The organism is Arthrobacter ipis, assembly GCF_014694315.1.
GTDB classification, from domain to species: domain Bacteria; phylum Actinomycetota; class Actinomycetes; order Actinomycetales; family Micrococcaceae; genus Arthrobacter; species Arthrobacter ipis.
In genome coordinates this window covers 617,398-672,711 of sequence record NZ_JAAOXD010000007.1, presented here as the reverse complement: position 1 = coordinate 672,711, position 55,314 = coordinate 617,398, and the positions used below count along the sequence as shown (strand labels likewise).

Annotated in this window: 59 protein-coding genes and 1 tRNA gene (2 of these 60 cut by a window edge); 13 read left to right on the top strand and 47 right to left on the bottom strand. The window is 64.0% G+C overall.

Going from position 1 to position 55,314, the window contains the following annotated elements; all coding sequences use genetic code 11:
• The 23 genes from map to rpsJ all read right to left on the bottom strand — a co-directional run.
• On the bottom strand, positions 1 to 795 hold the 5' portion of the coding sequence (gene map, locus G9E11_RS18070; protein ID WP_190608215.1) for a type I methionyl aminopeptidase. Its footprint begins 33 nt before the window's first position; only the first 795 of its 828 coding nucleotides appear in the window; the start codon lies at positions 793 to 795; the stop codon falls past the left edge of the window.
• Between the two features lie 127 nt (positions 796 to 922).
• The gene (locus tag G9E11_RS18065; RefSeq protein ID WP_190608442.1) at positions 923 to 1,492 is read right to left on the bottom strand and encodes an adenylate kinase; all 570 of its coding nucleotides are present in this window, start codon (positions 1,490 to 1,492) and stop codon (positions 923 to 925) included.
• 5 nt (positions 1,493 to 1,497) lie between these two features.
• Positions 1,498 to 2,808 carry a preprotein translocase subunit SecY gene (gene secY / locus G9E11_RS18060; protein WP_190608213.1) on the bottom strand — a complete coding sequence of 437 codons (1,311 nt, stop codon included), beginning with the start codon at positions 2,806 to 2,808 and terminating at the stop codon, positions 1,498 to 1,500.
• A gap of 196 nt (positions 2,809 to 3,004) precedes the next feature.
• Positions 3,005 to 3,490 carry a 50S ribosomal protein L15 gene (gene rplO, locus G9E11_RS18055; RefSeq protein ID WP_102973683.1) on the bottom strand — a complete coding sequence of 162 codons (486 nt, stop codon included), beginning with the start codon at positions 3,488 to 3,490 and terminating at the stop codon, positions 3,005 to 3,007.
• Positions 3,490 to 3,696, bottom strand: a complete 207-nt coding sequence (gene rpmD, locus G9E11_RS18050; RefSeq protein ID WP_003803757.1) for a 50S ribosomal protein L30 — start codon at positions 3,694 to 3,696, stop codon at positions 3,490 to 3,492. Before rpmD ends, rplO begins: the two co-directional genes overlap by 1 nt.
• 3 nt (positions 3,697 to 3,699) lie before the next feature.
• A complete protein-coding gene (gene rpsE / locus G9E11_RS18045) occupies positions 3,700 to 4,416 on the bottom strand; it encodes a 30S ribosomal protein S5 (RefSeq protein WP_190608211.1) in 717 nt (238 codons plus the stop codon).
• Positions 4,413 to 4,796 (bottom strand): 50S ribosomal protein L18, encoded by a 384-nt coding sequence (rplR, locus tag G9E11_RS18040; RefSeq protein ID WP_003803763.1) that lies wholly within the window; start codon positions 4,794 to 4,796, stop codon positions 4,413 to 4,415. Before rplR ends, rpsE begins: the two co-directional genes overlap by 4 nt.
• Positions 4,797 to 4,798: 2 nt before the next feature.
• Positions 4,799 to 5,335 (bottom strand): 50S ribosomal protein L6, encoded by a 537-nt coding sequence (gene rplF, locus G9E11_RS18035; RefSeq protein ID WP_111905196.1) that lies wholly within the window; start codon positions 5,333 to 5,335, stop codon positions 4,799 to 4,801.
• A gap of 18 nt (positions 5,336 to 5,353) precedes the next feature.
• Complete coding sequence (gene rpsH, locus G9E11_RS18030; RefSeq protein WP_015937843.1) at positions 5,354 to 5,752, bottom strand: 30S ribosomal protein S8; 399 nt, start codon at positions 5,750 to 5,752, stop codon at positions 5,354 to 5,356.
• Positions 5,753 to 5,846: 94 nt separating this feature from the next.
• Positions 5,847 to 6,428, bottom strand: a complete 582-nt coding sequence (gene rplE / locus G9E11_RS18025; protein ID WP_003803769.1) for a 50S ribosomal protein L5 — start codon at positions 6,426 to 6,428, stop codon at positions 5,847 to 5,849.
• Positions 6,428 to 6,787, bottom strand: a complete 360-nt coding sequence (gene rplX / locus G9E11_RS18020; RefSeq protein WP_102973687.1) for a 50S ribosomal protein L24 — start codon at positions 6,785 to 6,787, stop codon at positions 6,428 to 6,430. The genes rplE and rplX overlap by 1 nt, the downstream gene beginning before the upstream one ends.
• Before the next feature lie 3 nt (positions 6,788 to 6,790).
• The gene (rplN, locus tag G9E11_RS18015) at positions 6,791 to 7,159 is read right to left on the bottom strand and encodes a 50S ribosomal protein L14 (protein WP_003803789.1); all 369 of its coding nucleotides are present in this window, start codon (positions 7,157 to 7,159) and stop codon (positions 6,791 to 6,793) included.
• Between the two features lie 406 nt (positions 7,160 to 7,565).
• Positions 7,566 to 7,871, bottom strand: coding sequence for a 30S ribosomal protein S17 (gene rpsQ, locus G9E11_RS18010; RefSeq protein WP_076801234.1), 306 nt, complete (start codon positions 7,869 to 7,871; stop codon positions 7,566 to 7,568).
• The gene (rpmC, locus tag G9E11_RS21415; protein ID WP_003803792.1) at positions 7,868 to 8,197 is read right to left on the bottom strand and encodes a 50S ribosomal protein L29; all 330 of its coding nucleotides are present in this window, start codon (positions 8,195 to 8,197) and stop codon (positions 7,868 to 7,870) included. The genes rpsQ and rpmC overlap by 4 nt, the downstream gene beginning before the upstream one ends.
• Before the next feature lie 2 nt (positions 8,198 to 8,199).
• Positions 8,200 to 8,616 carry a 50S ribosomal protein L16 gene (rplP, locus tag G9E11_RS18000; RefSeq protein ID WP_102973688.1) on the bottom strand — a complete coding sequence of 139 codons (417 nt, stop codon included), beginning with the start codon at positions 8,614 to 8,616 and terminating at the stop codon, positions 8,200 to 8,202.
• Positions 8,617 to 9,453 (bottom strand): 30S ribosomal protein S3, encoded by an 837-nt coding sequence (rpsC, locus tag G9E11_RS17995; RefSeq protein ID WP_111905195.1) that lies wholly within the window; start codon positions 9,451 to 9,453, stop codon positions 8,617 to 8,619.
• Complete coding sequence (rplV, locus tag G9E11_RS17990) at positions 9,454 to 9,819, bottom strand: 50S ribosomal protein L22 (protein ID WP_003803798.1); 366 nt, start codon at positions 9,817 to 9,819, stop codon at positions 9,454 to 9,456.
• A 38-nt stretch (positions 9,820 to 9,857) separates the two neighbouring features.
• Entirely contained in the window at positions 9,858 to 10,139 is a 282-nt protein-coding gene (rpsS, locus tag G9E11_RS17985) for a 30S ribosomal protein S19 (protein WP_011692805.1), read from the bottom strand.
• A gap of 12 nt (positions 10,140 to 10,151) precedes the next feature.
• The gene (gene rplB, locus G9E11_RS17980; RefSeq protein ID WP_003803804.1) at positions 10,152 to 10,991 is read right to left on the bottom strand and encodes a 50S ribosomal protein L2; all 840 of its coding nucleotides are present in this window, start codon (positions 10,989 to 10,991) and stop codon (positions 10,152 to 10,154) included.
• Positions 10,992 to 11,020: 29 nt separating this feature from the next.
• Complete coding sequence (rplW, locus tag G9E11_RS17975) at positions 11,021 to 11,326, bottom strand: 50S ribosomal protein L23 (RefSeq protein WP_011692807.1); 306 nt, start codon at positions 11,324 to 11,326, stop codon at positions 11,021 to 11,023.
• Positions 11,323 to 11,943, bottom strand: coding sequence for a 50S ribosomal protein L4 (gene rplD, locus G9E11_RS17970; protein ID WP_056626641.1), 621 nt, complete (start codon positions 11,941 to 11,943; stop codon positions 11,323 to 11,325). Before rplD ends, rplW begins: the two co-directional genes overlap by 4 nt.
• A gap of 4 nt (positions 11,944 to 11,947) precedes the next feature.
• Positions 11,948 to 12,598: a 50S ribosomal protein L3 gene (gene rplC / locus G9E11_RS17965; protein WP_102973689.1), complete on the bottom strand. Its 651-nt coding sequence runs from the start codon at positions 12,596 to 12,598 to the stop codon at positions 11,948 to 11,950.
• Positions 12,599 to 12,615: 17 nt separating this feature from the next.
• The gene (gene rpsJ, locus G9E11_RS17960) at positions 12,616 to 12,924 is read right to left on the bottom strand and encodes a 30S ribosomal protein S10 (RefSeq protein ID WP_003803825.1); all 309 of its coding nucleotides are present in this window, start codon (positions 12,922 to 12,924) and stop codon (positions 12,616 to 12,618) included.
• 406 nt (positions 12,925 to 13,330) lie between these two features.
• On the opposite strand from rpsJ, the gene G9E11_RS17955 reads away from it, so the two are divergent.
• Positions 13,331 to 14,791: a GH1 family beta-glucosidase gene (locus G9E11_RS17955; RefSeq protein WP_190608208.1), complete on the top strand. Its 1,461-nt coding sequence runs from the start codon at positions 13,331 to 13,333 to the stop codon at positions 14,789 to 14,791.
• A 37-nt stretch (positions 14,792 to 14,828) separates the two neighbouring features.
• On the opposite strand, the gene G9E11_RS21410 is transcribed toward G9E11_RS17955, so the two are convergent.
• The 7 genes from G9E11_RS21410 to rpoB form a co-directional block, all read right to left on the bottom strand.
• Positions 14,829 to 14,954 (bottom strand): hypothetical protein, encoded by a 126-nt coding sequence (locus G9E11_RS21410; RefSeq protein ID WP_262982871.1) that lies wholly within the window; start codon positions 14,952 to 14,954, stop codon positions 14,829 to 14,831.
• Positions 14,955 to 15,117: 163 nt separating this feature from the next.
• Positions 15,118 to 16,308 carry an elongation factor Tu gene (gene tuf / locus G9E11_RS17950; protein ID WP_102973690.1) on the bottom strand — a complete coding sequence of 397 codons (1,191 nt, stop codon included), beginning with the start codon at positions 16,306 to 16,308 and terminating at the stop codon, positions 15,118 to 15,120.
• A gap of 257 nt (positions 16,309 to 16,565) precedes the next feature.
• Positions 16,566 to 18,680, bottom strand: a complete 2,115-nt coding sequence (gene fusA, locus G9E11_RS17945) for an elongation factor G (protein ID WP_190608206.1) — start codon at positions 18,678 to 18,680, stop codon at positions 16,566 to 16,568.
• A 69-nt stretch (positions 18,681 to 18,749) separates the two neighbouring features.
• Complete coding sequence (gene rpsG / locus G9E11_RS17940) at positions 18,750 to 19,220, bottom strand: 30S ribosomal protein S7 (protein ID WP_003803829.1); 471 nt, start codon at positions 19,218 to 19,220, stop codon at positions 18,750 to 18,752.
• Between the two features lies 1 nt (position 19,221).
• On the bottom strand, positions 19,222 to 19,596 hold the full coding sequence (rpsL, locus tag G9E11_RS17935; protein ID WP_018773658.1) for a 30S ribosomal protein S12: 375 nt from the start codon (positions 19,594 to 19,596) through the stop codon (positions 19,222 to 19,224).
• Between the two features lie 344 nt (positions 19,597 to 19,940).
• On the bottom strand, positions 19,941 to 23,840 hold the full coding sequence (locus G9E11_RS17930; protein WP_190608204.1) for a DNA-directed RNA polymerase subunit beta': 3,900 nt from the start codon (positions 23,838 to 23,840) through the stop codon (positions 19,941 to 19,943).
• Positions 23,841 to 23,979: 139 nt separating this feature from the next.
• A complete protein-coding gene (gene rpoB, locus G9E11_RS17925; RefSeq protein WP_190608203.1) occupies positions 23,980 to 27,486 on the bottom strand; it encodes a DNA-directed RNA polymerase subunit beta in 3,507 nt (1,168 codons plus the stop codon).
• A gap of 393 nt (positions 27,487 to 27,879) precedes the next feature.
• On the opposite strand from rpoB, the gene G9E11_RS17920 reads away from it, so the two are divergent.
• Positions 27,880 to 29,079, top strand: a complete 1,200-nt coding sequence (locus G9E11_RS17920) for an acetyl-CoA C-acetyltransferase (protein WP_190608200.1) — start codon at positions 27,880 to 27,882, stop codon at positions 29,077 to 29,079.
• On the top strand, positions 29,079 to 29,561 hold the full coding sequence (locus G9E11_RS17915) for an aminoacyl-tRNA deacylase (RefSeq protein WP_190608198.1): 483 nt from the start codon (positions 29,079 to 29,081) through the stop codon (positions 29,559 to 29,561). Before G9E11_RS17920 ends, G9E11_RS17915 begins: the two co-directional genes overlap by 1 nt.
• 114 nt (positions 29,562 to 29,675) lie before the next feature.
• Here the strand turns inward: G9E11_RS17915 and rplL are convergent, their stop codons facing one another.
• The 9 genes from rplL to G9E11_RS17870 form a co-directional block, all read right to left on the bottom strand.
• Complete coding sequence (gene rplL / locus G9E11_RS17910) at positions 29,676 to 30,053, bottom strand: 50S ribosomal protein L7/L12 (RefSeq protein ID WP_190608196.1); 378 nt, start codon at positions 30,051 to 30,053, stop codon at positions 29,676 to 29,678.
• A gap of 78 nt (positions 30,054 to 30,131) precedes the next feature.
• Positions 30,132 to 30,728: a 50S ribosomal protein L10 gene (gene rplJ, locus G9E11_RS17905; RefSeq protein WP_111905186.1), complete on the bottom strand. Its 597-nt coding sequence runs from the start codon at positions 30,726 to 30,728 to the stop codon at positions 30,132 to 30,134.
• A gap of 314 nt (positions 30,729 to 31,042) precedes the next feature.
• The gene (locus tag G9E11_RS17900) at positions 31,043 to 32,152 is read right to left on the bottom strand and encodes a GNAT family N-acetyltransferase (RefSeq protein WP_190608194.1); all 1,110 of its coding nucleotides are present in this window, start codon (positions 32,150 to 32,152) and stop codon (positions 31,043 to 31,045) included.
• Positions 32,153 to 32,232: 80 nt separating this feature from the next.
• The gene (locus G9E11_RS17895; RefSeq protein ID WP_190608191.1) at positions 32,233 to 33,324 is read right to left on the bottom strand and encodes a GNAT family N-acetyltransferase; all 1,092 of its coding nucleotides are present in this window, start codon (positions 33,322 to 33,324) and stop codon (positions 32,233 to 32,235) included.
• Between the two features lie 185 nt (positions 33,325 to 33,509).
• Positions 33,510 to 34,217, bottom strand: a complete 708-nt coding sequence (gene rplA, locus G9E11_RS17890) for a 50S ribosomal protein L1 (RefSeq protein ID WP_190608189.1) — start codon at positions 34,215 to 34,217, stop codon at positions 33,510 to 33,512.
• Between the two features lie 173 nt (positions 34,218 to 34,390).
• Entirely contained in the window at positions 34,391 to 34,822 is a 432-nt protein-coding gene (gene rplK, locus G9E11_RS17885) for a 50S ribosomal protein L11 (RefSeq protein WP_018773647.1), read from the bottom strand.
• 133 nt (positions 34,823 to 34,955) lie between these two features.
• Positions 34,956 to 35,825 (bottom strand): transcription termination/antitermination protein NusG, encoded by an 870-nt coding sequence (gene nusG / locus G9E11_RS17880; RefSeq protein ID WP_190608187.1) that lies wholly within the window; start codon positions 35,823 to 35,825, stop codon positions 34,956 to 34,958.
• Between the two features lie 112 nt (positions 35,826 to 35,937).
• Positions 35,938 to 36,222 (bottom strand): preprotein translocase subunit SecE, encoded by a 285-nt coding sequence (secE, locus tag G9E11_RS17875; protein WP_111905182.1) that lies wholly within the window; start codon positions 36,220 to 36,222, stop codon positions 35,938 to 35,940.
• 81 nt (positions 36,223 to 36,303) lie between these two features.
• Positions 36,304 to 36,376, bottom strand: a tRNA-Trp gene (locus tag G9E11_RS17870).
• Positions 36,377 to 36,649: 273 nt separating this feature from the next.
• Here G9E11_RS17870 and G9E11_RS17865 point away from each other — a divergent pair.
• The gene (locus G9E11_RS17865; RefSeq protein WP_190608184.1) at positions 36,650 to 37,867 is read left to right on the top strand and encodes a pyridoxal phosphate-dependent aminotransferase; all 1,218 of its coding nucleotides are present in this window, start codon (positions 36,650 to 36,652) and stop codon (positions 37,865 to 37,867) included.
• A gap of 236 nt (positions 37,868 to 38,103) precedes the next feature.
• Here G9E11_RS17865 and G9E11_RS17860 read toward each other — a convergent pair whose 3' ends face one another.
• Positions 38,104 to 38,781 carry a LuxR C-terminal-related transcriptional regulator gene (locus G9E11_RS17860; RefSeq protein ID WP_190608182.1) on the bottom strand — a complete coding sequence of 226 codons (678 nt, stop codon included), beginning with the start codon at positions 38,779 to 38,781 and terminating at the stop codon, positions 38,104 to 38,106.
• On the bottom strand, positions 38,778 to 40,166 hold the full coding sequence (locus tag G9E11_RS17855) for an ATP-binding protein (protein ID WP_190608180.1): 1,389 nt from the start codon (positions 40,164 to 40,166) through the stop codon (positions 38,778 to 38,780). The genes G9E11_RS17860 and G9E11_RS17855 overlap by 4 nt, the downstream gene beginning before the upstream one ends.
• A gap of 125 nt (positions 40,167 to 40,291) precedes the next feature.
• Between G9E11_RS17855 and G9E11_RS17850 the strand changes: the two genes are divergently transcribed.
• The 5 genes from G9E11_RS17850 to G9E11_RS17830 all read left to right on the top strand — a co-directional run bounded on the left by G9E11_RS17850 (position 40,292) and on the right by G9E11_RS17830 (position 44,559).
• Complete coding sequence (locus G9E11_RS17850; RefSeq protein WP_190608177.1) at positions 40,292 to 41,878, top strand: PspC domain-containing protein; 1,587 nt, start codon at positions 40,292 to 40,294, stop codon at positions 41,876 to 41,878.
• A gap of 1 nt (position 41,879) precedes the next feature.
• Positions 41,880 to 42,164, top strand: a complete 285-nt coding sequence (locus G9E11_RS17845) for a hypothetical protein (protein ID WP_190608175.1) — start codon at positions 41,880 to 41,882, stop codon at positions 42,162 to 42,164.
• Between the two features lie 3 nt (positions 42,165 to 42,167).
• The gene (locus G9E11_RS17840) at positions 42,168 to 42,422 is read left to right on the top strand and encodes a PspC domain-containing protein (protein ID WP_190608172.1); all 255 of its coding nucleotides are present in this window, start codon (positions 42,168 to 42,170) and stop codon (positions 42,420 to 42,422) included.
• 290 nt (positions 42,423 to 42,712) lie between these two features.
• The gene (locus G9E11_RS17835; RefSeq protein WP_190608170.1) at positions 42,713 to 43,738 is read left to right on the top strand and encodes a 6-phosphofructokinase; all 1,026 of its coding nucleotides are present in this window, start codon (positions 42,713 to 42,715) and stop codon (positions 43,736 to 43,738) included.
• A gap of 104 nt (positions 43,739 to 43,842) precedes the next feature.
• Complete coding sequence (locus G9E11_RS17830; RefSeq protein ID WP_190608168.1) at positions 43,843 to 44,559, top strand: GNAT family N-acetyltransferase; 717 nt, start codon at positions 43,843 to 43,845, stop codon at positions 44,557 to 44,559.
• 35 nt (positions 44,560 to 44,594) lie between these two features.
• Here G9E11_RS17830 and G9E11_RS17825 read toward each other — a convergent pair whose 3' ends face one another.
• The 6 genes from G9E11_RS17825 to G9E11_RS17800 form a co-directional block, all read right to left on the bottom strand.
• Positions 44,595 to 46,112: a DHA2 family efflux MFS transporter permease subunit gene (locus tag G9E11_RS17825; protein ID WP_190608166.1), complete on the bottom strand. Its 1,518-nt coding sequence runs from the start codon at positions 46,110 to 46,112 to the stop codon at positions 44,595 to 44,597.
• Between the two features lie 4 nt (positions 46,113 to 46,116).
• Complete coding sequence (locus G9E11_RS17820) at positions 46,117 to 46,533, bottom strand: ankyrin repeat domain-containing protein (protein ID WP_190608164.1); 417 nt, start codon at positions 46,531 to 46,533, stop codon at positions 46,117 to 46,119.
• A complete protein-coding gene (gene ygfZ, locus G9E11_RS17815) occupies positions 46,530 to 47,615 on the bottom strand; it encodes a CAF17-like 4Fe-4S cluster assembly/insertion protein YgfZ (protein WP_190608162.1) in 1,086 nt (361 codons plus the stop codon). Before ygfZ ends, G9E11_RS17820 begins: the two co-directional genes overlap by 4 nt.
• Before the next feature lie 41 nt (positions 47,616 to 47,656).
• Positions 47,657 to 48,379: a flavodoxin family protein gene (locus G9E11_RS17810; protein ID WP_246469011.1), complete on the bottom strand. Its 723-nt coding sequence runs from the start codon at positions 48,377 to 48,379 to the stop codon at positions 47,657 to 47,659.
• Positions 48,380 to 48,500: 121 nt separating this feature from the next.
• Positions 48,501 to 49,133, bottom strand: coding sequence for a nitrobindin family protein (locus tag G9E11_RS17805; protein ID WP_190608157.1), 633 nt, complete (start codon positions 49,131 to 49,133; stop codon positions 48,501 to 48,503).
• Positions 49,134 to 49,297: 164 nt separating this feature from the next.
• Positions 49,298 to 50,089 (bottom strand): permease, encoded by a 792-nt coding sequence (locus tag G9E11_RS17800; RefSeq protein WP_190608155.1) that lies wholly within the window; start codon positions 50,087 to 50,089, stop codon positions 49,298 to 49,300.
• 222 nt (positions 50,090 to 50,311) lie between these two features.
• Between G9E11_RS17800 and G9E11_RS17795 the strand changes: the two genes are divergently transcribed.
• The 4 genes from G9E11_RS17795 to G9E11_RS17780 all read left to right on the top strand — a co-directional run.
• Positions 50,312 to 51,010 carry a winged helix-turn-helix transcriptional regulator gene (locus tag G9E11_RS17795; protein ID WP_190608154.1) on the top strand — a complete coding sequence of 233 codons (699 nt, stop codon included), beginning with the start codon at positions 50,312 to 50,314 and terminating at the stop codon, positions 51,008 to 51,010.
• A 274-nt stretch (positions 51,011 to 51,284) separates the two neighbouring features.
• Positions 51,285 to 52,256, top strand: coding sequence for a mycothiol synthase (mshD, locus tag G9E11_RS17790; RefSeq protein WP_190608153.1), 972 nt, complete (start codon positions 51,285 to 51,287; stop codon positions 52,254 to 52,256).
• Between the two features lie 104 nt (positions 52,257 to 52,360).
• On the top strand, positions 52,361 to 54,610 hold the full coding sequence (locus tag G9E11_RS17785) for an RNA degradosome polyphosphate kinase (protein WP_190608152.1): 2,250 nt from the start codon (positions 52,361 to 52,363) through the stop codon (positions 54,608 to 54,610).
• Positions 54,611 to 54,621: 11 nt separating this feature from the next.
• Positions 54,622 to 55,314, top strand: the 5' portion of a protein-coding gene (locus tag G9E11_RS17780) for an NUDIX hydrolase (RefSeq protein WP_190608151.1). 279 nt of this gene lie beyond the right edge of the window; only the first 693 of its 972 coding nucleotides appear in the window; the start codon lies at positions 54,622 to 54,624; the stop codon falls past the right edge of the window.

Sequence of the window (55,314 nt, the reverse complement as noted above, 5' to 3'; positions counted from 1 at the left end):
CGCGAGCCTGGCCGCGCCCCCGTCGGGCGAGGACAGCACCCATATGCCCTTCTCATGGACGGCCACGGAATGCTCCCACTGGCACGAACGCTTGCCGTCGGTGGTGACGACGGTCCAGTCATCCTCCAGCACTGCCGTCTCAATGCCGCCGCGCACCAGCATCGGTTCGATCGCCAGGCACAGGCCCGGGCGGATCTTTGGACCGCGGTGGCTGGTGCGGTAGTTCAGAACGTCGGGTGCCATGTGCATCTCGGAGCCGATGCCGTGGCCCACGTAGTCCTCGAGGATGCCCAGGGGCTTGCCCGGCACCGAGGAGACGTAATCGTCCACTGCTGCACCGATGTCCCCCACGAACTTGCCCTTGGCCAGGGCCGCGATGCCGTGCCACATGGCGGTCTCGGTGACGTCGGAGAGGCGCTGGTCCTCCGGGTCAGGCGTTCCCACGATCACAGTCCGCGCCGAGTCGGAGTGCCAGCCGTTGACGATCGCGCCACCGTCGATGGAAATGATGTCCCCGTCCTGCAGGACCTTGTCGCCCGGGATGCCGTGGACCACTTCCTCGTTGACGGAAGTGCAGATGGTGGCGGGGAACCCGTGGTAGCCCAGGAAGTTGGACTTGGCACCCGCCTCGAGCAGCACGGCAGCGAAAACCTCGTCGAGCTGCTTGGTGGTGACCCCGGGGACAGCCGCGGCCACGGCGGCGTCGAGGGCGCGGCTTAGGACGAGCCCGGCCTCGTGCATGGTGCGCATCTGGGCGTTGGTCTTGTATTCAATCCGTGGCTGGCCGAATGCCATCAGCGGTGTTTCCTCTCGATGTGCCTCGCCTTTCCGGCCGCAGGATGCGGGACCAAGAAGCACGGGGCTAAAAGCCGGAGGCCCCTCCCCATGGTCCGGGAGGAGCCTCGCAGCGTTGGAACTAATTTCAGGCGGCCTGAGCTTCCTTGATGGCCTGCATGACGCGGTCGGTGACCTCGTCGATCTGGCCGATGCCGTCAACCTGGGTCAGAATGCCGCGTTCGGCGTACTTGGCCACAACAGCTTCGGTCTGCTCGTGATAAAGGTCCAGGCGGTGGCGGATGACGGCTTCGTTGTCGTCACTGCGTCCGGTTTCCTTCGCGCGGCCCAGCAGGCGGGCAACGAGTTCCTCGTCATCGGCGGTGAGCTGCAGGACGACGTCCAGCTTCTGGTCGCCGTCGGCCAGGATCTGGTCCAGGTAATCAACCTGGGCAGTGGTGCGCGGGTAGCCGTCCAACAGGAAGCCGTCCTCGACGTCAGCTTCACTGAGACGGTCGCGGACCATCTTGTTGGTCACGCTGTCCGGCACGAAGTCGCCCGCGTCCATGTACTTCTTGGCCTCCACGCCGAGCGGCGTCTCGCCCTTGACGTTGGCGCGGAAGATGTCGCCGGTGGAGATCGCAACGACGCCGAGGCGGTCTGAGATGCGTTCCGCCTGCGTGCCCTTGCCCGAACCCGGTGGTCCGATAATCAACATTCTGGTCATCGCAATAGCCCTTCGTAGTGACGCTGCTGTAGCTGCGCGTCAATTTGCTTGACGGTTTCCAAGCCAACGCCCACCATGATCAGGATCGAGGTGCCACCGAACGGGAAGTTCTGGTTCGCGTTGATCAGCACGAGCGCCACCAGCGGGATCAGTGCCACGAAGCCAAGATAGAAGGCGCCGGGCAGCGTGATCCGCGACAGGACGTACTGCAGGTAGTCCGCGGTCGGCTTGCCGGCACGGATACCCGGAATGAAGCCGCCGTATTTCTTCATGTTGTCGGAGACCTCTTCAGGGTTGAAGGTGATCGCCACGTAGAAGTAGGTAAAGAAAACGATCATGGCGAAGTACATCACCATGTAGATGGGGTGGTCACCGCGGGTCAGGTTGTTGTTGATCCACTCAACCCACGGCTGGATGGACTCCCCCGCCTTCGGCTGGTTGAACTGTGAGATCAAGGCCGGCAGGTAGAGCATCGAGGAAGCGAAGATGACGGGAATGACGCCGGCCATGTTCACCTTGATGGGAATGTAGGTGCTGGTGCCGCCCACTGTGCGGCGGCCGATCATCCGCTTGGCGTACTGCACGGGGATGCGGCGCTGGGACTGCTCCACGAAGACCACCAGGGCAACCGTCAGCAGACCGATGATGATGACAATGAAGAACGTGCCCGGACCCTGCGCGGACCAGATGGCGCCCAGCGAAGTGGGGAAGCCGGCAGCGATGGCCGTGAAGATCAGCAGCGACATGCCGTTGCCGACGCCCTTCTCGGTCACGAGCTCACCCATCCACATGATGAGGCCGGTGCCGGCCGTCAGCGTGATGACGATGAGGATCGTGGTGATGACGCTCTGGTCCGGGATGATCGGCAGGTTGCAGCCGGGCAGCAACTGGCCGGACCGTGCCAGCGACACCAGCGTCGTGGCGTTCAGCAGGCCAAGGGCGATCGTCAGGTACCGCGTGTACTGCGTCAGCTTGGACTGCCCGGAGGCGCCCTCTTCGTACAGCTGCTGGAACCGCGGGATGACCACGCGCAGCAGCTGCACAATGATGCTCGCCGTGATGTACGGCATGATGCCCAAGGCGAAGATGGAGACCTGCAGCAAGGCACCGCCGCTGAAAAGATTGACGAGCTGGTAGATCCCGCCCTGGGTCTGCCCGTTCGACAAGCATTGCTGGACATTCTGGTAGCTCACACCGGGCGAGGGGATAAAGGCTCCCAAGCGGAAGATTGTGATGATTCCCAGCGTGAACAACAACTTGCGTCGCAGATCAGGCGTCCGAAACGCCCGGCCGAATGCGCTTAGCAAGCGTCCTCCTCAGTTGTTAATAAGTCTCGTGATGCAGGTCTATAAACCCAACAACCGAGTCTAACCGGTGTTTGCGGCATCCGAACAATCCGGAAGACCCAATAGGTATGAAAAAACTCCCGGCACGGGGGCCTCGGCCCCCGTGCCGGGAGTTTGCGCAGCGGGCTATTGCCCACCGGCTCCGGGAAGAAATCCCTTAGAGCGCGGTGGTGCTGCCGCCGGCTGCAGCGATCTTTTCTGCGGCGCTGGCCGAGAATGCGTGGACGGTGACGTCAACCTTGACGGTGATGTCGCCGGTGCCAAGCACCTTGACGGGCTGGTTCTTACGAACGGCACCCTTTTCGACCAGGTTCTCCACGGTGACAGCGCCACCTTCCGGGAACAGCTCGTTGAGCTTGTCCAGGTTTACTACCTGGAACTCAACCCGGAACGGGTTCTTGAAGCCGCGCAGCTTCGGCAGGCGCATGTGCAGCGGCAGCTGGCCGCCGGCAAAGCCAGCCTTGATCTGGTAGCGGGCCTTCGTACCCTTGGTACCGCGACCGGCGGTCTTACCCTTGGAACCTTCACCACGACCAACACGGGTCTTGGCGGTCTTGGAACCCGGGGCGGGACGCAGGTGGTGAACCTTCAGAGCGCTCTGCTTCTCAGCAGCGGCGGTCTCAGCGGTGTTCTTCTCGGCCATTACTTCGCCTCCTCAACATTCACGAGGTGCGGAACCGTGTTGAGCATTCCAACGGTCACGGCGTCAGCGGTGCGGACAACGGTGTGTCCGATCCGCTTGAGGCCGAGTGACCGAAGGGTGTCGCGCTGGTTCTGCTTGGCGCCAATGACGCCCTTAATCTGGGTGATCTCCAACTTGGCGTCGGAGGGAGTCAGGTTCTTAGCCATAACTTAGACACCTGCCTTCTGGTTCATCAGAGCCTTCACCAGTGCCGGCGGAGCGATCTCGTCGAGGGGCAGGCCGCGGCGTGCTGCCACGGCTGCCGGCTCTTCGAGCCGCTTCAGGGCATCAACGGTCGCGTGAACGATGTTGATGGCGTTGGAGGAACCGAGCGACTTGGAGAGGATGTCGTGGATGCCCACGCACTCCAGTACTGCACGGACCGGACCACCGGCGATAACACCGGTACCGGCGGAAGCCGGACGCAGCATTACGACACCAGCGGCGGCTTCACCCTGAACGCGGTGAGGGATGGTGCTGCCAACGCGGGGAACGCGGAAGAAGGACTTCTTGGCCTCTTCAACGCCCTTGGCGATAGCAGCGGGAACTTCCTTGGCCTTGCCGTAGCCGACGCCGACCATACCGTTGCCGTCACCAACGACGACGAGCGCGGTGAAGCTGAAGCGACGACCACCCTTGACGACCTTGGAAACGCGGTTGATGGTGACAACGCGCTCTACGAACTGGTTCTTCTCGGCTTCACGTCCGCCATCGCGGCCGCCACGGCCACCGCGGTCGCCGCGGCCCTGGCCACGGTCGCCACGCTCGCCGCGACGGGCGCCACCACGGCGGTCCTCGGCAGCGGGGGCAGTGGTCTCAGCAGCTGCGGCTTCGGGGGCCTTTTCTTCTGCAGACACAGTGTCCTTTTCCTTGTTTGCTTCGGTCACAGTGACAGCCCACCTTCGCGTGCACCGTCAGCGACGGCGGCGATCCGGCCGTGGTACTTGTTACCACCACGGTCGAAAACAACAGCTTCGACGCCGGCAGCCTTGGCACGCTCGGCTACGAGCTCGCCAACGCGCTTGGCCTTGGCGGTCTTGTCACCGTCGAATGCACGAAGGTCAGCTTCCAGAGTGGACGCGCTTGCTACGGTCTGACCAATGGTGTCGTCGACAACCTGGACAAATACGTGGCGTGCGGAGCGGTTGACGACCAGGCGAGGACGTACAGCCGTTCCGGAGATGCGCTTGCGGATACGAAGCTGGCGGCGGCTGCGCGAAGCAGACTTGCTCTTGTTCGTACGCTTCTTGTTAATGGCGATGGCCATGGTTACTTACCAGCCTTTCCGACCTTGCGGCGGATGACTTCGCCCGCGTAGCGGATGCCCTTGCCCTTGTACGGGTCAGGCTTGCGCAGCTTGCGAATGTTGGCAGCAACCTCGCCGACCTGCTGCTTGTTGATGCCTGAGACAGAGAGCTTGGTCGGCCCCTCTACTGCAAAGGTGATGCCGGCCGGAGCGGTAACGCTGACCGGGTGGCTGTAGCCGAGAGCGAACTCAAGGTCAGATCCCTTGGCCTGAACGCGGTAACCGGTACCGACGATTTCAAGCTTCTTCTCGTAGCCTGCGGTGACGCCCTGGATCATGTTGGAGATCAGGGTGCGGGTCAGGCCGTGGAGCGAACGGGAGGCGCGCTCGTCGTTCGGGCGGGTTACGGTCAGGGTGCTGTCTTCCAGCGCAACCTCGATCGGGCTGGCCACAGTGTGGCTCAGCTCGCCCTTGGAACCCTTGACGTTGACGACAGAGCCGTCAACCTTGACCTCAACGCCGGCAGGAACGGTGATGGGGAGACGTCCAATACGTGACATTATTCTCTTCCTTTCCCGTTACCAGACGTAAGCGAGGACTTCGCCGCCCACGCCCTTCTTGCCGGCCTGCTTGTCAGTCAGGAGGCCGGAAGAGGTGGACAGAATTGCGATACCCAGGCCACCCAGCACGTGCGGCAGGTTGGTGGACTTCGCGTAAACGCGGAGACCCGGCTTGGAGATGCGACGGACACCCGCGATTGAACGCTCGCGGTTGGGGCCGAACTTGAGATCAAGGGTCAGCTTCTTGCCGACTTCTGCGTCCTCTTCCTTCCAGCCGGCGATGAAACCTTCGGCCTTCAGGATGTCAGCAACGCGAGCCTTGAGCTTGCTGTAAGGCATAGACACGGAATCGTGGTATGCCGAGTTTGCGTTACGCAGGCGCGTAAGCATATCTGCGACAGGATCTGTCATTGTCATTTGGGCACTTGCCCTTCCTCGTAACGGTTTCCGCCGTGCCCTTTTTCCCGAATAAATTCAGACAGGGGCTCGGCCGGACCTTTTACGTAGTTAATTAAGCTTCGGTTTTGAACGGGAAACCAAGCGCCTTGAGCAGCGCGCGGCCTTCGTCGTCGGTCTTGGCGGTGGTCACAACCGTGATGTCCATACCGCGGGTGCGGTCGATGGAGTCCTGGTCGATCTCGTGGAACATAACCTGCTCGGTCAGACCGAAGGTGTAGTTGCCGTTGCCATCAAACTGCTTGCCGCTGAGGCCGCGGAAGTCGCGGATACGCGGCAGGGCCAGCGTGACCAGACGGTCCACGAATTCCCACATGCGGTCGCCACGCAGGGTTGCGTGTGCACCAATGGGCATGCCTTCGCGCAGCTTGAACTGGGCGATCGACTTGCGGGCCTTGGTGACCTGCGGCTTCTGGCCGGTGATCAGGGTGAGGTCGCGGACAGCGCCGTCGATCAGCTTGGAGTCCTTGGCGGCATCTCCAACACCCATGTTCACTACAACCTTGACCAGACGGGGAACCTGGTTCACGTTCTCGTACTTGAATTCCTCAAGAAGCGCGCTCTTGATGGAATCGGCGTACTTGGTCTTCAGACGAGGAACGATCTTCGTTGCCGGAGTCTCGAGAGTCTCAGTCATTAGATGTCCTTCCCGGAGCTCTTGGCCACGCGGATGCGGACGGTCTTCTTGACGCCGTCCTTCTCTACGGTGTCGAGGCGGAAACCAACGCGGGTCGGCTTCTTGGTGGACGGGTCAACCAGAGCCACGTTGGAAACGTGGATGGAAGCCTCGACAACCTCGATGCCGCCGGTCTTGGTGCCGCGCTGCGACTGTCCGACCTTGGTGTGCTTGGTTACGCGGTTGATACCCTCAACCAGCACGCGGTTGGTTTCCGGGAACACGCGCAGAACCTTGCCCTGCTTGCCACGGTCGCCGCCGCGCTCAGCCTTGGCGCCAGTGATGACCTGAACCAGGTCACCCTTCTTGATCTTAGCCATGGACTAGAGCACCTCCGGAGCCAGAGAAACGATCTTCATGAACTTCTTGTCACGGAGTTCACGACCAACCGGTCCGAAGATACGGGTACCGCGGGGGTCACCGTCGTTCTTCAGGATGACGGCTGCGTTCTCGTCAAACTTGATGTAGGAACCATCCGCACGGCGGCGTTCCTTCTTGGTACGGACGATGACAGCCTTGACGACGTCGCCCTTCTTTACGTTTCCGCCCGGGATTGCATCCTTGACGGTTGCGACGATTACGTCGCCAATGCCTGCGTAGCGACGGCCAGATCCACCGAGAACGCGAATGGTAAGGATTTCCTTAGCACCCGTGTTGTCGGCGACCTTGAGTCGCGACTCCTGCTGAATCACTATTTACTCCTTGCGTCGCGCCGGTTCTCAGACCGAAAATCTTCCTACGGAATGAGCCTTGCGGAACGGTTGATCGGGGTGTCTCTTGACCTGACTGGATTTTGCCAGACCAGGCCTAAACGCCCGTGCCACAAACAGTTGCTTCCCAGCCCGTCGAGGCGCAGGGGAACACTATGCCGTGGCACGATTGTTTACGAGGTTTGCTGTCGGCGCACAACAGGCGCCATACAAACTCAATATCCTAGCACAATTCTTGGGCATCCCCATATCACAACCGGCAGGGACCGGGCCACTCCCCCACATACCCGGCCCGCCGTCGTCGGACATCCCGCGTTTAACAGGAAACCCCCGCTCCCAAAGGGAACGGGGGTTTCCGTTACAGCCGCCAGAAGCGATGCTGCAGGTGTTACTTAGCCTTCTCGAGGATCTCCACGAGCCGCCAGTTCTTGGTGGCGGACAGCGGGCGGGTCTCGGCGATGACAACCAGGTCGCCGATGCCGGCGGTGTTCTGCTCGTCGTGTGCCTTGACCTTGGAGGTGCGGCGGATGACCTTGCCGTACAGGGCGTGCTTCACGCGGTCTTCAACCTGAACAACGATGGTCTTGTCCATCTTGTCAGAGACCACGTAGCCGCGACGCGTCTTACGGTAACCGCGCTGCTCAGCCGTAGCTGCCGTAGCAGTTTCCGTCACGTTCTCGTCCTTTTCACTCACTTGGCGTCCTCCTCGGTCTCAGCCTCGGCCGGCTTTTCAGCCTTCTTAGCTGCAGACTTCTTGGACTTCTTTTCTTCCTTGGCTTCCACAACCGGTGCGGCAACCTCGGCACGAATGCCCAGCTCGCGCTCACGGAGAACGGTGTAGATGCGTGCGATGTCCTTCTTTACCGCGCGCAGACGACCGTGGTTCTCCAGCTGTCCGGTGGCGGACTGGAAACGCAGGTTGAACAGCTCTTCCTTGGACTTGCGGAGTTCTTCAACGAGACGCTCGTTGTCGAAACCGTCCAGCTGTGCGGGTGCAAGATCCTTTGACCCAACTGCCATTTCTATTCACCACCTTCGCGACGCACAATGCGTGCCTTCAACGGGAGCTTGTGGATTGCCAGGCGCAGGGCCTCGCGAGCTACCTCATCACTGACACCGGAGAGTTCAAAGAGAACCCGGCCCGGCTTGACGTTGGCGACCCACCATTCCGGCGAACCCTTACCGGAACCCATGCGGGTTTCGGCAGGCTTCTTGGTCAGCGGACGGTCCGGGTAGATGTTGATCCAGACCTTACCGCCACGCTTGATGTGGCGGGTCATCGCGATACGGGCAGATTCGATCTGACGGTTCGTGACGTATGCCGGGCTCAGGGCCTGGATGCCGTACTCACCGAAGGAGACCTTGGTACCGCCCGTGGCAGCGCCGGAACGACCCGGGTGGTGCTGCTTACGGTGCTTTACTCGACGTGGGATAAGCATTTAAGCCTGTCCTCCTTCTGCTGCCTGTGCCGGAGCTGCTGCCTCGGCTGCCGGAGCTGCAGCAGCAGGTGCTGCGTCGGCTGCCGGACGGTCGGTACGACGACGGCGGTCACCACGGTCAGCGCCACCCGGGCGGCCCGGACGGTCGCCGGAACGGCCACGGGACGGAGCAGCAGCTGCCTGCTGAGCCAGTTCCTTGGAGGTGACGTCGCCCTTGTAGATCCAGACCTTCACGCCGATGCGGCCGAAGGTGGTCTTGGCTTCGTAGAAGCCGTAGTCGATGTTCGCGCGGAGGGTGTGCAGGGGCACACGGCCTTCGCGGTAGAACTCCGAGCGGGACATTTCTGCGCCACCCAGACGGCCCGAGCAAGCGATACGGATACCCTTGGCACCGGCACGCTGTGCGGACTGCATGGCCTTCTTCATCGCACGGCGGAATGCCACGCGGGAAGTCAGCTGCTCTGCAACACCCTGGGCAACAAGCTGCGCTTCCATCTCGGGGTTCTTGACCTCGAGGATGTTCAGCTGAACCTGCTTGCCGGTGAGCTTTTCGAGCTCGCCGCGGATGCGGTCTGCCTCGGCGCCGCGGCGGCCGATGACGATGCCCGGACGTGCCGTGTGGATGTCCACGCGGACACGGTCGCGGGTGCGCTCGATCTCGACCTTGGCGATACCGGCGCGCTCCATGCCCGTGGACATGAGCTGGCGGATACGGATGTCTTCGCGAACGAAGTCCTTGTACCGCTGGCCGGACTTGGTGCTGTCAGCGAACCAGTGCGATACGTGATCGGTGGTGATGCCGAGTCGGAACCCGTGCGGGTTTACTTTCTGTCCCACTTAGCGAGCCTCCTCTTTCTCCGGGGTAGCGACTACCACGGTGATGTGGCTGGTGCGCTTCTTGATCTGAAATGCACGACCCTGAGCACGCGGCTGGAACCGCTTCATGGTCGGGCCTTCATCAACAAACGCTTCGCTGATGATGAGGTCACCTTCGTCGAACGCAACACCATCGCGGTCCGCGAGGACGCGGGCGTTGGAGATTGCCGACTGAACTACCTTGAATACCGGCTCCGAAGCTGCCTGGGGGGCAAACTTCAGAATTGCCAGAGCCTCGTTCGCTTGCTTACCACGAACAAGGTTGACGACGCGCCGGGCCTTCATAGGCGTTACGCGGATGTGGCGCGCAATTGCCTTGGCTTCCATTGCTTTCCTTCTCTCGTCTTTGACGTAAGTGCAGGCGCCTAGCGGCGCTTGCCCTTACGGTCGTCCTTGACATGGCCGCGGAATGTCCGCGTAGGAGCGAATTCGCCGAGCTTGTGCCCGACCATCGACTCGGTGACAAACACCGGGATGTGCTTGCGTCCGTCGTGCACGGCGATCGTGTGCCCGAGCATGTCGGGGATGATCATCGAGCGGCGGGACCAGGTCTTAATGACGTTCTTGGTGCCCTTTTCGTTTTCCCTGTCCACCTTCACAAAGAGGTGCTGGTCAACGAAAGGACCTTTTTTCAGGCTGCGTGGCATGTGTCCAGGCTCCTATCGCTTGTTCTTGCCAGTACGACGGCGACGAACAATAAGCTTGTCGCTCTCTTTGTTGGGGCGGCGGGTACGGCCTTCAGGCTTACCGTTCGGGTTGACCGGGTGACGACCACCGGAGGTCTTACCTTCACCACCACCGTGCGGGTGGTCAACCGGGTTCATGGCGACACCACGGACGGTCGGGCGAACGCCCTTCCACCGCATACGGCCGGCCTTGCCCCAGTTGATGTTCGACTGCTCGGCGTTGCCGACCTCGCCGATCGTGGCGCGGCAGCGCACGTCAACGTTGCGGATTTCGCCGGAGGGCAGACGCAGCTGGGCGAAACGGCCTTCCTTGGCGACGAGCTGAACAGAAGCACCGGCGGAACGGGCCATCTTGGCACCGCCGCCCGGGCGCAGCTCAACCGCGTGGATAACGGTACCCACGGGGATGTTGCGCAGGGGCAGGTTGTTGCCAGGCTTGATGTCAGCGTTGGCGCCGGCTTCCACGAAGTCGCCCTGGGAGAGCTTGTTCGGGGCGATGATGTAACGCTTGGTGCCATCAACGTAGTGCAGGAGGGCGATGCGAGCCGTGCGGTTCGGATCGTACTCGATTTCGGCAACGCGGGCGTTGACGCCGTCCTTGTCGTGGCGACGGAAGTCGATCAGACGGTACTGGCGCTTGTGTCCACCACCCTTGTGACGGGTGGTGATCTTACCGGTGTTGTTACGGCCGCCCTTTTTGGGCAGCGGACGTACCAACGACTTTTCCGGCGTCGACCGCGTGATTTCGGTGAAGTCAGCTACGCTCGAGCCGCGACGGCCCGGCGTAGTCGGCTTGTATTTACGGATTCCCATAATTTATTTCCTCGTTAAAGTGGTCTCCGCTACGCGAGCGGACCGCCGAAGATGTCGATAGTGCCTTCTTTGAGGGTCACAATGGCACGCTTGGTGTTCTTGCGGGTTCCCCATCCGAATTTAGTGCGCTTGCGCTTACCGGCACGGTTGATGGTGTTGATCGATTCGACCTTGACGGAGAAAATCTTCTCCACGGCCAGCTTGATCTCGGTCTTGTTCGAGCGGGGGTCCACCAGGAAGGTGTACTTGCCCTCGTCGATCAGGCCGTAGCTCTTTTCCGAGACGACGGGTGCAAGCACGACGTCGCGCGGGTCTTTGATGGTGGCTGCGCTCACTTGGCATCCTCCTCGTTCTTTGCAGCCTTGTCAGCAACGAATGCTTCGTAGGCAGCCTTGGTGAAGACTACGTCGTCAGAAACGAGAACGTCGTAGGTGTTCAGCTGATCTGCGTACAGAACGTGAACTTCCTCGAGGTTGCGCACGGACAGTGCAGCAACATCGTTGGCGCGCTCAATGACAACGAGCAGGTTCTTGCGCTCGGAGACGCCGCGCAGCGTTGCCAGTGCTTCCTTGGAGGACGGCTTGTCGCCGGCAACAAGATCAGCAATAACGTGGATGCGTCCGTTACGGGCGCGGTCAGACAGTGCGCCGCGAAGTGCAGCAGCAATCATCTTCTTGGGGGTGCGCTGGCTGTAGTCACGCGGGGTGGGACCGTGGACAACGCCACCACCGGTCATGTGAGGAGCACGGATCGAGCCCTGACGGGCGCGGCCGGTACCCTTCTGCTTGAACGGCTTGCGGCCTGCACCGGAAACTTCGGCGCGGGTCTTGGTCTTGTGGGTACCCTGGCGAGCAGCAGCGAGCTGTGCAACGACGACCTGGTGCAGCAGCGGCACGTTGGTCTGAACGTCGAAGATCTCTGCAGGCAGGTCAACCTTGACAGTGCTAGTCATTTAACTAGGCTCCCTTCACGGCGGTGCGTACGAGTACGACCTGGCCGCGGGCGCCGGGGACGGCACCCTTGATCAGGAGCAGCGACTTCTCGACGTCAACCGCGTGAACAGTGAGGTTCAGCGTGGTGTGACGAACGGCGCCCATGCGGCCGGCCATTTTCATGCCCTTGAAGACGCGGCTCGGGGTGGATGCGCCACCGATAGAACCGGGCTTACGGTGGTTCTTGTGGGCACCGTGGGAAGCTCCAACGCCGTGGAAGCCGTGACGCTTCATAACACCGGCGAAGCCCTTACCCTTGGTGGTGCCTACGACGTCGATCTTCTGGCCGGCTTCGAAGACCTCTACAGAGAGCTCCTGGCCCAGCTCGTACTCAGCAGCATCTGCGGTACGGAGTTCGACGACGTGACGGCGAGGCGTGACGCCTGCCTTTTCAAAGTGACCAGCCAGCGGCTTGGTGACCTTGCGGGGATCGATCTGGCCGTAGCCGATCTGAACGGCGACGTAGCCATCAACTTCTGCGTTACGCAGCTGGGTGATGACGTTCGAGTCAGCCTGGACAACAGTGACGGGGATGAGCTTGTTGTTCTCGTCCCAGACCTGGGTCATGCCGAGCTTCGTGCCCAGCAGGCCCTTTACGTTACGGGTTGCGGTCATAGTCTCTCAGCACCTCCCTACAGCTTGATTTCGATGTTCACGTCGGCCGGCAGGTCGAGACGCATGAGCGAGTCAACAGCCTTGGGCGTGGGGTCGATAATGTCGATCAGACGCTTGTGCGTGCGCATTTCAAAGTGCTCGCGGCTGTCCTTGTACTTGTGGGGAGAGCGGATAACGCAGTACACGTTCTTCTCCGTGGGCAGCGGCACGGGGCCGACTACCGTTGCGCCTGCGCGCGTGACCGTCTCAACGATCTTCCGTGCTGAAACGTCAATGACCTCGTGGTCGTATGACTTCAGCCGGATGCGGATTTTTTGTCCCGCCATGTCGCCTGACTCTCTTTCAGTAAGTGCTGCTCTGTTTACTTGCGTGTTGCATGTGGCTGCCGAAGCATTTGAAGTCGTAACTACCACCCGCCGCACAAGCTGAATCCGGATGAATCCGGGTTCCTCAACCTGCCGACGTAACCGGCCCCCGCGGTCGGGCGTGTCGCGCCGTGCAAAGCGCACGAGCCCGCATTTCCTTGGGAGGTGGGTTATGTTTGGGCTTCAACCTGGACCCTGACACCCGGCATTATCCGGATCGGGACGCGAAAAAGCGCTTGAACAACTCATCTAGTATGCCGGAATTTGTCCGAGGAAGCGAATCGGGCCCGGAAGGCCCAGTCCTGCCGCCTCGATCCCCGCCGTCCCGATCGTTGCCGCCGGACAGCTCCGGTTGGATGATGGGTGAATGGCCGTGCAGAACGCCGACGGCGGCGGTGACGCAGTCACCGCAGATTCGGTGCAGGACCTCGCCGGACGCCTGCGCCCGGACTTTGCGCTGGGCGTAGCAGCCGCCGCCTTCCAGATCGAAGGCGCCCTTGCAGCGGACGGCCGCGGACCGTCAGGCTGGGATGCCTTTGCGGCCGCACCAGGCAACATCCTCAACGGGCATTCGCCGGCTGTGGCGTGTGACCACTATAACCGTCTGCCGGAGGACGTTGCCCTCATGCGCGAACTCGGCATCGACTCGTATCGCTTCTCGATCTCGTGGCCCAGGATCCAGCCGGAGGGCCACGGCGCAGCCAACCCGCGGGGACTGGACTTCTACGACCGGCTGGTTGACCTGCTGCTCGCGGCCGGCATCGCCCCGATGGCAACGCTCTACCATTGGGACACTCCCCTCCCCCTCGAGCGCAGCGGCGGCTGGATGAACCGTGCTACGGCTGAGCGCTTCGCGGAGTATGCGGCAGCCGCCGGAAAGCGGCTCGGTGACCGGGTGGCGCAGTGGGTCACACTCAACGAACCCGTCTCCGTCACGCTGAATGGCTACGCCCTGGGCGTCCATGCGCCCGGCCGCGACCTGCTGTTCAAGGCGCTACCTTCGGTTCACCACCAGCTGCTCGGCCACGGACTCGCGGTCCAGGCGCTGCGCTCCGCCGGCGTGGCCGGGACCATCGGCGTTACCAACCTGCACTCCCCCGTACGCCCTGCCACCCAACGGCTGGCGGACAGGCTGGTGGCCAAGGTCTGCGACATTGTCCTCAACCGCGTGTACGCCGATCCCATCCTCCTGGGGCGCTACCCCGCCCCGCCGCTTGCCGTCCGCCCCTGGTTCAAGTTTTTGTCCCGGACGTCCGACGACGACCTCCGCCTGATCAGCCAGCCGCTCGACTTCTACGGGGTGAACTACTACTACCCTGTCCGGGTGGCCGCGGGGCAGGGTCCGACTAACACCCCCGCCGGCAAGTCGCGGGCCATGGCGCGGGTACCGTTCCACTTTGCAGCTTTCCCTGAATATCCCACCACTGGCTTCGGGTGGCCGGTGGCACCGGACCATCTGGGCATCCTGCTGCGGGAGCTCAAGGACAGGTATGGGGCGGCCTTGCCACCCGTCTACATCACCGAGAGCGGCGCAAGCTTTCCAGAGCCCGAGCATGTCACCGGTCCCATAGCGGACTCGAAGCGCATCGACTACCTGGCCCGCCACTTGGACCAAGCAGTGAACTCAACTGCGCCCGGTGGCATCGCGCACGATGTGCGCCTGCTCGGCTACTTCATCTGGACGTTCATGGACAACTTCGAGTGGGCCGCCGGGTATTCACAGCGGTTCGGCCTGGTGCACGTGGACTTCCAAACTCTAAAAAGGACGCCCAAGAAGTCCTTCTACTGGCTGCAGGCACTCACCCGGGCGCGGGCGCGAACGGCCTGAGCGCAGGCTGAGGCCGCCTCACCCGCGGGCGGCGGACCTACTGGTTCTTGTTGGCCCGGTTGATCCGCTTGGCGCGTTCAATCTCGTGGCGGAAGTGCTTCTTCGCCCAAACAACGCCCACCACCACGGCGGCAACCACCAGCAGGAAAATAAGCCAACCCATGATGTTCCTTTTCTCTCGCGAGCACTAACCCTATCAGGCCGGCCCGCTGCCCACTGGCGGGAAATGCAGATACAAAAACAGCCCCGCTGCGAGTAGCAGCGGGGCTGTTTTCGAACATCACGTCAGGCCGTTAGCCGGCCCTTCGATCCGCAATCAGCAAGAGTTACTTGTTGATCTTGGTGACACGTCCCGAACCAACGGTGCGGCCGCCTTCACGGATAGCGAAGCCGAGGCCCTCTTCCATAGCGATCGGCTGGATGAGCGCAACGGTCATCTCAGTGTTGTCGCCAGGCATAACCATTTCCGTGCCTTCCGGCAGGGTGATAACGCCGGTTACGTCCGTGGTACGGAAGTAGAACTGCGGGCGGTAGTTCGAGTAGAACGGGTTGTGACGTCCGCCTTCGTCCTTGGAAAGGATGTAGACGTTGGCCTCGAAGTCGGTGTGCGGGGTGATGGAACCCGGCTTGACGACAACCTGGCCACGCTCGACGTCGTCGCGCTTCAGACCGCGGAGCAGGAGGCCACAGTTCTCGCCGGCCCATGCTTCGTCGAGCTGCTTGTGGAACATCTCGATACCGGTAACCGTGGTCTTCTGGACCGGGCGGATACCGACGATCTCGACCTCAGAGTTGATGGCGAGGGTACCGCGCTCGGCGCGGCCCGTCACGACGGTGCCACGACCGGTGATGGTGAAGACATCTTCGATCGGCATCAGGAACGGCTTGTCACGGTCACGTACGGGGTCCGGAACGGACTCGTCGACAGCAGCCATCAGGTCCTCAACGGACTTGACCCACTCCGGGTCGCCTTCCAGAGCCTTCAGGCCGGAAACGCGGACAACCGGTGCTTCGTCGCCATCGAAGCCCTGCGAGCTCAGGAGCTCACGAACTTCCATTTCGACGAGGTCGAGGAGTTCCTCGTCGTCAACCATGTCTGCCTTGTTCAGCGCGACCAGCAGGTAGGGAACACCAACCTGGCGGGCGAGCAGAACGTGCTCGCGGGTCTGAGCCATCGGGCCGTCAGTAGCGGCAACCACGAGGATCGCGCCGTCCATCTGAGCAGCACCGGTGATCATGTTCTTGATGTAGTCAGCGTGGCCCGGAGCGTCTACGTGTGCGTAGTGGCGCTTCTCGGTCTGGTACTCAACGTGGGAGATGTTGATGGTAATGCCGCGCTGACGCTCTTCCGGAGCAGAGTCGATTGACGCGAAGTCACGCTTCTCGTTGAGAGTCGGGTACTTGTCGTACAGCACCTTGGAAATGGCGGCCGTCAACGTCGTCTTACCGTGGTCAACGTGACCAATGGTACCGATGTTAACGTGCGGCTTAGTCCGCTCGAACTTTGCCTTTGCCACAGGTTCCTCCTAGAACGTTTTTCAAATGGCTTACCTTCAACCGCGCTTATCGCGGCAGAAACTCCAGTAAGTCTACTTGGGGGGCTTTGGATTGGTGAAATTTCAGATTCAGGAACTAATACTAGTGCCTAAAGCCTGTTCGTGCTGATGGCCGGAACCGGGCCGGAACCAGTGTTCCGGCCATCCGCACTAGGGTGTGTTCCGCTGGGGAAACGCACCCGGTTTTTCGCAGCTTGTCGCGTGGACAGTCCTAAGGACTACTCGCCGCGGGACTTCTGGATGATCTCGTCGGCAACTGCCTTCGGGACCTCGGCGTAGCTGTTGAACGTCATGGAGTACACAGCGCGGCCCTGGGTCTTCGAACGCAGGTCACCGATGTAGCCGAACATGCCGGACAGCGGTACGTGTGCGCGGACAACCTTGACGCCCTGGGCATCCTCCATGGACTGCATCTGGCCACGGCGGGAGTTGAGGTCACCGATAACTTCACCCATGTATTCCTCAGGGGTGCGGACCTCGACATCCATCAGCGGTTCGAGCAGAACAGGGTTCGCCTTGCGTGCGGCTTCCTTGAAAGCCATACGGCCAGCGATCTTGAACGCCATTTCCGAGGAGTCAACATCGTGGTACGCGCCGTCAATCAGCGTGGCCTTGATGCCGACAACCGGGTACCCGGCCAGGACGCCGTCGTTCAGTGCATCCTGGATACCGGCGTCAACCGAGGGGATGTACTCGCGGGGAACGCGGCCACCGGTGACCTTGTTCTCGAACTCGTACAGCTCGCCTTCGGAGGTGTCCATCGGCTCGATCGCAATCTGGATCTTTGCGAACTGGCCGGAACCACCGGTCTGCTTCTTGTGTGTGTAGTCGTGACGCTCTACAGCACGCTTGATGGTTTCGCGGTAAGCAACCTGCGGCTTGCCAACGTTGGCCTCGACCTTGAACTCGCGGCGCATGCGGTCCACCAGGATGTCCAGGTGGAGCTCGCCCATGCCGGCGATGATGGTCTGGCCGGTGTCTTCGTTGAGGGAGACCTGGAAGGTCGGGTCCTCAGCGGAGAGCTTCTGGATGGCCGTGGAGAGCTTCTCCTGGTCACCCTTGGTGTTCGGCTCGATGGCAACCGAGATCACGGGCTCCGGGAAGCTCATGGACTCGAGGACGATCTGGTTGCTGGAGTCGCACAGGGTGTCACCCGTGGTGGTGTCCTTCAGACCGATGGCTGCGTAGATGTGGCCCGCGGTAGCGCCGTCAACCGGCATCTCCTTGTTGGCGTGCATCTGGAACAGCTTGCCGATGCGCTCCTTCTTGCCCTTGGTGGAGTTGACAACCTGCGCGCCTGCTTCCACGTGACCGGAGTACACGCGGATGAAGGTGAGCTGGCCGAAGAACGGGTGCGCGGCGATCTTGAAGGCCAGTGCAGAGAACGGCTCTTCGGAAGAAGGCTTGCGGGTCAGTTCCTTCTCTTCGTCGCGGGGATCGTGACCGATCATCGGCGGGACGTCGAGCGGGTTCGGCAGGTAGTCGACAACAGCATCGAGCATCGGCTGAACGCCACGGTTCTTGAACGCGGAACCACAGAACACCGGGTAGATCTCGGAGTTGATCGTCATCTTGCGGATGCCGGCCTTGAGCTCATCGATGGTGATTTCTTCACCTTCGAGGTACTTCTCCATGAGTTCTTCGGAGGACTCTGCGACGGCTTCCACGAGGTTGGCGCGGTATTCCTCGGCCTTGGCCTTGAGGTCTTCCGGGATCTCGCGGATTTCGTACTTGGCGCCCATGGTGACGTCACCCTTGGCATCGCCAGGCCATACGAGCGAACGCATGTACAGCAGGTCGACGACGCCGATGAAGTCGTTCTCGGCACCGATCGGCAGCTGCATGACCAGCGGCTTGGCACCGAGGCGGCTGATGATGGTGTCCACGGTGAAGTAGAAGTCAGCGCCCAGCTTGTCCATCTTGTTGACGAAGCAGATACGCGGAACGTTGTACTTGTCAGCCTGGCGCCAAACAGTCTCAGACTGCGGCTCAACGCCTTCCTTGCCATCGAACACGGCGACTGCACCGTCGAGGACGCGCAGGGAGCGCTCAACCTCAACCGTGAAGTCCACGTGGCCCGGGGTGTCGATGATGTTGATCTGGTTGTTTTCCCAGAAGCAGGTCACGGCGGCAGACGTGATGGTGATGCCGCGCTCCTTCTCCTGTTCCATCCAGTCAGTGGTCGAAGCGCCGTCGTGCGTTTCGCCAATCTTGTGGTTCACACCTGTGTAGAACAGGATGCGCTCGGTGGTGGTGGTCTTGCCGGCATCGATGTGGGCCATGATGCCGATGTTGCGGACCTTACTAAGGTCTGTAAGCACGTCCTGTGCCACGGTGTCTCCCTTTCGGATGGACTACACGTTCGCCGCCGGCTCGTGCGAGCCGGCGGCGTACGGGAAGTTTTACCAGCGGTAGTGGGCGAAGGCCTTGTTGGACTCGGCCATCTTGTGGGTGTCTTCGCGACGCTTCACAGCGGCACCGAGACCGTTCGAGGCATCCAGGATTTCGTTCTGGAGACGCTCGGTCATCGTCTTTTCGCGGCGGGCCTTGGAGTAGCCAACCAGCCAACGCAGGGCGAGTGCGGTGGAGCGGCCCGGCTTGACCTCAACCGGAACCTGGTAGGTGGCGCCACCGACACGGCGGGAGCGGACCTCGAGGGAAGGCTTGACGTTGTCCATGGCCTTCTTGAGGGCTGCAACGGGGTCGCCGCCGGACTTCGCGCGGGCACCTTCAAGGGCACCGTAAACGATGCGCTCAGCAGTGGACTTCTTGCCGTCAACCAGCACCTTGTTGATCAGCTGGGTAACCAGCGGGGAGCCGTAGACGGGATCTGATACGAGCGGCCGCTTCGGGGCCGGACCCTTGCGAGGCATATTACTTCTTCTCCATCTTTGCGCCGTAGCGGCTGCGCGCCTGCTTACGGTTCTTCACACCCTGGGTATCGAGGGCACCACGGACGATCTTGTAGCGGACACCGGGGAGGTCCTTCACACGACCACCACGAACGAGCACAATGGAGTGCTCCTGGAGGTTGTGGCCAACACCGGGGATGTAGGCGGTAACTTCGATACCACCGTTGAGGCGCACACGTGCAACCTTACGCAGCGCCGAGTTCGGCTTCTTCGGGGTGGTGGTGTAAACGCGGGTGCAAACACCGCGGCGCATCGGGCTGCCGTTCAGCGCGGGTGCCTTGGTCTTTTTGACCTTAGGCGTGCGGCCCTTGCGGACCAGCTGGTTAATCGTAGGCACTTTCGTGTTCTCCGTTGGTTGATCTCTGCCCCGCGCCAGGCGAGTGCCTGTGTTGCGTGAGAGCTTTGGCGTTGTCCCTGCGGCTTCGGATCCTAGACGGTCCGTGGGCGTGCAAAAGTGCGGCATCCGTTGCGCACGTAGCCCGCAACCCGGAAACAGGCTCCACCCAAGCATCATGAGAACAAAACCGAAATGATGCTGCGGCGGCCTTCATCCACTGCCACACAGAACAATTACACAAAGTCTAGCATGGCTTGATCTGGAGCCTTAATCGGGTGTAGGGCGCAAACGGGGAAGGACCCCGCACTCAGTGAGTGCGGGGTCCTTCTGCGTAGCTGCTACTTTCAGCGGAAGTCGTTTCCGAGGTCGTAGTCATCCAGCGGGATGGCGTGGAACTCAGGAGCTCCGTCGCCGCCCAGCGTGTCGTAGGAGAAATCGCTGAATGCGCTCGGGCCGGTGAACAGGTTGGCCTTTGCTTCTTCAGTCGGTTCCACCGTGATCTCGGTGTAGCGCGGAAGACCCGTGCCGGCCGGGATCAGCTTACCGATGATGACGTTCTCCTTGAGGCCGAGCAGAGGATCGCTCTTGCCTTCCATGGCCGCCTGCGTCAGGACGCGGGTGGTCTCCTGGAAGGAAGCTGCGGACAGCCAGGACTCGGTGGCCAGCGACGCCTTGGTGATACCCATGAGCTCGGGACGTCCGGAAGCCGGAGTCTTGCCCTCGGATACAACACGGCGGTTGGCGTCCTCGAAGCGGCTGCGCTCGGCCAGCTCACCCGGGAGCAGGTCGGAGTCGCCGGATTCGATGACCGTGACGCGGCGCAGCATCTGGCGGACGATGACTTCCACGTGCTTGTCGTGGATGCCAATGCCCTGGCTGCGGTACACGCCCTGCACTTCGTCCACGAGGAACTTCTGTGCGGCACGCGGGCCCATGATGCGCAGGACCTGCTTCGGGTCGACCGGACCGTTGATGAGCTTCTGGCCCACCGTGACGTGCTGGCCGTCTTCGATCAGGAGGCGCGACCGGCGCAGGACCGGGTAGGCGATCTCTTCGGAACCGTCGTCCGGAGTGATGACCAGACGCATCTGGCGCTCGGATTCCTCGATGGTGATGCGGCCGGCTGCTTCCGCAATCGGCGCCACACCCTTCGGGGTACGGGCTTCGAAGAGCTCCTGGATACGGGGCAGACCCTGGGTGATGTCGTCGCCACCGCTGGCGGAAACAGCACCACCGGTGTGGAACGTACGCATGGTCAGCTGGGTACCGGGCTCACCGATCGACTGAGCGGCGATGATGCCCACAGCCTCTCCGATGTCCACGGTCTTGCCGGTGGCCAGCGAACGGCCGTAGCACAGGGCGCAGGTGCCGACGCTGGACTCACAGGTGAGCACAGAGCGGACCTTGACCTCGGTGATGCCGGCTGCGAACAGCTCAGCGATCACGACGTCGCCGCAGTCGGTACCGCCGGCAGCCAGGACGTTGCCCTTGGAGTCAACGACGTCCACGGCCAGCGTACGGGCGTAGGCGCTGTTCTCGACGTTCTCGTCCAGAGCCAGCTCGCCGTTGGCGTCAGCCACGGCGATCGGCGTGACAAGGCCGCGCTCGGTGCCGCAGTCCTCTTCACGGACGATGACGTCCTGCGAAACGTCCACCAGACGACGGGTCAGGTAACCCGAGTTGGCGGTTCGCAGCGCCGTGTCGGCAAGACCCTTACGTGCACCGTGCGTCGCGATGAAGTACTCCAGCACCGACAGGCCCTCACGGTAGGAGGACTTGATCGGACGCGGGATGATTTCACCCTTCGGGTTGGCCACCAGGCCACGGATACCCGCGATTTGGCGGACCTGCATCCAGTTACCACGTGCACCGGAGGACACCATGCGGTTGATGGTGTTCATCGGCGACAGGCTGTCGCGCATGACCTGGGCAATCTCGTTGGTCGCCTTGTTCCAGATCTCGATCAGTTCCTGGCGACGCTCGTCGTCGTCGATCAGGCCCTTGTCGTACTGTCCCTGGATCTTGGCGGCGCGCTCTTCGTAACCGGCAAGGATGGCCGGCTTCTCCACCGGCACCTCGATGTCGGAGATGGCGACGGTGACGCCCGAGCGGGTGGCCCAGTAGAAACCGGCGTCCTTGAGGTTGTCCAGCGTTGCGGCCGTGACAACCTTCGGGTAGCGCTCCGCGAGGTCGTTGACGATCCGGGAAAGCTCGCCCTTGTCGGCAACAGCCTCAACCCACGGGTAGTCCTCGGGCAGGGTCTCGTTGAAGAGAACCTGTCCCAGGGAGGTGTCCACCAGTGCGGGCTGACCCTGCTCCCAGCCTTCCGGAGCTTCCCAGCCCGCGTAAGGGACAAAGCCCTCGAGACGGATCTTGACCTGGGAGTTCAGGTGCAGCTGGTGGGCGTCGAAAGCCATGATGGCTTCGGACACCGAGCCGAAGACCCGGCCTTCACCAGCTGAACCCACACGCTTGGTGGTCAGGTGGTAGAGGCCGATGATCATATCCTGCGAAGGCAGGGTCACCGGACGGCCGTCAGACGGCTTCAGGATGTTGTTGGACGACAGCATCAGGATGCGTGCCTCAGCCTGGGCTTCGGGGCTCAGCGGCAGGTGGACTGCCATCTGGTCGCCGTCGAAGTCAGCGTTGAACGCGCCACAAACCAGCGGGTGGAGCTGGATGGCCTTGCCTTCAACCAGCTGCGGCTCGAACGCCTGGATGCCGAGGCGGTGCAGGGTAGGTGCACGGTTGAGCAGCACCGGGTGTTCGGTGATGATCTCTTCCAGCACGTCCCAGACCTGCGGACGGTAACGCTCGACCATGCGCTTTGCCGACTTGATGTTCTGGGCGTGGTTGAGGTCAACCAGGCGCTTCATCACGAACGGCTTGAAGAGCTCCAGTGCCATCTGCTTGGGCAGGCCACACTGGTGCAGCTTCAGCTGCGGGCCGACGACGATGACCGAACGGCCGGAGTAGTCGACGCGCTTGCCGAGCAGATTCTGGCGGAAACGGCCCTGCTTGCCCTTGAGCATGTCGCTCAGGGACTTCAGCGGACGGTTGCCCGGTCCGGTGACCGGACGGCCGCGGCGGCCGTTGTCGAAGAGGCTGTCAACAGCTTCCTGAAGCATGCGCTTCTCGTTGTTGACGATGATCTCCGGAGCACCCAGGTCAAGCAGTCGCTTGAGTCGGTTGTTGCGGTTGATCACGCGGCGGTAGAGGTCGTTGAGGTCGGAGGTCGCGAAGCGGCCACCGTCCAGCTGGACCATCGGGCGCAGTTCCGGCGGGATGACCGGGACGGCGTCCAGCACCATGCCGAGCGGGCTGTTGTTGGTGGTCAGGAACGCGTTGACCACCTTCAGGCGCTTCAGGGCGCGGGTCTTGCGCTGGCCCTTGCCGTTGGCGATGATGTCGCGCAGTGAGTCCGACTCTGCCTGCATGTCGAAGTTCTCAAGGCGCTTCTTGATGGCTTCGGCACCCATGGAGCCTTCGAAGTACATGCCGTACCGGTCGCGCAGCTCGCGGTAGAGGCCTTCGTCGCCTTCGAGGTCAGCGACCTTCAGGTTCTTGAAACGGTCCCAGACCTGCTCGAGCCGCTCGATCTCGGCGTCGGCGCGCTTGCGGACGTTCGCCATCTGGCGGTCCGCGGAGTCGCGGGCCTTCTTCTTGTCGGCAGCCTTGGCGCCTTCGCCTTCGAGACGGGCAAGCTCGTTCTCAAGGTCGCGGGCGATCGTGGCGATGTCCGAGTCGCGGTTGTCGATCAGCTGCTTCTTCTCGACGTCATGCTCAACCTGCAGGTTGGGCAGTTCCGCGTGGCGGTTTTCTTCGTCGACGCTGGTGATCATGTAGGCAGCGAAGTAGATGACCTTTTCGAGGTCCTTCGGAGCCAAGTCAAGGAGGTAGCCCAGGCGGGACGGAACACCCTTGAAGTACCAGATATGGGTTACGGGAGCAGCCAGCTCGATGTGGCCCATGCGCTCACGGCGCACCTTGGCACGGGTGACCTCAACGCCACACCGCTCACAGATGATGCCCTTGAAGCGCACGCGCTTGTACTTGCCGCAGTAGCATTCCCAGTCACGGGACGGGCCGAAGATCTTCTCGCAGAAGAGGCCGTCCTTCTCGGGCTTGAGCGTGCGGTAGTTGATGGTTTCCGGCTTCTTAACCTCGCCGTACGACCAGCCGCGGATGTCTTCCGCGGTGGCGAGGCCGATCTGCATGAGGCCGAAGGAGGATTCGCTGGACATATGGTCCCTGTTCTCTCTTGTTCTCTAAATTCTGAAGTCCTGGATCCGGGGTTTCGACAAGCTGAACCACCGGTATCCGGTTACGGGAAAGGTCGAGGGGCCGACGGCGGGTGGTCACCACCCGCCGTCGGGACCCCTGCTAGACCTCTTCTACGGAGCTGGGCTCTGCACGAGACAGATCGATGCCCAGTTCTTCCGCAGCCGTGAAGACTGCGTCATCAGAGTCACGCATTTCAATTGTGGTTCCGTCTGTGGAAAGCACTTCCACGTTCAGGCACAGCGACTGCATTTCCTTGATCAACACCTTGAAGGATTCGGGAACACCCGGCTCAGGGATGTTCTCGCCCTTGACGATCGCCTCGTAGACCTTCACGCGGCCGTGAATGTCATCGGACTTGATCGTGAGCAGTTCCTGGAGCGTGTATGCGGCGCCGTAAGCTTCGAGCGCCCACACTTCCATTTCACCGAAGCGCTGGCCACCGAACTGTGCCTTACCACCCAGCGGCTGCTGCGTGATCATGGAGTACGGGCCGGTGGAGCGGGCGTGGATCTTGTCGTCCACCAGGTGGTGGAGCTTCAGGATGTACATGTAGCCGACCGAGATCGGATCCGGGAACGGCTCGCCGGAGCGGCCGTCGAACAGGCGCGTCTTGCCCGAGGAGTCGATCAGGCGGTCGCCGTCGCGGGTCACGTTAGTGGAGTCGAGCAGGCCCGTGATTTCCTCTTCGCGGGCGCCGTCGAAGACCGGCGTTGCAACAGTGGTCTGGCCACTCTCGCGCGGCAGGTTCGGCAGCTGCTTGACCCACTCCGGCTCGCCTTCGATCTTCCAACCCGTCTTGGCGACCCAGCCGAGGTGCGTTTCCAGCACCTGGCCGACGTTCATACGGCCCGGAACACCCAGCGGGTTCAGGACGATATCAACGGGGGTACCGTCGGCAAGGAAGGGCATGTCCTCGATCGGCAGGATCTTGGAGATAACACCCTTGTTGCCGTGACGGCCGGCGAGCTTGTCGCCGTCGGTGATCTTGCGCTTGGCAGCCACGTAGACGCGGACCAGCTGATTGACGCCCGGGGGCAGTTCGTCGTCGTTGTCGCGGTCGAAGACGCGGACGCCGATGACGGTGCCGGACTCGCCGTGCGGAACCTTCAGGGACGTGTCGCGCACTTCGCGGGACTTCTCGCCGAAGATGGCGCGGAGCAGGCGCTCTTCCGGGGTCAGCTCGGTTTCACCCTTCGGGGTGACCTTTCCGACCAGGATGTCGCCGGCTTCAACCTCGGCACCGATGTGGATGATGCCGCGCTCGTCCAGGCCTGCCAGGACTTCCTCGGACACGTTGGGGATGTCACGGGTGATTTCCTCGGCACCAAGCTTGGTGTCGCGGGCATCGATCTCGTGCTCCTCGATGTGGATGGAGGAAAGGACGTCCTCGGCAACGATGCGCTGCGAGAGGATGATGGCGTCCTCGAAGTTGTGGCCTTCCCATGACATGAATGCCACAAGGAGGTTCTTACCGAGGGCGAGCTCGCCCTGGTCCGTTGCCGGGCCGTCGGCGATGATGCCGCCAACTTCCAGGCGCTGGCCTTCGTTCACCAGAACACGGTTGTTGTAGCAGTTGCCCTGGTTGGAGCGGGCGAACTTGTTGATGCGGTAGTTGGTTTCCGTGCCGTCGTCGTTGAGCATGATGACGAGTTCGGCGGAAACCTCGGTAACCACACCGGCCTTCTTGGCGATGGTGACGTCACCGGCGTCGACGGCGGCCGCACGTTCCATGCCGGTACCCACGAACGGGGCCTCGGAACGGACCAGCGGCACAGCCTGGCGCTGCATGTTGGCACCCATGAGTGCACGGTTGGCGTCGTCGTGCTCGAGGAACGGGATCAGGGCGGTTGCCACGGACACCATCTGGCGCGGGGAGACGTCCATGAACTGCACGTCCGCGGCGGGAACGAGCACGGGCTCGCCTCCACCACCGCGGGCACGGACCAGGACGGTCTCTTCAGCGAAGCTCTTGTTCTCCTCGAGCGGAGCGTTGGCCTGTGCGATCAGGACCTCGGCCTCGTCGTCGGCCGTCAGGTACTGGACGTCGTCGGAAACGACGCCGTCCTTGACCAGGCGGTACGGCGTCTCGATGAAACCGAACGGGTTGATGCGGCCGTAGGACGCCAGCGAACCGATCAGGCCAATGTTCGGGCCTTCAGGGGTTTCGATGGGGCACATACGTCCGTAGTGGGACGGGTGAACGTCTCGGACTTCCATGCCTGCACGGTCACGGGACAGACCGCCGGGGCCCAGCGCCGACAGGCGGCGCTTGTGGGTCAGGCCCGAGAGCGGGTTGTTCTGGTCCATGAACTGGGACAGCTGAGAGGTTCCGAAGAACTCCTTGATCGCTGCCACCACGGGACGGATGTTGATCAGGGTCTGCGGCGTGATGGCCTCGACGTCCTGCGTGGTCATGCGTTCGCGGACGACGCGCTCCATGCGGGACAAGCCGGTGCGGACCTGGTTCTCGATGAGCTCGCCGACGGCGCGGATGCGGCGGTTGCCGAAGTGGTCGATGTCATCGATCTCGACGCGCAGCTCGTGGTCTTCGCCATCGCGCTTGCCCATGAGGGTCTTCTCGCCGGCGTGCAGCGCGACGAGGAACTTGATCATGGCCACGATGTCTTCAACGTGCAGGACCGAAGCTTCCTTGTCACCAAGGGAGCGGTCGATGCCAAGCTTGCGGTTGATCTTGTAGCGGCCAACCTTGGCCAGATCGTAGCGCTTGGAGTTGAAGTACAGGTTGTCCAGCAGGGACTGGGCAGCCTCGACTGTGGGCGGCTCGCCCGGACGCAGCTTGCGGTAGATGTCCAGCAGGGCGTCTTCGCGGGTTTCGGTGGCGTCCTTCTCCAGCGTGGCACGCATGGAGTCGTACTGGCCGAACTCCTCGAGGATCTGGCCTTCGGTCCAGCCGAGGGCCTTCAGCAGCACCGTGACCGACTGCTTGCGCTTGCGGTCGAGGCGCACGCCGACCTGGTCGCGCTTGTCGATCTCGAGCTCGAACCAGGCACCGCGGGACGGGATGATCTTTGCGGTAAAGATGTCCTTGTCGCTGGTCTTGTCAGCGGCGCGCTCAAAGTAGGCGCCCGGGGAACGGACCAGCTGGGAAACGACGACACGCTCGGTGCCGTTGACGACGAAGGTGCCCTTCTCGGTCATCAGCGGGAAGTCACCCATGAACACGGTCTGCTGCTTGATTTCGCCCGTGTTGTTGTTCATGAATTCAGCCTTGACGTACAGCGGTGCCGAGTACGTAGCGTCCCGGTCCTTGCATTCAGCCATGGTGTACTTCGGATCAGCGAACTCCGGATCGGAGAAGCTCAGGGACATGGTGCCCTGGAAGTCCTCAATCGGGGAGATCTCTTCGAAGATGTCGGAAAGACCGGAGGTGGTGGCGACGCTCAGGTCGCCTTCTTCGACGGCCTTCGCGACGCGGGCCTGCCAGCGTTCATTTCCGACCAGCCAGTCGAAGCTGTCCGTCTGCAGGGCAAGCAGATTCGGAACGTCAAGAGGTTCGTGAATCTTTGCGAATGAGAGCCGGCGAGTTGCACCATCGGTGCTTGCCGTGTTAGCGGTTTCGTTATTAGAGGTGCTCGAGGCGACCAAGAGGGATCCTTCCACAGACCTTCAGGCGTTTTCAGATCTCCCCCGCTTTTCACCCTGCGAAGTGACTCCGCAGTGCTACCATCCGGTTCCGCTATATGACCCGGGACCTGGTTCTGCCCATGCTGGTGACGTTGTTCACGGCACATTGATGGAGCAGCTAACAGGCTAAGCCCACCGCTATATGAAGGCTGAAGGTAAACAGGGAAGACGCAAATATCTACGATACGGCAAAACCCCACGCGTGTCTACCCCACTTGTCAGCAGAATGCAAGCACCGTTGCCACGGGCACCTAACCGGAATGCACCCCGCCTCCCCAGCGTTTTAATGGATAGGTGACCGGGCTCACGATACCCTTAGGCCAACCATCGGCAAAAGATCGGAAGAGAAAAACCATGAGCAATTCCGCGGACAACAGCGACGTTGTCATCCTGTCCGGCGCGCGCACCCCGCAGGGCCGGCTGAACGGGCAGCTCGCGAGCTTCACCGCCGTCGAGCTCGGGGCGCACGCCATCAAGGCGGCCATCGCTGCCAGCGGGCTGGAAGCCGAGCAGGTGGACGCCGTCATCATGGGCCAGGTCCTGCAGGCCGGGGCGGGCCAGAACCCGGCACGCCAGAGCGCCATCGGCGCGGGCATCGGCTGGAACGTCCCCACGGTTACCATCAACAAGGTCTGCCTCTCCGGGCTTACCGCCGTGATCGACGCGGCGCGGATGATCCGTGCCGGCGACGCCACCGTCGTCGTCGCCGGCGGCCAGGAATCCATGACGCGGGCTCCACATGTCCTTCCGGGTTCCCGCCAGGGTTGGAATTACGGCACCGTGCAGGCGCTGGACGTTGCGGCACACGACGGCCTGACCGATGCGTTCGACGGCCACTCGATGGGTCTTTCCACCGAATCCAAGAACCTTACGCTGGGCATTGACCGGACCGCGCAGGACAACGTGGCCGCCAACTCACACCAGCGCGCAGCGATCGCTTCGAAGAACGGCGTGTTCGACGACGAGATCTCACCGATCAGCGTCAAGCAGCGCAAAGGTGATCCCGTGGTGGTCTCCACCGATGAGGGCGTCCGGCCGGACACCACCGTTGAGTCCCTGGCCGGGCTGCGGGCCGCCTTCGTCACCGACGGCACCATTACGGCCGGCAACTCCTCTCCCCTGTCCGACGGCGCCTCCGCCCTGGTCCTGACCTCGCGCAAGTTCGCGGAGGAGAACGGCCTGGCGTACCTGGCCGTGGTGGGCAAGCCCGGGCAGGTGGCGGGACCGGACAACTCGCTGCACTCACAGCCTTCCAACGCCATCGGGCAAGCCTTGGACCGTGCCGGCTGGAGCACTTCCGATCTGGACTTCATCGAAATCAACGAAGCATTCGGTTCAGTGGCCGTGCAGTCCCTCAAGGACCTGGACTACCCGCTGGAGCAGTGCAACATCCATGGCGGCGCCATCGCGCTGGGACATCCGATCGGCGCCTCCGGTGCGCGGCTGGCACTCCACGCGGCGCATGAGCTGAAGCGGCGCGGCCAGGGCAAGGCGGCAGTCTCCCTCTGCGGAGGCGGCGGCCAGGGCGAGGCCCTCCTGCTGTTCCGGGACTGATGAAGGCTGTTCCGGCGTCGGGCAGGGAGCGGTTCCTTGCCGACGCCGCCGCGCGCGGCCTGGACGTCCAGCTCGTCGAACGGCTGGCAGCCCACAGCCTCGAGGAGGCAGCCGGGATCCTTGGCATCAGCCCGGCGGACATTGTGAAGTCCCTCGTGGTGAAGCACAAAGACGGCAGCTTCCTCTTCGCCCTTATCCCGGGCGACCGCCAGATCTCCTGGCCCAAGCTGCGCACCCTGGTAGGCGTCAACAAGCTCTCGCTGCCGGCGGCGGATGTGGCCCTGGAAGCGACCGGCTATGAGCGCGGCACCATCACGCCTCTGGGCAGCACCACGGCATGGCCTGTCTATGCGGACCGGACCATCGCCGGCAAGCGGATTTCCATGGGCGCCGGGCAGCACGGCTACAGCGCCTTCATCGACGCCGACGCCTTGGTCTCCGCCCTCGGCGCCGTGCTCGCGGACATCAGCGAACCCAACTAGGTAGCACATGAGGGCGTTCTGAGCGCTGGGAACGCCCTCAACTGCTACCTAGTTGCTGTTAAACGCAGGAATCCCCGCCCACCGGAGTGGACGGGGATTCCTGAGAAAGCAGTGTTACTTGACGGTAACGCGGGCGCCAGCTTCTTCGAGCTGAGCCTTTGCCTTCTCGGCAGCTTCCTTGGTGGCGCCTTCGAGAACAGCCTTGGGAGCGCTGTCAACCAGGTCCTTGGCTTCCTTGAGGCCCAGGGAGGTGATGGCGCGAACTTCCTTGATCACTGCGATCTTCTTGTCGCCAGCAGCTTCGAGAACGACGTCGAATTCAGTCTTCTCTTCGGCTTCCTCAGCGGCAGCGCCACCGGCGGGGCCGGCAACAGCTACAGCAGCAGCGGTAACTTCGAAGGTCTCTTCGAAGAGCTTGACGAACTCGGAGAGCTCGATGATGGTCAGTTCCTTGAAAGCTTCAATGAGCTCTTCGTTGCTGAGCTTCGCCATGGTGTGGCGTCCTTCCTATAAAGGTGGCCGGGGGCTTGATGCCGTTCCGATCCACCGGAGTCTTTGTGGGAGAGAGAATTAGTTCTCTTCGGCAGCGGCTTCGGCCGGAGCCTCAGCTGCGGCTTCTGCGTCAGCCTCTGCGGCAGGAGCTTCTTCAGCGGCGGGGGCTTCGGCTTCAGCCGGAGCACCGTTCTCTTCTTCAAGCTTGAGGCGCAGTGCGTCGATGATGCGTGCAGCAGCGGCAGCAGGGGCCTTGAGGATGCCTGCAACCTTGGCGAGCTGCAGCTCGCGGGACTCGAGTGCTGCCAGGGCAGCAACTTCGCTGGCGTTCAGTGCCTTGCCTTCGAAGTAACCGGTCTTGATGACCAGCTGCTTGTTAGCCTTGGCAAAATCCGTCAGGCTCTTGGCAGCTGCAACTGCGTCACCCTTGATGAACGCGATTGCAGTGGGGCCGGCGAGCTGGCCGTCGAATGCTTCGACACCAGCTTCCTTGGCTGCAATGGCGGTCAGGGTGTTCTTGACGACCGCGAACTTGGTGTCCTGGCCGAGAGAAACACGCAGCTGCTTGAGCTGTGCAACGGTGAGCCCACGGTATTCGGTCAGGACAGCGGCGTTCGATTCCTTGAAATCGTTAGTGATCTCAGCTACTGCTGAAACCTTGGTAGGCGTTGCCATAACCCTCCTTCCGGGGATAGTGCCGGTATTCCGGGTCCCCGCTCAGGTGAGCTAAAACTAAAAACGCCCCGCGCAGATGCACGGGGCTTGGCTCAACGCTGTCCAAAACAGCGGAACTTTGCTTCGTTCACCTGCGCCGGCCGCCCTATGTTCAGGGTCCTTCGTCCGGAAACCCACTGGCTCTTCCGCACACAACTGCAGAGTTGAGCTGAGCTCGAAAGAGTGGGAATCCAACAACCGACGGTCTTTGGTAGTTCAAGCTTAGGGGACGGCCCTGCTCATTACCAAATCGGCAGCTCCTCCGCCACCAGAACCTAACTCCGCCTCGGCCCAAGGTCCGGCAGTTCCTTCTGCCAGATCCCGGTGACTCCCGCCGTCGTGAACCCAAGCTGGCGGTTAACCGTCAGGAGGTACCGGTTCTCCGGGGCGTTCCAGGTGTAGATCACCCGCGCAGCGGGGAACTGCTCGGTGAGGCGCTCCATATTGGCCACCTTGATGAGCAGGCCGAGCTTGTTGCCGCGGTGCGCCTGCAGCACCACCGTGTCGTCCTGGAAGACGACGTCCTGCCGCTGCGCAAGGACGCTGATGGTCGTCAGCCCCACGAGCGCCCCGGTAGCAATGTGTTCGACGGCGGTCACCACCGTGCGCCGGCCCTGGGAGATGGTGACTTCCTCGGCTTCCCTCAGGATCCGGGCATCGAAGACTATGTCGTCGGTCCCCTCCACCGGTCCGGCGTCGCCGCCGGCCTGGTTTTCGAGGGCTGCCACCGATTCCAGCCAGCGCTCCGGGCAGCGGTCGGTCCAGTGGTGCAGGCAGTAGCGGCCGTTGTTGGCTTCCTGCGCCTCCGCCTCGAGCTCGGCCACAAGCTTGCTGTCCAGCGGCAGCACGCAAGAGCTGAACTGTTCGATGTGCTGCAGCGTGTAACCGGTGCGTTGGGCGAATTCCACCTCACGGCTCCCCAAAGGCACATAGCCCTGGCCCGATCCGGGCACCAGCTGTTCGGGCGCGAATTCATGCAGGGACGCGCCGGGATGGTTGGTGTCCACCAGGATCATGGTGCGGCCCTCGTTCCGGGCGAAGTGCTCGGCGGCTTCCAGCAACTGCCTGCCCACACCCTGGCGCTGGTACTCGGGGAGGATGTCAAGGGTGAATTCGGCGAGGTCCAGGTTGTCGGCGAGGGGCAGGGCGATGTCCACGGTGCCCACAATGTCGTCGCCGATCTTAGCCACGAGGATGACCTGGCGCTCGTACGGGTCTTCCAGTTCGAGGAGCTTTTCCAGCGGCGTGTAGGCGAGGTCGTCACTCCCCCAGGTATCCATCCGGACCTTGCGCCCCACCTCCACCGCGGCGAGGAAATCCGCCGCATCGGCAGCATCCACTGAATCCGGAATCCACAGCCGCTCGATCCGCACCTCTATTGCCATCATCCCCAGCCGTTCCGCCGCTTGCCATGAAGGCTGCGGGCTTCAGTCCACGCGGTGTATCCGTCGCCAGCATATGCCGGTTAGCGCCGGCGCTGCCACTCACCGTCGTACCCTGCCGGACGGAAGCCCAGCGCCACATTGATGGCCAGCATGTGGTCATTCTCTGCAGCGTTGAACGTCAGGACCCGTTCCACTTCGGGGTGGTCCTGCTGCAGGCGCCGCAGGTTGCGCACCTTGACCAGCATCCCCAGCCGGTGTCCGCGGTGCGCCTTGGCCACCAGCGTGTCGTCCTGCTCGGCCAGCCACGGCTTTTCGTCCGAGTGCTGCAGCACCGAGTAGGCCGCCAGCTCGCCGCTCGCCCTATGCCGGGCCACCGCCACCAGCGACTCCAGGCCCGCCCGCTTCCACTCGTCCTCGACGTGCCGGACGCGCGCGGCGTCCCACACCTCGGCGTCGTAATGCAGCGCACCTGCCGGGGAGTCCGTGCTCATCCTGGACATGAGCGCGGCCATCTGGTCCGCGTACTCATCCGGGCAGCGGTCCGTCCAGCCGAGGATTTCATACTGGTCCCCGGCAATGGCGCCAGCCTCGCGTTCCAGTGTGTCCAGGACACCGTCCGACGGCGGCATGTCCAGTGCGCTGAAACGCGTCACCTGCTCGAGGGTGTAACCGGCCGCCACGGCGAAACGGACGCCGCGCGCCGCGGCCGGGACCCCACCCGTCCCGGTTCCCGGCCTCAGGATCCCCGGGCCGTCCAGGTCGAACCCGGGGGCGTGTTCAGTGAAGCTCTGCAGGGTGCTGCGTCCGTCCTCCGTCGCCAGTGCCTCTGCGTGCCGCAGGAGGGCCCGTCCGATGCCGCGGCCGCTGAACCCGTTGAGGACGTCCACCCTAAGGAACGCATCCTGCAGGTTTTCCTTTTGCGTAAGCCTGACCCAGGACCTTGCCACCATGCGGCCGTCCAGCCGTACGAAGGAGAGCCGCAGCTTCGCGTAGTCGTCGTCACGCCACGATTCGAGCCTGGCCTTCGGCGGCGCCGCCCGGTCCAGGTTGCCCCAAAGCTCCAGCACCACGGCATCGCTGAGGTCGCTGAACTCGAGGAAGTCCGTGGCGTCGGGCGCGTCAAGTGACGCAGGCAGGAACAGCGGCTCGATCCGGTAGGAGGGCGTCGTCACCGGATCAGCCTAGCCGCAACGCCCTGGGTCCGACAGAGCCCCTTCAGGGGCGAGCCGGCGCGTGACCGGAGTCCCGCCGTCGTACTTCAGCGAACGAAAACGCCACCGGAATGCAAAAGGACCGCCCGGCAAACGCCGGACGGTCCTTCTGCTTTGGCCGGATATCCGGCCGAGGTTCGCGGGACTTATGCCTCGATGAGAACCTTGGTGACGTTGGGGTCAACGGAGATGCCGGGACCGAACGTGGTGGCAACCGTTGCCTTCTGGATGTAGCGGCCCTTGGAAGCGGACGGCTTCAGGCGGAGCACCTCTTCGAGGGCAGCGGCGTAGTTCTCGGCCAGCTTGACCTTGTCGAACGAAACCTTGCCGATGATGAAGTGCAGGTTGGAGTGCTTGTCGACGCGGAAGTCGATCTTGCCGCCCTTGATGTCGTTGACAGCCTTGGTGACATCGGGGGTGACGGTGCCGGTCTTCGGGTTCGGCATCAGGTTACGCGGACCCAGGACCTTACCGAGGCGGCCAACCTTGCCCATGAGGTCAGGGGTGGCAACGGCTGCGTCGAAGTCGGTCCAGCCGCCGGCGATCTTTTCGATCAGGTCGTCGGAACCAACGAAGTCGGCGCCGGCAGCGATTGCTGCTTCGGCCTTCTCGCCCGTGGCGAACACGAGGACGCGGGCGGTCTTACCGGTGCCGTGCGGCAGGTTGACGGTGCCGCGGACCATCTGGTCAGCCTTGCGGGGGTCAACGCCCAGGCGGAAGGCAACCTCAACGGTGGCGTCGAACTTGGACGGGTTGGTGTCCTTGGCGAGCGTCACTGCCTCGAACGGCGCGTAGAACTTCTCCGCGTCGATCTTGGCTGCGGCTGCCTCGTATGCTTTGCTGCGCTTTGCCATGCTGCTTATTTCTCCTTGTGCAGTTGTGGTCTGCGGACCGCGCTGGGCCCTGCCACAGTCAGCTGTCCGGGATGGACTGCTGACATTTCAATGTTTCAGTGGTGCCGGTCTCCCGGCGGTGCTGCCCGTCGTCGTGATCGGTTTACCGAACCCAACATCAGGCAGCGCGGTAATTAACCCTCGACGGTGATACCCATGGAGCGGGCGGTGCCGGCGATGATCTTCGCTGCGCCTTCGAGGCTGGTGGCGTTGAGATCTTCCATCTTGGTGGTGGCGATCTCGTTGACCTGTGCCTGGGTCAGCTTGGCAACCTTGACGGTGTGCGGGGTAGCCGAACCCTTGGCGACGCCTGCAGCCTTCTTGATGAGCTCTGCAGCCGGCGGGGTCTTGGTGATGAACGTGAACGAACGGTCTTCGTAGACGGTGATTTCAACAGGAATAACGTTGCCGCGCTGGGCTTCCGTCGCAGCGTTGTACGCCTTGCAGAATTCCATGATGTTGACGCCGTGCTGGCCAAGCGCAGGACCGATCGGCGGGGCCGGGTTAGCGGCACCTGCCTGGATCTGCAGCTTGATGAGGCCGGTGACCTTCTTCTTGGGAGCCAATGTAGGGTCCTTCTCTCAAATGCGTCCTGGGACACAGGAGCGTGCCTCAGGTGGTTGACCGCCATGGCGAGGCGGCCGGCCGTTCCGGAACTGCTAAAGCGGGCCGTTCCGGAGCGAAATCTGTGGTGATCAGTTAGATCTTGGTGACCTGGTTGAAGGCCAGCGTGACCGGGGTCTCGCGTTCGAAGATGGACACCAACACCACGAGGGTCTGGGAATCCACCTTGATCTCGGAGATCGTGGCCGGAAGGGTCTCGAACGGACCTTCCTTGACAATGACCGATTCGCCGACCTCGAAGTCTACGTCGATCTGGGCGGCAGCCTGCTTGGCGGGCTTGCCCTTCTCTGCCTGCTCCTCTTCGAAGACCGGAGCCAGCATGGAGAAGACCTCATCGAGGCGCAGCGGCACGGGGTTGTGGGCGTTGCCCACGAAGCCGGTGACGCCCGGGGTGTGGCGGACGGCGCCCCAGGAGGCGTCGGTCAGGTCCATGCGGACCAGCACGTAGCCGGGGATGCGGACGCGGTTGATGACCTTGCGCTGGGCGTTCTTGATCTCAACGACTTCTTCCATCGGAACCTGGATTTCGAAGATGTAATCTTCCATGTCCAGGGTCTGGATGCGAGTCTCAAGGTTGGCCTTGACGCGGTTTTCGTAGCCGGCGTAGGAGTGGATGACGTACCAGTCACCCTCCTGGCGGCGCAGCTTGGCCTTGAACTCCGCGGCGGGATCAGTGGCCTGGGCGGCAGCAGCGGCCAGGACGTCGGTCCCTTCCCCGCCTTCCTCTCCGGTCACGTCGCCAGCGTCAGCGGCCTCGTCATCAGCGACGCCGGTCTCGTCGTCGGCCTCAGTATCGGCCTCGGCGTCAGCGTCGCCGTCGTACTCGGCATCGCCTTCGGAATCGGGCGCAGCAGACGCAACCTCGGAGCCCTCAGCGGACTCAGCCGCGGGGTTCTGGGTTTCATCCAGCTCAGTCTCAGTTACCTCGAGCTCCTGCTCAGACACTTGGTCTCCTGCTTCCTAATTGCCTAATTGCATTTAAATGGCTCAATTCCGCACACCCCGCAGCTCCTGCCGATTCCGGCAGGGAGTCCACGCAGTCTGCGGACCGATCGCCTTAGCGGTCCCCGGCGCCTGTACCGCCGAAGACCCAGCCCACCGCGGTGCCGAACCCAAGGTCCAGCAGCGTGACGATCACCATCATGATGACCACAAAGACGAGCACCACGAGCGTGTAATTGATCAATTCCTTGCGGGTGGGGGCGACGACCTTTTTCAGTTCGCCAATGACCTGACGGACGAAGAGTGCGATGCGAGCGAAGAAGCCGGCCTTGGCGGCCTTCTTTGCGGGGCGGCCCTTGGAGCTGCTGGCAGCTGTTTCGGTCACCTGTTCCTCACTCATCCTCGCAAGTCGGATTACCCGGCTCTGAACTGAACCTTTGGTTGCTGCGCTTGCTCCGCCTTTTCGCCGGAACAGCCTGCGCAGGGCAGACAGGACTCGAACCTGCAACCTGCGGTTTTGGAGACCGCTGCGCTACCAATTGCGCCACTACCCTATGGATCAAAAACCAGTGAAGGCCGCACTTCCCCAAGGCCATCTGGGGCGCACGTCATCATCCGTGTTTTCAACACCGGAGAACCAGTCTACGCAACAACTGCGCTTACGTCGAACCAGCCTCATTTCGGACCGTTTTTCAGCTTCAGAATCCGCGCCGCATCGCAGTCACAAATCCGCGTTCCACCTCGAACGATCCGGTGAACAGCATAGAGTAGATTCCGTCGAATTCCACCATTCAGCCCTCCAGCTGCAAGCGAAGAACGGACCCGCCATGTCTGCCGCCCGCGTTTCCCAACGCATTTCCGCCATTGCCGAATCCGCCACCCTGGCCGTCGACGCCAAGGCCAAGGCGCTGAAGGCGGCGGGCCGGCCGGTGATTGGCTTCGGTGCGGGCGAGCCCGACTTCCCCACTCCGGACTACATCGTCCAGGCCGCCATCGACGCCGCCAGCCAGCCGAAGTACCACCGCTACTCCCCCGCCGCCGGCCTGCCCGAGCTGAAGAAGGCAATCGCCGAGAAGACGTTCCGGGACTCCGGCTACAAGGCGGACCCGTCCCAGGTGCTGGTCACCAACGGCGGCAAGCAGGCGGTCTACAACACGTTCGCCACCCTCGTAGATCCGGGCGACGAAGTGATCGTGCCTACGCCGTTCTGGACCACCTACCCCGAGGCCATCCGCCTCGCCGGCGGCGTCCCGGTGGAGGTCTTTGCCGGTCCGGAACAGGACTACCTGGTGACCGTGGAGCAGCTCGAAGCAGCAGTCACGGACCGCACCAAGATTCTGCTGTTCGTGTCGCCGTCGAACCCCACCGGCTCCGTCTACTCCCCCGAGCAGGTTGCCGAGATCGGGAAGTGGGCCGCCGCCAAGGGCCTGTGGGTGATCACCGATGAGATCTACGAGCACCTGACGTACGACGGCGTCCCCTTCACCTCCATCGCCACGGCCGCCCCTGAACTGGGCGACAAGGTTGTGATCCTCAACGGAGTGGCCAAGACCTACGCGATGACCGGCTGGCGCGTGGGCTGGATGATCGGGCCCGCCGACGTCATCAAGGCCGCCACCAACCTGCAGTCGCACGCCACCTCCAACGTGTCCAACATCCCGCAGATCGCCGCCCTGGCAGCCGTCTCCGGCCCGCTCACCGCGGTGGACGAGATGAAGGTCGCCTTTGACCGCCGCCGGAAGGCCATCGTGGAGGGGCTTAACGCTATCGAGGGCGTTGAATGCCCGACGCCGAAGGGTGCCTTTTACGTGTACGCGGACGTCCGCGCGCTGCTGGGTAAGGAATTCCCGACGGCGAATGGCACCGTCCGCCCGGAGACCTCGGCCGCGCTTGCCGCGCTGATCCTGGATGAGGTGGAGGTCGCCGTGGTTCCCGGCGAGGCCTTCGGCCCGTCCGGCTTCCTTCGCTTGTCCTATGCCCTGGGCGACGAGGACCTCGCCACCGGCGTCGGCCGCTTGCAGGACTTCCTCGGCAAGGCGCAGTAACCCCAAACCCTTCCTCACCTCCTGCAGGAAAACCACGGATCCTCCCTCAGATCCTGCAGAAAATCCCTAAACGCTCCCGCGCCGAAAAATGGTGCGGGAGCGTTTGCCTTTGGGCGGTAAGAAGTGAGGACGCGTCAGGGGAAAGACGGCAGGACGTGAGGAAGCGTTAGGGGAAAGACGGCAGGACGTGAGGACGCGTCAGGGGAAAGACGGCAGGACGTGAGGACGCGTCCGGGCTAGAGGAGGCGGCGCTCGGCGGCCCACTTGGTCAGTTCGTGGCGACTGGACAGCTGCAGCTTCCGGAGCACAGCCGAGACGTGGGTTTCCACGGTTTTGATGGAGATGAAGAGCTCCTTGGCCACTTCCTTGTAGCTGTAGCCGCGGGCGATCAACCGCATCACCTCGAGTTCCCGGGCGGAGAGCTTGTCCAGTTCGTCGTCGGCAATGTCGGCCGGGGCGGTGCCGAATGCGTCCAGGACAAAGCCTGCCAACCGCGGGGAGAACACCGCGTCGCCGCCGGCAACCCGGAACACGGCGTCGGTGATCTCCGCGCCGGAAATGGTCTTCGTAACATAGCCGCGGGCCCCGGCGCGGATGACGGCCACCACGTCCTCGGCCGCATCAGAGACGCTCAGGGCGAGGAAACGGGTGGTTGCCAGGAGCGCCGCGGAACCGGTGATGACTTCCCGCCCTCCCCCGCCGCGGCCGCCGGGCAGGTGCACATCCAGGAGCACGACGTCGGGCCGTGCTGCGGCAATAACTTCGACGGCCTGTTCCACGGTGCCGGCCTCGCCGACCACCACCACGCTCGGGTCCAGGTCAGCCTTGAGGCCGGACCGGAATATCGCGTGGTCATCCACGATCACCACACGCACGGTTCTTCCCGGCGCGCCTGCCCCTGCTGGTGTACTCATGACTTCCCTTCCCCGTTGTCCGCGACGTCCGCAGGCAGCCTGAGGCGCACCTCCGTGCCGTCGGGGCCGCTGCTGATTGCGGCGTTGCCGCCGTGACGTTTCATCCGGCCAATGATCGATTCGCGGACGCCCAGCCGGTCGTGCGGGACGTTGTGCAGTTCAAAGCCCGGGCCGCGGTCTTTGACGAAGACTTCCGCGCCGCCGTCAGACACCTCGAGATATACAGAGACGGGACCGCCGCCGTGACGGGCGGCGTTCAGCATGGCCTCGCGGCTGGCCTGGACCAGCGCCTCGTGGCGCTCGGTCATCTCCGTGTCGCCCACCGTCACGACGTCGACGGCGTTTCCGAGGCCGTCCTCAACCTCCGCGGCGGCTGCCTTGACCCGGTCTGAGAGCTGGCCGGCGTCGCGGGCCGGATCCTTGAAGAGCCAGCCTCGCAGCTCGCGCTCCTGCGCCCTGGCCAGGCGGACGACGTCGTGCTCGTTGCCGGCGCGGCGCTGAATGAGGGCAAGCGTCTGCAGTACGGAGTCGTGCAGGTGCGCGGCGATCTCGGCCCGCTCGGTCTCCCGGACGCGGCCGGCCCGTTCGGTCTCCAGGTCACGCCAGAACTTCAGGCCCCAGGGCAGCAGCACCAGCGCCACGCCGCCCAGCACGGCCACGGACGCGAGCAGCGCGAGCCAGGTCTGCTGCCAGGAGCCCGATCCGGAGACCATGACCAGCACCCCGGCCACCACGAGTGCGAGGCCCGCCGCCAGCCGGGCCCAGCCGCCGGCCTGGTCCGCTTTGGTCTTGTCCACCAGTCCGGCCCGGCGGGTTTCATCCAGCTGCATCCACGCGATCGCGGCGCCGCCGAGTATTGCAGCCGCCGGGATCAGCGTACCGAGGGGCACCTCCACGCCCAGCAGCCTGGCGATCAGGATCGCGGCGACGAGCAGGAGCCCGACGCCCAGCAGGATCTCCTTGCCATAGCGCATGCTCCGGATCCGGAACCATGTGCCGGACCCGGGAGCGGCGGCACGCGCCGGGGGCTGGAAGGCGGTGCCGGCGTCGTACTCCCCCGCGGGCGGAGGGACGGACGGAGGAAAAGGAACGACGTCGGGGGCCGGGCCGGACTGCAAGCTCACGGGCGGCAGGCTAACGGCGGGGGCAATGGGCGACGCCGGGCGGCGGGCATTGCGCTTGGCGTTCTCGTCCGCGGTGGGAACCATGATCCACAGCCATCCGTAGAAGGCTAGCCCCGCGCCCCCGGCGAAGGCGGCCACCACCATGCCGATCCGGACCATGCGCACCGGCCAGCCAAGATGGACCGCCAGGCCGGAGCAGACGCCGGCGATCACGCGGTCGCTGCTGCGGACCAGAGGCGGGCGGACAGGGGCTGTGGTCATGCATCAATCCAAACACGGATCAGGGTTCCCGAGTCCCGTTGTGAGGGTGAACCGGGGGTAAGTCAGGGGCCGCTCAGGGTGTTCCCCAATAGAGGACTGACCAGCGGAAACGGCAATATCGAGGTATGAACTCGCAGAACCCCAACCCCAATGAAGGCCAGCAGCCGGGCACCCCGTCCGAGGGCAGCACCGGCCAGGAACCGGAACTTCCGGCATCGCCGGAAAACGCCGTGCCGGAAAACGCCACGCCGGAAAATCCGACGCAACCCCTGTTCCCGCCCCCCGCCGCGGACGAACCGCCGCACACTTCCGCTGGAGCCACCCCTCCCTCCGGAACGCACGCCGGGGCCGGTTCCGGAACCCACGCCGGGCCCGCGTACGGCGCTCCGGCCTATGGCGCTCCCGGCTACGGCCGTGCCGCACAACCGCTGAACTTCTTCGATTGGATCCGAAGCCACGGAATACACCGCGGACGTGACCGCTGGATCGGCGGCGTCTCCAGCGGCATCGCGGAAAGGATGGGCATCGATCCCCTGATCGTGCGCGGCATCTTCATCGTGCTGACGCTGTTCGCAGGCATCGGCGTCCTCCTGTACGGCCTCGGCTGGGCTCTGCTGCCGGAGCCCGATGGCCGGATCCACACCCAGGAGGCGGGTGCCGGCCGCTGGAGCACGGGCATGACGGGGGCGCTCATCACCTCGATCATCGGCCTCACCGGCATGGGCGGCGGCTTCTGGGGATGGGGCCACGACGGCTTCGGCTTCTTCTGGGCGCTGTTCTGGATCGGCGGCGTCATCTACCTCATCTACTTCCTGACCCAGCGCAACAAGAACCGCACTGGTGCAATGATGAACGGCACTACTGGCAGTCGGTCAGCCTACGGCTACGCAACCCCTGGCAACTCACCTGCGGCTGCCGGAAGTCATACGCCTACCCCGCCCTACACCGTGCCGCCGACCTCGGACGCGATCCCGTCCTACAGCTCCGCAACCCCGTACGGCTCCGCAGCCCCCACAGCCCGTTACGGGGGCGGGATACCGCCACGCCGGCCCGCCCCGGTCCCGACGCCGGCACCCAAGCCGCGGCCGAGCGGCCCGGGCGCGCCGGCCGTGGCCATCACCGCCGGACTGGCGCTGCTGGCGGGCGGCACGCTCAAGGCGCTCGACGCCAGCAACCTGATTGATCTGGGCGACTCGGCCAACGCCGTGGTCTGGGCAGCCGGTGCAGCAGTCCTTGGCCTTGGCATCCTGCTGGCCGGGATGCGCGGCAGGACCTCGGGTGTTCTCGGGTTCTTCGCCGTGGTGGCGCTCATCGTCGGCGGCGTCTTCAGCGCCGTACCCAACGGTGACCGGTTCCGCTTCCAGAATGCGGACTGGAACCCGGTCAGCATCGAACAGGCCCGCCAGGGCTTCCAGATCACCGGAGGCCGCGGAACTGTGGACCTCACCGGCCTGAACCTCACCCCGCCCCTGGGCACCGACGTCGTAATTCCCCTCGACGCCACAGCCAGCAATGTGACGGTGGTGATTCCGCGCACCGTGCCGGTGGATGTCCGGGCCGACATGACCCTGGGGAACCTGAACGAGGGCGCGGACAGCCGAAGCGGCATCACCTCCCGGCAAAGCAGCTACAACTCGGACAAGCCCGGCGCCCGGCTGATCCTCCAGATCGACGGCACCGTGAGCAACATCACCATTCAGGAAGGAAACTGACATGAGCAGTTTTGATCCGTTACCGGAAACAAACCCCTCGCCCAAAACGCCCACCGCGGGCACGGACGAACCCGCCGAAGCGCGCGCCCGGGTGGGCACCATCGTCTGGGGACTCGTGGTCCTCGCCCTGGCCGTCCTGATCGCCATCTCCCAACTGGGGATCGTGGTCCTGAACGGGACATATGTGCTGATCGGCCTGATGATCGGGGCCGGCGCCGCGCTGGTGATCGGCGGGCTGCTCTCGGCACGGAAACGTGACAACAGCACAACAAACGGGAAGTCTTAAGCCATGGAAAAGTTCTACAGCATTGTCAGGGGCATTGGCCTGAAGCGCGGACCCCAGCGCTGGCTGGGCGGCGTGTGCGGCGGAATCGCGGAGAAGCTCAACGTGGACGTGGCGTTCGTCCGGATCGGTTTCCTCATCTTTTGCCTGCTGCCGGGCCCGGCAGTCGTGTTCTACCTGGCGGCATGGCTGATACTGCCGGACCAGAACAACTCAATCGCGCTTGAGTCCTTCCTCGAAAAGCGCGGCACAGGCCGGTAATACACCGGACTGGCCGATAGTAAACCGACCCGCCGGCAGCCGCCGTCGTCCGTTTTATCCACATCCGCCCGCTTTAGGCAGAGTGCCCCTGTTCCCCGGAACGGGGGCACTCTGCCCTCCCGGCCCCTACGGGTCCCGGTAGCCGAGTCCCGGCGTCCGTGCCCTGGCGTCCGGACCGCCGGGGCTGTAACCGTTTGTGTCCTACCCCACACTCCGCACTAGAATCTCTAATTGAGCTCAGCGTGGCGCTCTGCCCGTAAAACCTTCGAACCAGGATTTGAGCCAAGAAAATGAAAATCGGAATCCTCACCAGCGGCGGCGACTGCCCCGGACTTAACGCGGTTATCCGCGGCGCCGTCCTCAAAGGCATCGCCATCCACGGCCACGAATTCGTGGGGTTCCTCGACGGTTGGCGCGGAGTGGTTGAGGGTGACATCATCCCCATTCCCCGTAGTCTTGTCCGCGGTATTGCCAAGCAGGGCGGCACCATTCTGGGCACGTCCCGCACCAACCCGTTCGAGAACGGCGGCGGCCCGGACGTCATCAAAGCCCACATGGACCGCCTGGGCATCGACGCCATCATCGCCATCGGCGGCGAAGGAACCCTCGCGGCCGCCAAGCGCCTCACCGACGCGGGCCTGAAGATCGTCGGCGTTCCCAAGACCGTTGACAACGACCTCGACGCCACGGACTACACCTTCGGGTTCGACACCGCCGTACAGATTGCCACCGAGGCCATCGACCGGCTGCGGACCACCGGCGAATCCCACCACCGCTGCATGATCGCCGAGGTCATGGGCCGCCACGTCGGCTGGATCGCCCTGCACGCAGGCATGGCCTCCGGCGCACACGCCATCCTGATTCCGGAGCAGAAGACCAGCATCGAGCAGATCACCAAATGGGTGACCGAGGCCCATGACCGTGGCCGCGCGCCGCTGGTGGTGGTGGCCGAGGGGTTCGTGCCGGAGCACATGGAATCGCCGCACTCCGAACGCGGGCTGGACACCTTCGGCCGGCCGCGGCTGGGCGGGATCGCCGACCAGCTGGCCCCGGAAATCGAAGCCAGGACCGGCATCGAGACCCGCGCCACCATCCTGGGCCACATCCAGCGTGGCGGCGTCCCGTCCGCTTTCGACCGCGTCCTTGCCACCCGGCTGGGCATGGCCGCCGTCGATTCCGTGGTCGAAGGCCGCTGGGGCACCATGGTGTCGCTGAGCGGCACCGACATTGACCACGTGGCCTTCGAAGCCGCCCTCGGCAAGCTCAAGACCGTTCCGCAGCACCGCTATGACGAGGCCGCGGTCCTCTTCGGCTAAACCCCGCGTTCAGCTTCCAGGAGCGCGAACTGGCAGATAATGCCCTGTTTTTCGGCTTTTGAGGGCATTATCTGCCAGTTCGCGCCTATCGGTAGGCTGGGATCATGAGTCTTGACCCCGGATCCGCCGCCATCATCCAGCTTGCCTGGGCGCGCCGCCTCGGGCTCGACGACGGCGCTTTCGCCCGTGCGCTGGAAACCGGCGAGCGGATCACCAGGGTTGACGACTCCGCGCATTCGGTCGAGTTCGTGCGGCTGTTTGGCAGCTCGGCCCTGGTGGGTCCGCAGTGGGCGCTGGACGCCGCGGCCGGCATTTCGGATGAGGAGATGGCCCAGCACGTTACCCTGCTGACCATCACCCGCCGGCACGGCGGACACGGCCAAGGCTCCGCCGCGCTCTTCTTCGCCGACGACCTGCCGCTGCTGCAACCCGCGGAGGAGCTGACGGTCTCACACGGCAACCCCGAGGCCATCGAACTTGAGGGCCTGTGCCCGCCCGATGACGTAAACGAGGTGGGCCTGTCCGACCTCGAGAACCGGTACACCATCATGCACGACGACGAGGGGCAGCGCGCGCCGGTGGCCTGCGGCGCCTACTCCGAATGGGAAGGCATCCTGGCCAACATGGGGGTTCTCGTGGCCCCCGGGTGGCGCCGGCGCGGACTGGGATCGCTCGCCGCCTCGGTGGCTGCCCACGAGGCCCTGGCCTCCGGACTGACGCTGCAGTGGCGCACCGACGTCAGCAATAAGGGCTCACTGGCCACGGCACGCAGCATGGGCTTTTCCACCGGCGGCATCCAAACCAGCGCGCTGCTCGGCTAGCCACTAACACGGCCGGCCGAGCAGCGCCCAGCCACCTAGCGTGAAGTAGCCTCCGCGTCCTGGTCTGCAGCCGGCTGCTGTCCGCCCCAGCCCTGGACTGCCTTGGGCCTGGCGAAGAACAGGGCCACCGCGGCGCCGAGCACAATAACAGCTGCTGGCAGCATGATCGACTGGCCCATCGCCGTCGAGAAGCCCTCGTGGAGAGCGGGTGGCAACTGGCCGCCAAAACCGCCGACCTCACCCGCCCCGCCGGGAGCCCCTCCCGGTGCCGCCGGAAGTTCCGCAGCGAGCCGGGCCTGCATGAGGACGGCGATGGCGGCGCTGCCCAGGACCGCACCGATCTGCCGCGTGGTGTTGTACACGCCAGCGCCGGCACCTGCCTGCCGCGGTGGCAGGTTCCGGGTGGCGGTGGAGCTCAGCGGCGCCCAGATGCCGGCGTTCGCGAAGCCGAGTACTGCGCTGGGGAGCAGGAAGAGCCACACCGGCGTGTCCGGATGCATGAGGGCTGAATTCCAGAACAGCGCCACCGCCATGAGCAACAGCCCGGTGGACGTGATGTATTTGGGGTTAACGCGGTCGATGATCCGGCCCACCACGGGCGCGAGTCCGCCGGAAATCAGCGCCATCGGCACCATCATGAGGGCCGACTGCGTTGGGGTCATATCGCGCACCATCTGGTAATAGAAAATCAACGGCAGGCCAAAGGCTGTCACCGTGAAGCCCACCGTGGTGATCCCGATGTTGGCGAGCGAGAAATTGCGGTCCTTGAACAGACCCAGCGGGAGCAGCGGCTCGCCCTTGTTAACCGCCTGCCAGCCGACAAAAAGCACAAGCACAACCACGCCGCTGATGATCAGCCCCCACACCGTGACCGGCCCGGTAATGGTGCCCCAGTTGTAGGTCTCGCCTTCCTGGAGGCCGAACACGAGTAGGAAAAGGCCAACGGCACTGAGCACCACGCCGGGGATGTCGAACTTGTGCGGGTGGGTGGTCAGGGACGGCACCAGGCGCCAGGCGAGGATGAAGCCGACGATCCCGATGGGCACATTGATGAAGAAGATCCACTCCCAGCCAAGGCTGTCCACGAGCACGCCTCCCAGGATAGGTCCGACGAGCGTGGCCACGCCGGCAGTGGCACCCCACAGCCCCATGGCAGCGCCGCGCCGGTCCGGCGGGAAGATGCGCGTGATCACGGCCATCGTCTGCGGCGTCATTAGCGCCGCGCCCAGCCCCTGGAGGACGCGCGCCGCGATCAGCATCTCAACATTGCCGGACAGCCCGCACCACAGCGACGCCAGGGTGAAGACCACGAGGCCGGCAAGGTACAGCCGCTTGGGCCCGAACCTGTCGCCGAGCCTGCCGGTGATCAGCAGCGGCACCGCATAGGCCAGCAGATAGGCGCTGGTGACCCAGATGACGGCGTTGATGTCCGTGTCCAGCCCTTCCATGATGCGCGGGTTAGCCACCGAAACGATCGTGGTGTCGATCAGAATCATGAAGAACCCGATGACGAGGGACCAGAGTGCAGGCCAAGGCCTGCTGACGTTTTCCAAGTGCTCAGCCCAGCATTTCCAGGATGTCGGTCCGGGCGAACATCTGGGCGGCGGCACGAGCTGAGGGGGTGCCGGCGTCGGGATCTGCTCCCGCGTCGAGCAGCACCCGCGCGACGTCCGAGTAGCCCTTGAAAGCGGCGCCGGCCAGCGGTGTCTGCCCGCGGTCATTCGCAGCGTTGACGTCACCGCCGTGGTGGAGGATCAGTTGCACGGTCTCGGCAAAGCCGTGGTACGCGGCGAGCATGAGCAGCGAGTCGCCCGCGGAGTTGGTCAGCGTGGCCGGGGCGCCGGCGTTGAGGTAACTGCGCAGCAGCTCGGTCTCGCCGTTGCGGGCGGCGTCGAAGAGGGTATGCGCCAAGGCGAGGGTGTCCTCATCCGGCTGCTGCTGAGCCTGGTCTCCGGGCGCGGTGGAGTCTGTCATCTGTGGGTCCCCCTCAGGAATCCTGTCTGCCTTCCGACCACCTGGCCGGCGTCGGGCGCCACGATCACTTCCTGCGCGGCTGTGTACGGTTCATCCCCGTCCATTACCGTCAGTATTTCATCCGGGGCGACCGAACGCTTGATGACTGCCAGCGCGATGGGGCCCATCTCGTAGTGCTGCGCCACGGACGTCACGGCGCCCACCTTGCGCTCCCCCACCCGGACCTCGCTGCCGGCGGCCGGCAAGGTGTGCTGGGAACCGTCGAGCTGCAGGAACACCAGGCGCCGCGGCGGGTGGCCAAGGTTGTGGACACGGGCGATGGTCTCTTGGCCCTTGTAGCAGCCCTTGGCCAGGTGCACGGCGGTGCGCAGCAGGTCCAGTTCGTGCGGAATGGTCTTGTCGTCCGTTTCGGCGCCTGGCCGCGGACGCCAGGCGGCAACGCGCAGAGCCTCGGCGGAGAGGACGCCGGCGAGCTTGCGGTCCCCCACCGTCTGCTCGAGCTCCGCCGCGGGCACGAGATATTCGAACCACGGGCGTTCGGCCCCGGGGTGGGTGTCCTCCGGGACCACGGAGTAGGCGTACCCGCCCGCCCCGACGTGCGGCCAGGGGTCCTGCCACACCTGCAGGCCAGCCCATTCGCGCACGGCCTGGGTGGAACCCACCACTGCCCAGTCGGCCGAGACGTCCGCCACCTCGACGCGGAGCATGAACTTCATCCTGGTCAGCCACTCGGCCAGGGGACCCGCTTCGGCCGCCTCGACGATCAGCCAGGTGGTCCCGCCGTCGTCCACCACCCGCGCATCGAATTCGATGCGGCCCTGCACACTCAGGAGCAACAGCTCGCTGGACTCGCCGGGCTGGAGATTGGTGACCTGCTGGGAGGACAGCGTGTTCAGCCAGCTCAGCCGGTCCGGTCCGGTGACCGTCACCACGCCGCGGTGGGAAAGATCGACGACGGCGGTTCCGGCCGCGAGGGCGCGCTGCTCCCTCAGCGGTTCGCCGTAGTGGGACGCGACGCCGGCGTCGGCGCCGCCCGCTTCAACGGCGCCAGGGCGCGACAACAGAGGGCTCTTGGTAGTCATATGAAGGGGAACGTCCTTGGCTGGGAGGGTATTCCGGCCACCTAGCGGTATTCCGGGTTTTCGAAACCAAACTTGGTTCCGGCCTTCCATTCTTCCGGAAGGTTGCCGTAGGCGGGAATTCCGCCGGCGTCCTTGAGCGTCCGGGCCAGGTGCAGGAGGTTCCACGTCATGAACGTGGTGTTCCGGTTCGTAAAGTCGCTCTCCGGACCGCCCGAACCCTCGTCCAGGTAGCTGGGTCCCGGCCCGACGGGGCCGATCCAGCCTGCGTCGGCCTGCGGCGGGATGGAGAAGCCGATGTGCTGCAGGCTGTAGAGGACGTTCATGGAACAGTGCTTGATGCCGTCCTCATTGCCGGTGATCAGGCAGCCGCCCACCTTCGGGTAAAAAGCCCACTGGCCCTTCTCGTTGAGCTGGCCCGAATGGGCGTAGAGCCGCTCGATGAGCTTCTTGGTCTGCGAGGAGTTGTCCCCCAGCCAGATGGGTCCGGCCACCACCACGATGTCCGCGTCCTTGACGGCCGGGTACAGCTCGGTCCATTCATCGGTTGCCCAGCCATGCTCGCGCATGTCCGGGTAAACCCCGCTGGCGATGTCGTGGTCGACAGTCCGGATGACCCGGGTGGCCACGCCCTGCTTCTCCATGATCAGCCGGCTCACGGTGATCAGGCCCTCGGTGTTGCTCTTCTCCGGCGAACGCTTGAGGGTGCCGTTGAAGTACACGGCTTTGAGGTCGCTGTAGTCAGCCGGGGGCTGGGACTCATCCATCGGACACTCCATCGGGTTGCTTCGGACTCAGGCATGGAGACCTGAGGCCAAAGTAGTCGAAAGGAGCGCCGCCGAACAGGGTTTCGGAGCAGCGGGGTGTGCAGAGGCGGGGTGACTGCGGTCAGGTGACCTTATTAAGGAACGCCGAGGCGTGGGCCTCCAGGCCATTGCCCGGTTCAGCAGCCGCGGCGCCTGCCGACGGACTGCCGGTGGCGACGTCCCACCGCCAGAGCAGGTTGCCATCGACCAGCCCGAAGATCCGGGTGGCCGCACTGTAGTCCTTGGAGTGGCTGCCGCGCATCACCATGTCGGTGCTGAGCTGGATCTGCGGGCCCTTGATCTGCCCGTAGTACAGCTCCGAGATTCCGCCCGGGTGGCTGATCGACACCGAGATGTCGAAGCCGCCATCCTTGTTGCGGAGGGCCTCAACCTCGTCTGCGCTTTTCAGCACTGGCACGATGTCCCCCGGAACCAGGCCGGGGCCGCTGTCGGCCTCCAGCTGTTTGCGCTCCAGGGCCCAAAATCCGGTCTCAACTGTGAGCGGCCGGAGCTTGGTCCCGTCCTCGTCGGTCAGCCAGCTTTCCGCACGGTACTGCAGGTACGGCAGACCGTTGTGGGTGAAGGAAACATGCTGCAGGAAGTGCTCTGAGCTTTCATCACCGGCCCCGAGCCGGCCACGGCCCTCCCACTCACCGATGAGCCAGGAGAGGGGAACCAGTTCGGGGGTCAGGTCTGTAGGAATTTCAATAGGCACAGCCGCTACCTCTCGAAACTGCTAAGCAGGGGTTTACCGCTGTCCTTTGAACAGGCGGTAGACAACAAAACCGGCAAACCAGGCCATGGAAAGGCTGGCAACGCCGAGCAGGACAAGGAAGAAGATTTCAAATGCAAGTACGGACATGATGCCATCCTAACCCGTCAGGAGATGAGTAGTTTGTCTATGAAGTAGGCGAGCGAACCGACCGCCGAAATCGGCGCCAGGCCCATGCCCAAGGCCGCCGGAAAGTTCAGCGGAGCGCCCCGGAGAGTCACCAGCCGGCGGAAACTGACCAGGACCGCCCCGACCACCACACCGAACACTGCCGCGGGCAAAACGGCGATGTCGGAGAACACCAGGCCGGCGAGCGGCCCGGCCAGTCCGGCCAGGGTGATGCCCAGGGGCGCAATAATCCGGTCCGGCCAGCGAATGAGGCCGGCGAGCAGTGCGACGGCGGCGCTGATCCCGGCCACCAGCACCATCTCCTTGACACCGTTGAACCTGGTGCCGGCAATCCATCCGGACCCCAGGCAGGAGAGGAGAACGCCCACGCTGCAGCCGAGTGTCGACTCCAGGCGCTGCGCCTGGCCGGTACCGCGCAACAGTTGAACAATGAAGACGGCGGTGACACCGAGGGCAATAAAGCCGGGTGTCCAGTTGAGGAAGCCAGGGGCGGCCGCGAAAGTGGCCGCAACGGCCGAGCCGGCCCCCGAAAGTCCGATCACGGCAGCGAGGGTTTTTTTGGCGGGGATTCCCAGGTAGTGGGGCCAGCCGACGCCGATCCCCAGGGCAAAAAGCACGGCAACCGCGAGGAGGACGTCCGGAGTCCGGAAGACGCTGGCCACCAGCGTGGCCAGGCCCGCCAGGCCAACGACTCCGATGCTCCACGACTCGAGCGTCCGGCCTGCAGCGGCAGGAGCGCTCACCTCGGGGGCAGGCCGCGGCGTACTCATCTCGGACTCTGCACTCAAATCTGCTGCGACCTCATCCTGGCTGTGCCGTTGACGGGCAGGGGCTCGGCCCCCTGACGGTTTCAATCCTGCCCTATGTGACCGCCATATGTCGTAAACAAGGCGCACGGGTACGGCCCATCCGTGTCCATCAGGGAGCCGTTGGGTATACTCAGTCATCAGCTCAGTCGCCCGACGATGCGCGGACAGCCCCTTGGAGGAATAATGTCGCACATCCTGTTACTGACCAACAGCACCGGGTCATCGGTGGACATTCTGCCTGCCTTGGAGCTCCTGAACCACCGGGTGCACATCCTTCCCGCCGAGCCAACCGCCCTGCTTGAAACGGATCCCTGCGACATCGTGCTCCTGGACGCGCGCAAGGACCTCGTGGGCGCCCGCTCCCTGACCCAACTGCTGAAGGCCACCGGCCTCAGCGCACCCCTGGTGCTGATCCTCACCGAGGGTGGCATGGCGGCCGTTTCCTCAGCCTGGGCCGTCGATGACATCGTGCTCGACTCGGCCGGTCCCGCAGAGGTGGAGGCACGGATCCGGCTCTCCGTTGCCCGGGCCGTACCGGAGCAGGATGATGCTCCCTCCGAGATCCGGGCTGCCGGCGTCGTTATTGACGAGGCGAGCTACACGGCCCGCGTCAACGGCGCGGCACTGAACCTGACATTCAAGGAGTTCGAACTCCTGAAGTACCTGGCGCAGCACCCCGGCCGGGTATTCACCCGGCAGCAACTCCTCACCGAGGTCTGGGGCTACGACTACTACGGCGGCACCCGGACCGTGGACGTCCACGTCCGGCGGCTGCGCGCCAAGCTGGGCGCCGACCACGAGAACCTGATCAGCACTGTGCGCAACGTCGGCTACCGGCTCACCCTGATACGCCAGCAGGAGGACGAACTCACCGAGGCGTAGGCCCCGGACCGGACCCCCTGGGCCCGCCGGAGAGTGCCCGCACCCCGGCACCACCTGCCACAAAAATACAGAACGGCCCCGCTCACCAGAGCCGGGCCGTTCTGTATTTCTACTTATGAGTGGAGGACATACGGGTCGAACGTATCGCGGCCACCCCGGTGGTGGATCCCCCTCGCAACCTGCTATGAATGCCGGCTGAGGTAACGACTATACGGGGCGGCACGGCGTGTATCAAATCGGGCGTGCGCGGGTGGCGTCCGTATAGCCTTACAGCATGAGTCCTGCGCACCCGGAGAAATGGCCCGTCCTAGTCATCAAGGGCGGCGTGGATGAAGAGCTGCTGCGGGACGTCCGCGCCCTGCTGGCCGCCGCCGAGGAATCGGACGGCAATCCCCCCGTTTCCGAACAGACCCTCGTGACCATGCGCGCAGCGGACACGGGCCCGCACATGCTGCTGACCCTTGCCCTCTACGCCCCCGACGAGAAGTCGGACCCCGCCACGGCACAGGACCTGGCCGGTTTCGCCGTGGTCGTCCAGGAGCCGGACGGGACAGGCGTGGCGGAAATCGCCGTGCACCCCAGCTACCGGAACCAGGGCGTGGCAGACCGGCTGGTCAGCACGCTCAAGTCCTCGCGGGGCCTGGACAGGCTCAGGGCATGGTCGCACGGCAACCATGAGGCCGCCGCGGACCTGGCGGCCCGGTACGGCTATGGCCCGGTTCGGGAACTGTGGAAAATGCGGCTCACCACCGCCGCCGCTGACCTGCCCGACGTCGGCCTTCCGGACGGCGTCTCGATCCGCGCCTTCGTGCCGGGCAAAGACGAAGAGGCCTGGCTCGTGGCCAACCGTGAGGCGTTCGCGCACCACCCGGAGCAAGGATCCCTGACCAGGGCCGACCTGCAGGCCCGGATGGACGAACCCTGGTTCGACCCCGCCGGCTTCCTGCTGGCGGAGGGCCGGGACGGGCGGCTCCTGGGCTACCACTGGACCAAAGTGCATCCGCGGCACGGGACACACCCTGCCATCGGCGAGGTGTACGTGGTGGGCGTCACGCCCGCCGCCCAGGGCATGGGCCTGGGCAAGGCCCTGACCGTCGCCGGGATCCGGCACCTCCAGCAGCAGGGCCTGCACGCCGTCATGCTGTACACGGATGCGGACAACACTCCGGCTGTCTCGCTGTACCGGCGGCTGGGCTTCACGCGCTGGGATATGGACGTGATGTACGGGCCGGTGGAGGGGCGCTAATCGGCTCTTTGACGCTTGGTCCGGCCGCCCCGAAATCTTCGGGTCCCGGAACCGTGAATGCTTGTAAGGTTGAAAATAAACCCGCCAGTACTCAAGGAGAGCGCATGCAACCGGAATCCGCCGGAACAGCCACCACCGAAATCAAGGCTGCCCCTGTGCGCGCCCGGTTTGGCTCCTCCGAAGTGCCGGCCTCCCGCGCCACGCAGGACCGGATCGACATCCCTGAGTTCGCTGCCATCCTGGAGCCGGACGGCGAGATCAGCCCGGACCGGTTCCTGGACCGCGAGCTGAGCTGGCTCGCGTTCAACGCCCGGGTCCTCGAGCTAGCCGAAGACCCCGACCTGTACCTGCTGGAGCGCGTCAACTTCCTTTCGATTTTCGCGTCCAACCTCGATGAATTCTTCATGGTCCGCGTGGCCGGCCTGAAGCGCCGCATCGCCACCGGGCTCGCCGTCCCGTCCCCGGCCGGGCTGAGCCCCGTCCAGGTCCTGGAGCAGATCGGCGAGGCCGCCCACCGCCTGCAGCAGCGGCACGCCCAGGTCTACGCGGAGCAGATCCGGCCGGCCCTGGCTTATGAGCACATCCACCTCATGCACTGGGACGAACTCGACGACGAGGCCCGGCACCGGCTCAGCGCCATGTTCGCGCAGAAGGTCTTCCCCATCCTCACCCCGCTGGCCGTGGACCCCGCCCACCCCTTCCCCTACATCTCGGGCCTTTCCCTGAACCTGGCCGTGGTGGTCCGGAACCCGGTCAGTGACAAGGAGCTGTTCGCCCGCGTCAAGGTGCCGGACCAGCTGCCCCGCCTGATCTCCATCGACGGTCCCCGGGCCGGCTCGGTGCCCGGCCGCGTGGCGCGCTTCATCGCCCTCGAGGAAGTCATCGCCGTCCACCTGGACCAGCTCTTCGCCGGCATGGAGGTCTTGGAGCACCACACCTTCCGCGTGACCCGCAACGAGGACGTCGAGGTTGAAGAGGACGACGCCGAGAACCTCCTGCAGGCGCTTGAGAAGGAACTGCTGCGCCGCCGGTTCGGCCCGCCCGTCCGGCTCGAGGTCACCAACGACATCAACCCGAACATCCGCGCACTGCTGATCCGCGAGCTTGGTGTCGACGAGTCGGAGGTCTACTCCGTCCCGGCACCCCTTGACCTGCGCGGCTTGTCCGTGATCGGCAACATCGACCGCGCGGACCTGCACTACCCCAAGCATGTGCCCCACACCTCGCGGTACCTGAACGAGTCCGAGACGTCCAAGGCCGCGAACGTCTTCGCCGCCATGCGCCGCCGGGACATCCTGCTGCACCACCCCTACGATTCGTTCTCCACGTCCGTCCAGGCATTCCTGGAACAGGCGGCGGCGGATCCCAAGGTGCAGGCCATCAAGCAGACCCTGTACCGAACCTCCGGCGACTCCCCCATCGTGGACGCCCTCATCGACGCCGCAGAGGCGGGCAAGCAGGTGCTGGCCCTCGTGGAGATCAAGGCCCGCTTCGACGAGCAGGCGAACATCTCCTGGGCGCGCAAGCTGGAGCAGGCCGGCGTCCACGTGGTCTACGGCATCGTGGGCCTGAAGACCCACTGCAAGCTGTCCCTCGTGGTCCGCCAGGAGGTGGACGGGTTGCGCCGCTACTGCCACATCGGAACCGGCAACTACCACCCGCGCACCGCGCGCTACTACGAGGACCTCGGGCTCCTGACGGCCAACGAGCAGGTGGGCGAGGACCTGTCCAAGCTGTTCAATCAGCTCTCCGGGTACGCCCCCAAGTCGACCTTCAAGCGGCTCCTGGTGGCCCCCCGGTCCGTGCGTTCGGGACTGATCGAAAGAATCGAAGCCGAAATCCGCAACGCCCGCGCAGGAATCCCGGCGCGAGTGCAGATCAAGGTCAACTCCATGGTGGATGAGTCCATCATCGATTCCCTGTACCGCGCCTCGCAGGCCGGCGTGAAGGTGGACGTCATTGTCCGCGGCATCTGCTCCCTGCGCCCCGGCATCCCCGGGTTGAGCGAGAACATCACGGTCCGCTCCGTGCTGGGCCGCTTCCTTGAACACTCGCGCGTGTTCGCCTTCAGCAACGGAGGCGACCCCGTGGTGTACATCGGCTCCGCGGACATGATGCACCGCAACCTGGACCGCCGGGTGGAGGCGCTGGTGCAGCTGTCCGGCGGCGAGGACACCGCCTACGTCCTGGACCTGATGCGCCGGTACATGGACCCCGAAACGTCCAGCTGGCACCTTGACAACGACGGCGAGTGGACCCGCCACCACATCGGCGACGACGGCAGCAAGCTGGACGATGTCCAGTCCTGGCTCCTCGCATCCCGCTCCCGGCAGCGCGCCGTCGTCCGGCGGTAGGAACCCGGCCTTTGAAGAGCAGCGACTCACCCATAGCGGATCAGACCGATCACCCGGGCGAGCCGGTCGCCGTCACGGCCGCCGGCGCCCTGCCTTGGCGCGTCAAGAAGGACCAGCTGGAGGTCCTCCTGATCCACCGGCCACGGTACGACGACTGGTCCTGGCCCAAGGGCAAGCTTGACCCAGGCGAAACTGTGCCCGAGTGCGCAGTCCGCGAGGTGGAGGAGGAGATCGGCCTCGTTGCACCGCTGGGCATCCCGCTCCCGCCCATCCACTACCACGTCTCCGCCGGGCTGAAGATTGTGCACTACTGGGCCGTTGAGGTCACCGGCAATTCCCTGCGCCCCGACGGCAAGGAAGTGGACAGCGTCATGTGGTGCGCACCGGAGCGTGCGGCTGCGCTGCTGTCCAACCCGTCAGACCGGGCGCCGCTGGAATACCTGGCGGCGGCCCACGCCCGCAAGGAACTGCAGACCTGGCCACTCGTCATCGTGCGCCATGCCAAGGCCAAACCGCGATCGTCGTGGACCAAGGCAGAAGGTGAACGGCCCCTGGCAGCCACCGGCATACGCCAGGCCCAGGCCGTGCACCGGCTGCTGAAGGCGTGGAAGCCGCTTCGCGTCGTCAGCAGCCCGTGGCTTCGCTGCGTGGCCACCATCGCCCCCTACGTCAAGTCAGCGGACGCCAAGGTGAAACTCGTGGAT

What these genes read in the sequence shown, in the direction of transcription:
- G9E11_RS18065 (WP_190608442.1), bottom strand. Translation starts at nt 1,492, where the DNA reads ATGTTGATTATCGGACCACCGGGTTCGGGCAAGGGCACGCAGGCGGAA.
- rplO (WP_102973683.1), bottom strand. Translation starts at nt 3,490, where the DNA reads ATGGCCGAGAAGAACACCGCTGAGACCGCCGCTGCTGAGAAGCAGAGC.
- rpmD (WP_003803757.1), bottom strand. Translation starts at nt 3,696, where the DNA reads ATGGCTAAGAACCTGACTCCCTCCGACGCCAAGTTGGAGATCACCCAG.
- rplR (WP_003803763.1), bottom strand. Translation starts at nt 4,796, where the DNA reads ATGGCCATCGCCATTAACAAGAAGCGTACGAACAAGAGCAAGTCTGCT.
- rplF (WP_111905196.1), bottom strand. Translation starts at nt 5,335, where the DNA reads ATGTCACGTATTGGACGTCTCCCCATCACCGTTCCTGCCGGCGTTGAG.
- rpsH (WP_015937843.1), bottom strand. Translation starts at nt 5,752, where the DNA reads ATGACAATGACAGATCCTGTCGCAGATATGCTTACGCGCCTGCGTAAC.
- rplE (WP_003803769.1), bottom strand. Translation starts at nt 6,428, where the DNA reads ATGACTGAGACTCTCGAGACTCCGGCAACGAAGATCGTTCCTCGTCTG.
- rplX (WP_102973687.1), bottom strand. Translation starts at nt 6,787, where the DNA reads ATGGCTAAGATCAAGAAGGGTGACCTGGTTCAGGTCATCACTGGCGCC.
- rpmC (WP_003803792.1), bottom strand. Translation starts at nt 8,197, where the DNA reads ATGGCAGTTGGGTCAAAGGATCTTGCACCCGCACAGCTGGACGGTTTC.
- rplP (WP_102973688.1), bottom strand. Translation starts at nt 8,616, where the DNA reads ATGCTTATCCCACGTCGAGTAAAGCACCGTAAGCAGCACCACCCGGGT.
- rplV (WP_003803798.1), bottom strand. Translation starts at nt 9,819, where the DNA reads ATGGAAGCCAAGGCAATTGCGCGCCACATCCGCGTAACGCCTATGAAG.
- rpsS (WP_011692805.1), bottom strand. Translation starts at nt 10,139, where the DNA reads ATGCCACGCAGCCTGAAAAAAGGTCCTTTCGTTGACCAGCACCTCTTT.
- rplB (WP_003803804.1), bottom strand. Translation starts at nt 10,991, where the DNA reads ATGGGAATCCGTAAATACAAGCCGACTACGCCGGGCCGTCGCGGCTCG.
- rplD (WP_056626641.1), bottom strand. Translation starts at nt 11,943, where the DNA reads ATGACTAGCACTGTCAAGGTTGACCTGCCTGCAGAGATCTTCGACGTT.
- rplC (WP_102973689.1), bottom strand. Translation starts at nt 12,598, where the DNA reads ATGACCGCAACCCGTAACGTAAAGGGCCTGCTGGGCACGAAGCTCGGC.
- rpsJ (WP_003803825.1), bottom strand. Translation starts at nt 12,924, where the DNA reads ATGGCGGGACAAAAAATCCGCATCCGGCTGAAGTCATACGACCACGAG.
- G9E11_RS17955 (WP_190608208.1), top strand. Translation starts at nt 13,331, where the DNA reads ATGGCCGTGCAGAACGCCGACGGCGGCGGTGACGCAGTCACCGCAGAT.
- G9E11_RS21410 (WP_262982871.1), bottom strand. Translation starts at nt 14,954, where the DNA reads ATGGGTTGGCTTATTTTCCTGCTGGTGGTTGCCGCCGTGGTGGTGGGC.
- rpsG (WP_003803829.1), bottom strand. Translation starts at nt 19,220, where the DNA reads ATGCCTCGCAAGGGTCCGGCCCCGAAGCGGCCGCTCGTATCAGATCCC.
- G9E11_RS17930 (WP_190608204.1), bottom strand. Translation starts at nt 23,840, where the DNA reads ATGTCCAGCGAATCCTCCTTCGGCCTCATGCAGATCGGCCTCGCCACC.
- G9E11_RS17920 (WP_190608200.1), top strand. Translation starts at nt 27,880, where the DNA reads ATGAGCAATTCCGCGGACAACAGCGACGTTGTCATCCTGTCCGGCGCG.
- G9E11_RS17915 (WP_190608198.1), top strand. Translation starts at nt 29,079, where the DNA reads ATGAAGGCTGTTCCGGCGTCGGGCAGGGAGCGGTTCCTTGCCGACGCC.
- rplL (WP_190608196.1), bottom strand. Translation starts at nt 30,053, where the DNA reads ATGGCGAAGCTCAGCAACGAAGAGCTCATTGAAGCTTTCAAGGAACTG.
- rplJ (WP_111905186.1), bottom strand. Translation starts at nt 30,728, where the DNA reads ATGGCAACGCCTACCAAGGTTTCAGCAGTAGCTGAGATCACTAACGAT.
- G9E11_RS17900 (WP_190608194.1), bottom strand. Translation starts at nt 32,152, where the DNA reads ATGGCAATAGAGGTGCGGATCGAGCGGCTGTGGATTCCGGATTCAGTG.
- rplA (WP_190608189.1), bottom strand. Translation starts at nt 34,217, where the DNA reads ATGGCAAAGCGCAGCAAAGCATACGAGGCAGCCGCAGCCAAGATCGAC.
- secE (WP_111905182.1), bottom strand. Translation starts at nt 36,222, where the DNA reads ATGAGTGAGGAACAGGTGACCGAAACAGCTGCCAGCAGCTCCAAGGGC.
- G9E11_RS17865 (WP_190608184.1), top strand. Translation starts at nt 36,650, where the DNA reads ATGTCTGCCGCCCGCGTTTCCCAACGCATTTCCGCCATTGCCGAATCC.
- G9E11_RS17860 (WP_190608182.1), bottom strand. Translation starts at nt 38,781, where the DNA reads ATGAGTACACCAGCAGGGGCAGGCGCGCCGGGAAGAACCGTGCGTGTG.
- G9E11_RS17855 (WP_190608180.1), bottom strand. Translation starts at nt 40,166, where the DNA reads ATGACCACAGCCCCTGTCCGCCCGCCTCTGGTCCGCAGCAGCGACCGC.
- G9E11_RS17850 (WP_190608177.1), top strand. Translation starts at nt 40,292, where the DNA reads ATGAACTCGCAGAACCCCAACCCCAATGAAGGCCAGCAGCCGGGCACC.
- G9E11_RS17845 (WP_190608175.1), top strand. Translation starts at nt 41,880, where the DNA reads ATGAGCAGTTTTGATCCGTTACCGGAAACAAACCCCTCGCCCAAAACG.
- G9E11_RS17840 (WP_190608172.1), top strand. Translation starts at nt 42,168, where the DNA reads ATGGAAAAGTTCTACAGCATTGTCAGGGGCATTGGCCTGAAGCGCGGA.
- G9E11_RS17835 (WP_190608170.1), top strand. Translation starts at nt 42,713, where the DNA reads ATGAAAATCGGAATCCTCACCAGCGGCGGCGACTGCCCCGGACTTAAC.
- G9E11_RS17830 (WP_190608168.1), top strand. Translation starts at nt 43,843, where the DNA reads ATGAGTCTTGACCCCGGATCCGCCGCCATCATCCAGCTTGCCTGGGCG.
- G9E11_RS17820 (WP_190608164.1), bottom strand. Translation starts at nt 46,533, where the DNA reads ATGACAGACTCCACCGCGCCCGGAGACCAGGCTCAGCAGCAGCCGGAT.
- ygfZ (WP_190608162.1), bottom strand. Translation starts at nt 47,615, where the DNA reads ATGACTACCAAGAGCCCTCTGTTGTCGCGCCCTGGCGCCGTTGAAGCG.
- G9E11_RS17810 (WP_246469011.1), bottom strand. Translation starts at nt 48,379, where the DNA reads ATGGATGAGTCCCAGCCCCCGGCTGACTACAGCGACCTCAAAGCCGTG.
- G9E11_RS17800 (WP_190608155.1), bottom strand. Translation starts at nt 50,089, where the DNA reads ATGAGTACGCCGCGGCCTGCCCCCGAGGTGAGCGCTCCTGCCGCTGCA.
- G9E11_RS17795 (WP_190608154.1), top strand. Translation starts at nt 50,312, where the DNA reads ATGTCGCACATCCTGTTACTGACCAACAGCACCGGGTCATCGGTGGAC.
- mshD (WP_190608153.1), top strand. Translation starts at nt 51,285, where the DNA reads ATGAGTCCTGCGCACCCGGAGAAATGGCCCGTCCTAGTCATCAAGGGC.
- G9E11_RS17785 (WP_190608152.1), top strand. Translation starts at nt 52,361, where the DNA reads ATGCAACCGGAATCCGCCGGAACAGCCACCACCGAAATCAAGGCTGCC.